The following is a 54430-nucleotide window of genomic DNA, read 5'->3' as shown; positions in this document are numbered from 1 at the left end:
ACGGAAAGGCCCCTCGTTTTCGCCGCTGCCAGCGCGCCCAGTGCCATGGTGTCGTTGGCCGCGAAAATGGCCGTGGTGTCGGGGTGGTGGTCCAGCAGCCAGCAGGCCGCCGCGTAGCCGTCCTCCTCAGACGTTCCACCGGATTCCCCGGCGATCCGAACCCCAAGGCCGGCAGCCACCATCTGGCTGCGGTAGCCCTCGCGCCGGTGCGCCGCCGCCCCGTCCGAGCCGGACAGGTGGCCGATCCGGGTATGGCCGAGCTCCAGCAGATGGCTCGCTGCCAGGCGGCCGCCGCCGTCGTCGTCGTTCGTGATGAGGTCGGCGCCGTCCGGGACGCCTTTCCGCCAGCCCGCGACCACCGTGGGAACCCAGGTGCCGGAGAGCATTGACTCGCTGGGTTCCGCGGCGATCACGAGGCCCGCAACGTGCAGGGCCAGCAGGCCGTCGGTCGCCTCCTTGATCCGGTTCTGCCCGGGCCGTGAGTCCGCCACCGTGACCTGGTAGCCGTGCACCGAGAGCGCGGATTCCATGCCGCGCAGCAGATCGACGAACCAGGGGTTCCGGAAGTCGTCGATCACCAGCCCGATGCTCTTTGTCTGGCTGCTCGCGAGGGCCGTGGCGGCGCGGCTGGGCCGGTACCCGAGCTGCGCAATCGCTGCCAGTACGGCCTCCCGGCGTTTGTCACTGACCCGTGAAGGATTCTGCAGGACCAGGGACACCAGCGACGGCGAGACGCCGGCGCTCTTGGCGACGTCGTAGATCGTGGGGCGGCGGGTCCGAGGGGTGTTCAGCGTCATGGCAGGGCCTTTCGTGTCTCGTTATCGAGGATAGCCGCACGAGCATTGACAGGACATATAGACAAAGCTACGCTTTTTCCAGCGGACATTTTTGTAGCGCTACAATTTTCCCGGACAGGCGATCCGCCTGGCCACATTTCAAAGGAGAAATCATGGCTGAAAGCCTCGGCGTAGCCGTCATCGGCGCAGGGATGGCCGGCAAGGCCCACGCTGCTGCCTACCGGACCGCATCCACGTTGTATAGCCCCGTCCTTCCCCAGGTCCGGCTCGTCTCGATCGGCGACGTCAACGCCGAATTCGGCTCGCTGGCCGCCCGCCGCTTTGGCTACGAGCGCAACGACACCTCATGGCAGGCCATCGCTGAAGCCGATGACATCGACGTCGTCAGCGTGGTAATCGCCAACTCCCTCCACCGCGAAGTGGTGGAAGGCCTGCTCGCCGCCGGAAAGCACGTACTGTGTGAAAAGCCGCTGAGCGACTCGCTGGAAGACGCACGCGCCATGGCCGATGCCGCCCGCAACGCGAGTTCGATTGCCCGCATTGGCTTCACTTTCCGCCGCACTCCCGGCATCGCCTACATCCGGGACCTCATCCGCACCGGCGTCCTGGGCAAGGTGTTGCACTTCAGCGGCCGCTACTGGACCGACTACGGCTTCAGCCCCTCGGCGCCGATGAGCTGGCGCTACAAGGGCGGCCCCGGCTCCGGTGCGCTGGCCGACGTCGGCAGCCACCTTGCGTACGTCTCGGAGTTCCTCTGCGGCGACATCAAGTCCATCAGCGGCGGCCGGCTCAGCACCGTGATCGACAAGCGTCCCCTGCCCCTGGCGGCCGTCATGGGGCATGACCACGTTGCAGTCAGCGATACCTTCGAAGCGGTGGAGAACGACGACTACGCCGCATTCTCCGCGGAGTTCGAAAACGGTGCAGGCAGCTTCGAGGTCTCCCGCGTGGCCGCCGGGCACGCCAACAGCCTCAACTTCGAAGTGTTCTGCGAGAACGGCGCTGCCAAGTTCGACCAGCGCCGGCCCGCCGAAATCCAGCTGTTCCTCAACGACGGATCGGGCAACGAGAACGGCTACCGCCAGGTGATCCTCGGCCCCGGCCACCCCTACATCGCAGGCGGCCTCGCCATGGACGCGCCCGAAGTCGGCTTCGGCCAGAACGACGCGTTCGGCTACCAGGCCCGCGCGTTCCTCGAAGAGGTGGCCGGCCTCAGTGAAGCCGAATCGCTGCCCCGCTGCGCCACTTTCGATGAGGGCGTCCGCAACATGGAACTGCTCGGCGCCGTCGCCGAATCCGCGCTTAACAACGGCAAGAAGGTCACGCTATGAAACTCGGCGTCTACAACGCAATCCTGCACGACCGCCCGCTTCCCGAGGCCCTGAAGGTCATCGCCGACCTCGGCCTGACCGGCATCGAGATCAACACGGGCGGATTCCTGCCGGCCGTCCACGTTCCCACCATGGACCAGATCCTGGAAAGCGACGCGGCCCGCGACGACTACCTGGCGATCTTCGAGGGGACCGGCGTCTCGATTGCCGGACTGAACTGCAACGGCAACCCGCTGCACCCCAAACGGGAAATCGGAGAGAAGCACGCCGAGGACATCCGCCGCTCCATCCAGCTGGCCCGCCGGCTGGGACAGGACCGCGTGGTGACCATGTCCGGCCTGCCCGGCGGCGAACCGGGAGCCACCACGGTCAACTGGGTGGTCAACGCCTGGAACTCGGCCGCCCTGGACGTCCTCGACTACCAGTGGGGCATCGCGGCCGACTTCTGGAAGGAAACCGACCGCCTCGCCGCCGACCACGGAGTGAAGGTGGCCCTTGAACTCCACCCGCAAAACATCGTGTTCAACACCGCCGACGTCCACAAGCTCATCGAACTCACCGGGGCCACCCACGTCGGCGTCGAACTGGACGCCTCGCACCTGTTCTGGCAGCAGATGGATCCGGTCGCCGTGGTCCGCGAACTTGGTCCGCTGGTCTTCCAGGCCGCGGCGAAGGACGTTCGCGTCAACACTGCAAACGCCGCGCTCTACGGCGTCCTGGACAACAGCTTCCGCCGGCTCTCGCCGGAGGAGAACCGCACCAACCTGGGCGGCGACGAGTGGGCCAACGAATGGCCCAAGAACTCCGCCTGGGACTTCGTGGCACTCGGCCGCGGGCACGACACCGCGTACTGGACCGAGTTCCTGCGCGCACTGTACGAGGTGGACCCCAACATGCTGGTCAACATCGAGCACGAGGACACCTCCCTGGGCCGGATCGAAGGCCTCCAGGTGGCAGCCAAGGTCCTGCGGGACGCCGACGCAGCTTTGACTGCGTCACAGGCAGAGGCGCTTCACCTCACCTCCCAGTAGCCCAGGGCTGATCTAAGCCGGCACTGCGCGTATGCCATCGCCCGGCGGCCGCCTGACTGACAGGCCGCCGCCGGGCGATGGCATACTTCTTGGTGACTGGAACCTGGGGGGACACGTGAAGATCGCGCTGTACATCATTTGGGCGCTGTTTGTTGCCGGCGTGATTTTTTCGATTGTCCGCGTTTTGCGGAAGACCAGACGCCGCGAACAACTCACGGCCGGCTGGCCGAGGGTCCAGGCCGTCGTCACCGGAAGCGTGGCCGGCTGGACCAACGGGGGAGGCGGCGGGAGCCGCAGCCGGCGCTACTACCCCACCTACCAGTTTGCGGATCCCCGCGGGACCCTGTTTGCCGGCGAATCCGAGGTCTCATACGCCAGCCAGCCGGATCCGGGCTCGTGGGTGGAAGTGATGTACAACCCCATCAACCCCAATCAGTCGTTCCAGGTGTCATCCCAGGACCGCACGGCGATGGGCTGCATGATCCCGTTCTTCGCCGCGATTGCCGCTGGAGCGTTCCTCTTCATCAGCGTCCTCCCGGTGGGCTGAGCATGAACTCCATAGTGGCGCTGTTCCTGGCGGTGCCCGCGCTGTTTCTGGTGGCGGGCCTGATAGTCATGGGGGTTTCCCTGGCCGGCTCATTCCGGCGGCGGTCTGCCCTTCGCGGCTGGGTGCCCGCGCAGGCCCTGGTGACCGGGAACCTGCGCGGCGTGGACGGCCCTGCGAGCAACGGCCGGAACCGCTTTGCCCCGTCCTACGAGTTCCAGGATTCCCATGGCCTGAGGTGGCTTGGCCAGTCAGACATCTACGGCCCGGACCAGGAAATCATCGGCACGCACATCCCGGTGCTCTACAACCCGGCGAACCCGGCTGAATCGACGCGGCCCGTCTTTGTCATCTCCCGGGGCAGCCTCTGGGTGGGCCTCATGCTCGCCATCTTCGGCGCCGGCGGAACGGCAATGTTCGCAGCCGTGCTTCTCTAGCCTTCGCCCGGGGCCGGATAATTTACACCGGCGCTTCACTTTCGTGATCTGTCGGAAATCTGAAAACTGTGTACTTATCGACAACTCGTGCTGTAAGAATGAAACAAACAGGCACAAGGAGTTCATGAAGTATTAATTTCGGACACTCAAACAAGGAGTGTCCCCTCAGTTTCCAGAGGAGTAAACGTGGTTGTCGCAGCTGTCGATCCCGGTTCCACAGACATCACCCCTTTGATCCACCACCCCGTCTTATGGGCGTCCGCGGTAGGCGTTTTCGCCGTCGTCATCCTCCAATCGGTGATCTACTTCAAGGCCATCCGGAAAGCGGCACCGGCCGCCGAGCTCACGCCGGGGCAGGTCAACAGCTCAGTCCGCTCCGGTGCCGTAGCGGCTATTGGCCCCTCACTTGCCGTTGCCCTCATCGCCATCTCCCTCCTCCCGCTGTTCGGAACCCCCGCGGTCCTGACACGCATCGGCCTCGTGGGCTCGGCTGCCTTCGACGTTGCAGCAGCCGGCATTTCGGCCGGCACCCAGGGCGCACAGCTGGGCGGACCCACGTACACGCAGAAGATCTTCGCCCTCGCCTTCGCAGCCATGACCATCGGCGGCCTCGCCTGGATGCTGACGGCGCTGATCCTGACGCCCATCCTCAGCAAAGGCGACGCCAAGCTCCGCAAGGTTAACCCCGCAGTGATGGCCATTGTCCCGACGGCGGCGCTGCTGGGCGCGTTTTTCACCCTCGCCTTCCAGGAGGTGCTCAAGTCTCCCGTCCACCTCGTCACCATGCTCGCCTCCGCGGCAGCAATGGGCGTGTGCCTCCTGCTTGCCCATAGGCTCCGGCTTCCGTGGCTTCGCGAATGGGGACTGGGAATGTCCATCATCGTGGCACTCACCGCCGCTTTCGTCATGACCGCAGCCGCCTGAAACCCCCGACAGGAGCCAATCTGATGTCCACCACGACTTCCCCTGAAACATCCGCACGGTTTTCGGCCTTCGACCGCACCACGTCAGTCTGGGGTCCCATCACCCTGGGGCTCGGGCTGCCGATTTCCCTGGCCGCGGCCCTGTACGCCGCCTTTGGCGCGGGCATGGGCGTGACACCCCTGGAACTGGTCACCGCCGTCGGGGCCGTCCTGGCCACGTTCGGCATCATCGCCGTGATCGAGCCGGTGTCCTATTTCCCCATCCTGGGGCGCTCAGCCATGTACCAGGCCTTCCTGATCGGCAATATTGCGAACAAACTGCTGCCGGCGGCCATCGTGGCTCAGGCCAACCTGGGGGAGAAGCCGGGCACCCGCCGGGCTGAACTCATCGCCGGCAGCGCCATCATCGGCGCGGTGCTGGTCCACATCACCACACTCATTTTCTTTGTGGGCGTGCTGGGCACCTGGCTCGTGGGAATGCTCCCCGCGCCCCTGATCGCTACGGCACGCAGCTACATCCTGCCCGCAATATTCGGCGCCGTGGTCCTGCAGAGCGTCATGGCAATGAAGAGCCGCCGCACCACGATTGTGGCCGTCATTGTGGCCGCCGCCATCGTGTTCGTGGTGGTGCCGCTGGCTCCGGGCCTGACGTACTTTGCCACCGCGCTGGCTGTCCTCATCACCATCGCAGCCTCCTGGTTTGCGCGCTCCAGAGCCCCGCAGGCTCCGATGGAACCGGCCGCCGGCGAAAACGTCCAGGCCACCCGCATTTCCGAACCCACCCACTGAAAGGGCAGCCAGCAATGAGCACCACCACCACAGGCGTACGCCTGACCCCCGCCGTCGAAGTTCCCGAGGACTTCGTGGAGCAATACGTCGGCGTCTACAAGCACCTGCATGCCCACCCGGAACTCTCGGCACAGGAATTCAAGACCGCGGAGTACATCGAACAGCACCTTGCCGGCCTGGGCATCGAATCCTTCCGCTGCGGCGGGACCGGCGTGGTTGGCATCCTGAAGAACGGCGACGGTCCGGTCATCGGCTTCCGCGCCGACACCGACGGCCTGCCCATCCCAGAACAGACGGGCCTTGACTATGCCAGCGAGGCCACCGGCACCCTGCCGGACGGGACCACCGCTCCGGTGATGCACGGCTGCGGCCACGACACGCACATTGCCGCCGCGCTGGCGCTGGCCTCGCTCCTCACGGACCGCAGCGAGCTGTGGGCCGGAACCCTGGTGCTCATTTTCCAGCCCGGCGAAGAGACGGCGTACGGTGCCAAGGCGATGATCGACGACGGCCTGTGGGACCGGGCCCCCAAACCAGACGTGGTGCTGGCCCAGCACGTCATGCCGGTCAGCCAGGGCAAACTCATGATCCGGGGCGGGCACATGGCCAGCCTGGCCGATTCGTGGAAGATCACCGTCCACGGCAAGCAGGCCCACGGCTCGCAGCCCGAAAAGTCGATCGACCCGATCGTGGCCGCCGCCGCCATGGTCCTTCGCCTGCAGACCATCGTCTCCCGCGAGCTGGCACCCTCGACGCCGGCGGTCGTCACCGTGGGAACTTTCCATGCGGGCCTGAAGGAGAACATCATTCCGGACTCCGCCGAGTTCTCGGTCAACGTCCGGACGCCCGACGAGGACACACGCGCCACCGTGCTTGCCGCCATCCGCCGGATCATCTCAGCCGAAGCCGAGGCCTCGGCGGCGCCGGAACCCACCATCGTGGAACTGAACAGCTTCCCCCGCTGCTACAACGATCCCGCCTCCGCCGACCGCGTGACTGCGGCGTTCACGGCTGACTTCGGCGCCGATGCGCTGATCGACGCACCGCTCGGCATGGGGTCGGAGGACGCCGGATGGCTCAGCGACGCCATCGGCGTGCCTGGCGTGTTCTGGGCCTTTGGCGCCTTCGATCCGGAGCTCTTCGAGGACGGCGCGGCACCCGCCGGGAACCACTCGCCGCAGTTCGCGCCGGACGCCCGTGCCGCCGTCGTCGGGGGAACAGGTGCAGCGCTCTCCGGAGTGCTAGCCTATCTGGGCCGGAACTGACATGAGCGGGGCGGCGGCGGGTCCGCCGCCCCGGTTCCGTTCCGCGGAAGCAGCCGTCCGGCGTCGTACTTTCCCAGCCGCAATGAGAGGAGCCGGGACGTGGAGCAGCTTGACGCCCTGGACCGGCAGATCGTGGCCGCGCTGGTTCGGAACGGGCGCGCTCCCTGGCGCCTGATCGCCGATGTCCTGGGGCAGCAGGAACGCACCGTGGCACGCCGCGGCAACAAGCTGCTCGAATCCGGTCTGGTGCGCACCAACTCCTTCATCAACCCGTCGTCGGTCAGTTCGCGGTCGGCCTTCCTGCTGCGCGTGACGGCGGCCCCACGCAACCTGCGCGGTGTCTGCACATGGCTTGCGGAGCAGGAAGAGTCATCCTGGGTCACCGCACTGTCCGGCACGAACGAGGCCGTGGCGGAGCTCTTTCTTTCCCCGGATGAACTGGGCGGGCTTCTCTACCGGCGCCTGTCCGGGGTGGACGGTGTGCAGTCCTTTGCCATGACACCCCTGCTGGAGTATTTCCGCACCCCCAGCGGCTGGACCCCGGAGGTACTGGACAAGAAACAGTACGCCGCGCTCCACCGCGACGAGGACGGCCGGCTGGCCGGAATCCGCACCGGCCAGCCCGGTGAGGCGCTTGATGAAACGAACAGGGCCCTGGCCGGGCTCCTCCAACGCAACGGGCGGGCCACCGTGGATGAGCTGGCCTCCGAATTGTCGGTCTCCAAAGCAACCGTCAGCCGCCGCCTTGAAGCCATGACCAACTCCGGTGCCCTGTTCATCAGGGCAGTGGTGGATCCGGCAATACTCGGATTCCCCGTGGAGTCCCTGATCACCCTGACCCGTTCCGGCAACGCGGCGGAGGCGCCGGCGAAATACCTGGCCGGCCTTCCGGTGACCCGCTGGGCCGCCGCCTCAGGTGAAGACGTGCTGGCCCAGGTGGCCCTGCCAAGCCTGGACGAACTGCGGCTGCTGCTCGACGATCTCCGGCAGCTGGAGACGGTGACGTCCGTCCGGTCCTCGGTCTATGCCGAGATCTTCAAACGCAGCACCGTGATGTACCGGGACGGGATTCCGGAGCGGCCGGCGCGGGAAGTGTGACCCGTGTGAAGTGACTCTGTTGCGTGCCGTCCCGGCGACGGAGTAAAGTGTGAGCCGTGTCACCGACAAGTGACACATGCTTTTGATCTGCGGCGGGAGAGTCCTGCCGGTACGTTCAGCAGGCGCCGTAGGAGCAAATCCTCCCCAGGAATCTCTCAGGCCCACGTACCGCCGCGGCGAGGCAACTCTGGAAAGTAGTCCGGTCTCCGGGCTCACCGACGGTGCAAGCGGCACGCTGTAACAGCAGGGTCCGCGGAAACTCTCAGGTCAGATACAGAGCGGGGAGGAACCCGAATCATCGTGGCACCCTGTGCCACCTGAATTATGGAGTTCCTCGTGCTGATACACCCGTCCCCATCCACGTTTCCAGGCCGCCGTGCTGGCGCGCGCCGCCGTGCTCCCCTTCCCCGCGTGAGCAACTAAGGAACCCCGGCCATGGCTGTTGGTGTGTTTGATCTTTTTTCCATCGGGATTGGGCCGTCGAGTTCGCATACGGTGGGTCCGATGCGTGCTGCGGCGGTGTTCGCCGAGGAGCTTCGGTCCTCCGGTGACCTGGCGAAGGTGGCGGGGTTGCGGGTGGATTTGTATGGCTCGCTCGCCGCGACCGGGCATGGTCATGGGACGATGACGGCGATCCTGCTGGGGTTGGAGGGTTTCCATCCGGAGAAGATCCTGCCGGCGGAGGTGGAGGAGCGGCTGGCGGCGATCGCGGAGTCCGGGAAGCTGCGGCTGGCCGGTGCTGTTGATGGTGCCGGGGTGGCCCTGGAGTACGGGGTGAAGGATATGGTGTTGCGGCCGTTGACGGTCCTGCCGCGGCATACGAACGGGATGACGTTTACGGTCACGGATGCTGCCGGTGAAGTGCTGCATGCGGCGACGTTCTTCTCGGTGGGCGGCGGGTTCATTGTCCGTGAGGGCGAGGAGGACGCGGCGCAGCAGGAGCTGGAGGAGTCGAAGAAGGAGCTGCCGTTGCCGTTCCGTACGGCGGCGGAGTTGCTGGGCCGGTGCCAGTCCAAGGGTTTGTCCATCGGGGAGATCATGTTCGTGAACGAGCGGGCGTCCCGGTCCGAGGAGGAGATCCGGGCGGGGCTGCTGCACATTTACTCCGTGATGGAGGAGTGCGTTGCGGTGTCCCTGAAGCGTGAAGGCCTGCTGCCCGGCGGGCTGAAGGTCCGGCGCCGGGCTCCGGACTGGCACGAACGCCTCCTGAAGGAGACCCGGGACCAGGATGCGGGCCGGCAGGATCCGGAGTACCGGGATCCGAAGTACTGGCAGGAATGGGTGAACCTGATCGCGCTGGCGGTCAATGAGGAGAACGCCTCGGGCGGGCGGGTGGTCACGGCCCCGACGAACGGGGCGGCCGGGATCATTCCGGGGGTGTTGTATTACGCGCTGCACTTCGCGCCGGGGATGGATCAGGCCACGCAGGCGGACCGGGATGATGTGGTGGTGAAGTTCCTGCTGGCCGCCGGTGCGGTCGGGGTGTTGTACAAGGAGCAGGCCTCGATTTCCGGGGCGGAGGTGGGCTGCCAGGGCGAGGTGGGTTCGGCGTCCTCGATGGCCGCTGCCGGTCTGGCGGAGGTCATGGGCGGCACACCCCAGCAGGTGGAGAACGCGGCGGAGATCGCGATGGAGCACAATCTGGGGCTGACGTGTGATCCGATCGGCGGTCTGGTGCAGATCCCGTGTATTGAGCGGAACGCGATCGCGGCCGCGAAGGCGATCAACGCCGCGAAGATGGCGCTCTGGGGTGACGGGACGCACCGGGTGTCCCTGGACGAGGTGATCGTGACCATGCGCGAGACCGGCAAGGACATGTCCTCCAAATACAAGGAAACCGCGATGGGCGGCCTCGCCGTCAACGTCGTCGAATGCTGACTCCGAATGCTGAAGGAAAGAGAATAATGACACTGGCACCAGAAGGCCGGAAGATGCTGCGTATTGAGCAGCGTAATGCGGCCACCCCGGTGGAGCGTAAGCCGGAGTGGATCAAGGCCAAGGTCCAGATGGGCCCGGAGTTCGTCCAGCTCAAGAACCTGGTGAAGAAGGAAGGCCTGCACACGGTGTGTGAGGAGGCCGGCTGCCCGAACATCTTCGAGTGCTGGGAAGACAAGGAAGCCACGTTCCTGATCGGCGGCTCCGAATGCACCCGGCGCTGTGATTTCTGCCAGATCGATACCGGCAAGCCCTCCCCGGTGGACATGTTCGAACCCACCAAGGTGGCCTGCTCGGTCCAGGCCATGCAGCTCCGGTACGCCACCGTGACCGGGGTGGCCCGCGACGACCTCGCCGACGAGGGCGTCTGGCTCTACGCTGAAACGGTCCGGAAGATCCACAAACTGAACCCGGGCACCGGCGTCGAACTTCTGATCCCGGACTTCTCGGGCAAACCCGAGCACATCGCGGCGATCTGCGACTCCAAGCCCGAGGTCTTCGCGCACAACGTCGAGACCGTGCCGCGGATCTTCAAGCGCATCCGCCCCGCGTTCCGCTACGACCGGTCCCTGGATGTCATCACCCAGGGCCGGAACCTGGGCATGGTCACCAAGTCCAACCTGATCCTGGGCATGGGCGAGACCCGCGAGGAAATCTCCGAGGCCCTGCGGGACCTGCACGAGGCCGGCTGCGACCTGATCACCATCACCCAGTACCTGCGCCCGTCCGAACGCCACCTGCCGGTGGACCGCTGGGTCAAGCCGCAGGAATTCGTGGACCTCGCCACGGAGGCCGAGGAGATCGGCTTCCTCGGCGTCATGTCCGGCCCGCTGGTCCGCTCCTCCTACCGTGCCGGCCGGCTCTGGGCCACCGCGATGCGCAAGAAGGGCTGGGACATCCCGGCCGAACTCGCGCACATCGAAAGCTCCGGCAGCACCCGCCAGGAAGCCAGCTCCCTCATCGCGGCACACCACTAGGACCACCGTGATATTCAGACGTGACATTGAGAGAGGACCGATGATGTTCCCCACCCGGATCGAGATCATCCCGTCAGAGGGAATCGCTGATCGGGTCAGCGCGCACGTGCCGTTGACCACAACGCTCACCGTGACGTGCCTGCCCCACCACGGGATCGAACGGACCATGCGCACCGCTGTGCAGCTGAGCCTGCTCGGCTACTCCGTGGTCCCGCATCTCGCGGCGCGGAGCCTGCATGACCGGTCCCAGCTCACCGGAATCCTCCGCGACTGCAACGTTGCCGGCATCAGCGAAGTGTTCGTGATCGGCGGCGACCGGAAGCAGCCGGCCGGCCCGTACGGTTCCGCGCTCCCGCTGCTCGAAGACATCGCGCAGTACACGGGCGGCATGATGCGGGCAGGAATCGCCGGCTACCCGGAGGGTCATCCCTCGGTTGGGCCGGTGGACCTGCTGGACGCCCTGCTGGCCAAGCAGCACGTGGCCTCGCACGTGGTGACGCAGATGTGCTTCTCCGCACCGAAAGTCCTTGACTACGTGGCGCTCCTGCGCCGCGAAGGAGTGCAGCTGCCCGTCTGGGCCGGCGTGGCCGGAAACGTTCCGCGGACCAAGCTGGTCTCCCTGGCGACGCAGATCGGCGTGGGAAGTTCCCTGAAGTTCCTGAGCCGAAAAGGCCCGCTGGCGCGCAAGCTCCTCAGCGGTGACCGCTACTCGCCGCAGAACCTCGTGGACGGGCTGGGAAGCCAGCCCGGGAAGATCGCCGGCATCCACCTCTACAGCTTCAACAACCTCGATGCGGTCCCCAACGAAGCGGGCCCCGCGTCTTCCCCAACGGCACTCCAGCCAGCATTGATTCGAGGAGCAGCACGTGACAACTAAGACCCTGACCTCCCACCAGGAACCGCATCTTGAAAGGCAGCTCAGCAACCGGCACATCCAGCTGATCGCCATTGGCGGAGCCATCGGCACCGGCCTCTTCATGGGGTCCGGCAAAACCATCTCGGCGGCCGGCCCGTCCGTCATCTTCGTCTACATGATCATCGGCTTCATGCTGTTCTTCGTCATGCGGGCCATGGGCGAACTGCTGCTGTCCAACCTGAACTACAAATCCTTCAGCGACTTCGCCGCTGACCTGCTGGGCCCCTGGGCCGGGTTCTTCACCGGCTGGACCTACTGGTTCTGCTGGGTGATCACCGGAATCGCGGACGTGATCGCCATTGCCGGCTACTCGAAGGAACTCTGGCCGGGGCTCCCCCTGTGGATCCAGGGCCTGGCCACTGTGGCCATCCTGCTGCTCCTGAACCTCACCACGGTGAAGGCCTTCGGCGAGACCGAGTTCTGGTTCGCGTTGATCAAGATCATCGCCATCGCGGCACTGATTATTGTGGGCCTGTTCATGATCTTCAGCGGATTCCAGTCCGACGCCGGCCCTGCCACCTTCACGAACCTGTGGAGCCACGGCGGTTTCTTCCCGAACGAGTTCATGGGTTTTGTGGCCGGCTTCCAGATCGCCGTCTTCGCCTTTGTGGGCATTGAACTGGTGGGCACCACGGCCGCGGAGGCCAAGGACCCGGAGAAGAACCTGCCCAAGGCCATCAACTCCATTCCCATCCGCGTGCTGCTCTTCTACGTTGGCGCTCTCATCATCCTGATGTCCGTCACCCCGTGGACCCAGTTCCAGGCCGGACACAGCCCGTTCATCGCCATGTTCTCCCTGGCCGGTCTTGGTGCCGCGGCCACCGTGGTGAACCTGGTGGTGCTCAGCTCGGCGATGTCTTCGGCCAACTCCGGCATATATTCCACCTCACGCATGGTTTACGGCCTGGCTCAGGAAGGTGACGCGCCGTCCGTGTTCGGCCGCCTGTCCCGCCGCAAGGTCCCGCAGAATGCGCTGTTCCTCTCCTGCGTCCTGCTGCTCTCCGGCGTCATCCTGATGTATGCCGGCTCGGACATCGGCAAGGCGTTCGACATGGTGACCACCGTGTCCGCCGTCTGCTTCGTTTTTGTCTGGTCCATCATCCTGGCCAGCTACCTGGCCTTCCGGCGGCGCCGCCCGCAGCTGCATGAGGCGTCCAAGTACCGGATGCCCGGCGGCATTCCCATGGTCTGGGTGGTCTTCGCTTTCTTCGCGTTCGTGCTGTGGGCACTGACCACCCAGCCGGACACGCTGCTGGCGCTCCTGGTGACGCCGGTGTGGTTCATCCTGCTCGGTGCCGCCTGGTTCGTGCTGCGCCGCCGGCCCGCGCACCTGGCCCGCTATGCGACGTTCCAGGCTGAACTCAGCCAGGACATGGAGCCCGACGCGGCCGTTGCGCGGGAACTCGGGGACGTCAGGAAATGAGCGAGCATGTACTGACTTTGGACTGTGCCGAGTCTCCGGGCATTGTCCATGCGATTTCGGGATTCCTGCTTGACCACGGCTGCGACATCATCGACAACAAGCAGTACGGGGACCGCGTCCAGGGGCACTTCTTCATGCGGGTGCACTTCGACTCGGGCCAGGATTCCACCAGCACCGAGGATCTCCGCCAGGACTTCGCATCCCTGGCGGAGAAGTGGCAGATGAACTGGCAACTGGAGCCGCACGGCCGCAAACGCCGCGTCCTGGTGATGGTGTCCAAAATGGGCCACTGCCTCAATGACCTGCTGTTCCGTGCCCGCACCGGCGACCTTCCCGTGGAGATCGTCGCGGTGGTCTCCAACCACCGCGAGCAGGAGGACCTGGTCCGGTGGCACGGCATCCCGTTCTTCCACCTGCCGGTCACGAAGGACACCAAACCGGAAGCAGAAGCCCGGCTTCTGGAACTGGTCGACGAGTTCGATGTGGAACTCGTGGTCCTGGCCCGCTACATGCAGGTCCTGAGCGACGAACTCTCGGCCAAGCTGGCCGGCCGGACCATCAATATCCACCACTCGTTCCTGCCCAGCTTCAAGGGTGCGAAGCCGTACCACCAGGCCTACGACCGCGGGGTCAAGACCGTGGGCGCCACAGCCCACTACGTCAACGCGGAACTCGACGAGGGACCGATCATTTCGCAGCAGGTCATCGACGTGGACCACACCTACACCGCCGACGACCTGGTGGCCGTTGGCCGGGACGCCGAATGCGCCGCGCTCCGCAATGCGGTGCGCTGGCACTGCGAGGGCAGAATAATGCTGCTGGGCAACCGCACCGTGATTCTGCGGTAGCGCCGTTTCCTGGGAAGCACGACGCCGGTGGTCACCTGACAAGGTGACCACCGGCGTCGAACTCTACAGATGGTGGCCTAACAACCTCCGGACGAGTTACCCCGCCCCTGTGACGGGGCAACCCATCATCCGGAAGGCGACGTCCGCCGATGGCACCCATGAACATCGGCAGGACCGCCTGCCACGGCCGCAGTCACTCCGCTGTGCCCGACCGGCCTGTGGCTGCAATCAACCTACCCGCAGGGCAGCAGGGCCCACGAGGGGCTTTAGGCCTATTCCGGGCGGAACTTCGGGCCGTGACATCGGACTCCTTGGCGGCGGCAGGGGAATAGCAGGGGCCCGGGGAGGCTTGTAATAACCGGGCGCCGACCACCGGTTGCCTCTTGAGAGGACCTCCTTGCCTACTACTTTCATCCCGTTTACTGTTCGCGCCACTGTCCGCGAGGACCACCAGCGTTCCTTCCGCACGGACATCGAGCGCCTCACGTCCAGCCACCGCGGCTGGGCGCCGCTGGACATGGTCAAGTCCACCAACACGCAGGCGCTTTTGCGCGGTGCAGTTCCCAACAGCGTCCACACCGCCACCGATGCGAGCCTGGCCCTCTACCTCCAGGACCGTCTCGCGGCGGCCAGCGACATCCACCTGGATCTCACCGTCTGCATCGAGCGGTAAGAGACACCGGCCTGTCAGGCGGCGCTGGTGGTGCCGGCGTCGGGAGCCGTCGGCGACATGAACGCCAGGTCACGTGCCACCGCCCGCAGGTACTGCAGGGCCGACTCCTCGGTGAGGCCGTACTCGCGGATCAAGGACTCCACAGCCAGTTCGGTCAGGGGTGAAGGCGGCGGCGAGACGGCGGTCCGTGCCTTCCGCGCCAGCTCCAACAGCAAATGGCACACCTTGGACATGCGCCGTGCGCATGCGACCGCCCGGATGACGTCGTCGCTGGTGAAGGCGTGCGGCGCGGGTGCGTATAGCGTCAGGGCGGCACTGGTCTCCCACTCATCGATCATCGGCACGGATAGCACGGATCCGAGGCCTTCACCGGCAATTGCTGCGCAGTATCCGGGCCAGCGGCGGTCTGCCGCGGCGTCGGGTATGTGGATGAATTCGCGGCTCACCACCGCGGCCCGGGCAGGACCGTCTGCGAACGAGCCTTGAAGTCCGTCGACCTGCCGCCCCTTGAGTGAGGCGGCCGTCCAATTCCGGACTCCGCCCGGGCCGACTCGGGTGATGGCCCAAAGGAAACCCCGTGCTGGGCCACCGACCTCCTCGATGAGGTCTTCGGCCGCATCGCTGAGGAACGCTTGTGCATCGGGAGTGTCCAGAACTGCGGACGGGAAGGCAGCCGGTGGTTCCGGTCCGCTGTTCGTAGCTTCGGCCATGGTGCACGCTCAAATTAAGACGTTGCGGCTTCCTGCAAAACCCTGTAGGAAAAGCATAGGACCGTACCGCGAAATCCGCCCCGCTTTGGTGACAATCCGGTTCACCGGAAGTGCCTGTAGCCGGGTGGACTGACGGAGACCGGGTGACTTAACGGGGAGATGGTGTAAGTTTCTTCCGGCCAGCAAATACACCTGAAATGAGAACCCCCAAGTGGCAACTGATTACGACGAAGTACGTTCCGACGTCAAGGAATCGCAGGACAGCTCCCTCGAGGCCCTGCAGTCGGCGAACGCACCCGATGCCCGCAGCGTTGTCCGCGACCTGGACGAAGCAGATGCACTGGACGATTCCATTGTTCCCGGTGGCGAATTTGTGGCCGAGGAGCTGGTGGTTCAGGTGGTACCGCAGGCGCGGGACGAGTTCACCTGCTATTCCTGCTTCCTGGTGCGGCACCGTTCACAGATCGCCCGCGAAAAGGACGGCCACGCGTACTGTATTGAGTGTGAAGGCTGACTCGATACGGGCGTACGGTGCTTGTCGAGGCATTGGCCTGCCCGGCTAGTCCATGCTTCGCCTGAAACGCCTTGCGGTCTTCTGCCTTTTCGCGATCTGCGTCATCACCGGACTCCTTTTCTGGGTGCTCCGCGGACCCGGCGCGGCAGGGTTCGGGGACCTGGCGGCTCCGCCTCAATCGGGCGCGAAGCTCGCGACCCTCTCCGGCGCCCGTGCGGTGGACATCACCGACAGCACGATGGATGCAAAGTGGCTTGACCGGACAGCGGCGCAGACCGGCATCCCTGCCCGGGCGCTTCAGGCCTACGCAGTGGCAGCCGAGCTGGCCAATGCCGCCGCACCGGCGTGCCGGATCGGGTGGAATACCGTAGCGGCCGTGGGCTTTGTTGAGTCGGCGCACGGCAGCCACGGCGGCGGAACTTTATCGAGCACCGGCCAGGTGAGCGGACCAATCATCGGGCCCAGCCTCGACGGCGGCAGCTTCGCCGCCATCCCGGACACGGACGACGGCGTCCTCGACGGCGACGCTCTTTGGGACCGCGCCGTCGGGCCCATGCAGTTTATCCCCTCCACGTGGGAGCTGGCGGGGCGGGACGGGAACGGCGACGGATACGCCGACCCGCTAAACATCGACGACGCCGCCCTCAGCGCCGCCTCGTACCTGTGCGGAGGCGGCCGCGACCTCACCACGGCGCGGGGATGGACCGACGCCGTGCTCTCCTACAACCAGTCCGATTCCTACGTGCTCCAGGTGCGCGAGCAGGCAAAGGCCTACGCGGTTGAGGCCAGGGCTGCCGGGTAGGACGGGAGGGACCATGCACGTCACGCGAGCTGCCGATGGGGATCAGGCACGTCGCAAGGCCGGCTCCGAGGCGACAGCCCTCACGGTGACCACAATGTCGCTCCTGGCCGCTTTTGCCGGGATGGAGCATGGCATCGGTGAGGTTCTGCAGGGGCCCATCGCTCCTCCCGCCCCGGTCTTCAGGTCCTGGGGTGACACTCCCGCGTTCAGCCCCCTCAACGGCGAGCCTGCACTGACCCTGATACCCAACTTGCTGGTCTCAGGGATCCTCGCCGTCACAGTTTCCCTCTGCCTGGCACTTTGGTCGGTGCTCTATGTCCACAGACCGCATGGAGCCCGCGGACTGGCCGTCCTGGCGGTGGTGTTGCTGCTCGTCGGCGGAGGTTTCGGACCGCCTGTGCTGGCAATTCTGGCAGCCCTGCTGGCAACCCGCATCGGTTTCCGGGCCCGAAGGAGGCCGAACCGCATGATGGCCGCCCTCGCTGCACTCTGGCCATGGCCGCTTGTGGTCCTCACAGCGTTCTTCCTGGCCCTGGTTCCCGGGACCGCCCTGCTTTATCTGGTCTGGCGGGTCGACAGCCTTGCGCTCGTTGCCGTGCTGATTGTCGGGGCTTTTTCCTCCGTCCCCCTTGCCTGGGCCAGCGCCCGCGGGCGCGACCTGCTCATGCGTTCCCCCGGAAGGGACGGCTTCATGGGATCGGCCGAACCCTTCGACGGCTAGGTCCGTTGGACCGCGCCGCCCCTCCGATTCCGGACGGGGACCGGCCCTGGGGCACAATACGTTCATGACCAATGACGATCTGCGGCCTGTCTACTTTCTTTCGGACAGCACCGGCATCACCGCGGAAACGCTCGGCAACACCTTGTTGACGCAGTTTCCCGCGAATCATTTCGACCGCATCACGGTCCCCTTCATCACCACCGTCGAACAGGCCAGGACCGTCGTCGGCACCATCGACAAACTGGCCGCCAGCGGTTTGCGGCCGATCGTCTTTTCCACGGCGGTCAGCAGCGACATCCGCCAGACCCTTGCCACGTGCAAGGGGATCATCGTGGACCTGATCGGGACGCATGTCGGTCAGCTGGAGCAGGCCCTCGGCTCGCCGGCCAGCGGCGAGCCCGGCAGGGCCCACGGCCTGGGCAATGCGGAGCGGTACCAATCCAGGATGGCCGCCGTTGAGTACGCCATGGAACACGACGACGGCCAAAGCCTGCGTGCGCTGGAAAAGGCACAGGTCATCCTGGTGGCGCCGTCCCGCTGCGGAAAAACTCCCACCACCATGTACCTGGCGCTGCAGCACGGAATCTTCGCCGCGAACTTCCCGCTGGTGGACGAGGATTTCGAACGCGAAGGGCTGCCCAAGCCGCTGCGGCCTTTCGTTGAGAAATGTTTCGGCCTCTCCTCCAACCCCCTGCGACTGAGCCAGATCCGCACCGAACGGCGCCGCGGTTCGCCCTACGCCTCGCTCCGCCAGTGCGGCTTCGAGCTGCGCAGCGCGGAGCAGCTGTACGTCTCCCACCGGATTCCGTACCTCAATTCAGCAACGGTGTCCGTGGAGGAAATGGCTGCGACCATACTGCAGCGCATGAACCTCAAGCATTAGGGAAAAATTTCACAATCAAAGTGTGGCGCACATCATGTGGAAAGAGCGCCCGAGACCTGTCACTGTGGACAAGATTCGCGCCCACCAAACGGCTATCGCCGCGAGCGGGGCGGCACATCTGCATGCCATCATCTGCAAAGGAGCAGCAACTATGACGACAGACATCCTGTGGTTCTCAGAACTCGGACTCAAGGACCTGGACCGGGTGGGCGGAAAGAACGCGTCCCTCGGTGAGATGGTGCAGAACCTGACCTCGGCCGGTGTCAAGGTCCCCGACGGTTTCGCCACGACAGCGGACGCGTACCGGACCTTCCTCGCAGATTCCGGCCTGGACCAGAAGATCGCCGACCGGCTCATCGGCCTGGACACCGACGATGTGACGGCCCTCGCCGCTGCCGGCCAGGAGATCCGCACCCTCATTCGTGAGACGCCGTTCCTGCCGGACTTCGAAGCCCAGATCCGGGACTCCTACCAGCAGTTGGTGGAAAAGCACGGCGGCTCCGAGGATCTCTCCTGGGCTGTCCGTTCCAGCGCAACGGCCGAAGACCTCCCGGACGCCTCCTTCGCCGGGCAGCAGGAAACCTTCCTGAACGTCCGCGGCATCGAGAACATCCTGCTCGCCATCAAGGACGTGTTCGCCTCCCTCTACAACGACCGCGCCATCGCCTACCGCGTGCACCACAAGTTCGAACACGCCGAGGTGGCGCTTTCGGCCGGTATCCAGCGCATGGTCCGCTCCGACGTCGGGGCCTCCGGCGTCATGTTCACCATGGACACCGAATCAGGATTCAACGACGCCGTGTTCGTCACGTCCTCCTACGGCCTCGGCGAGGCCGTGGTCCAGGGCGCCGTCAACCCGGACGAGTTCTACGTCTACAAGCCCGCCCTGCAGGCCGGCCGCCCGGCGATCCTCAAGCGCGGGCTGGGCGAGAAGGCACTCCAGATGACCTACACGAGCAACCGCGAAGTGGGCCACACCATCGATTTCGTTCCGGTTGAGGCTTCGCTGCGGAACCGCTTCAGCATCACGGACGACGACGTCGAGCAGCTCGCCCGGCACGCCGTCGCCATCGAGAACCACTACGGCCGCCCCATGGACATCGAATGGGGCAAGGACGGGATCGACGGCGGCCTGTACATCCTGCAGGCCCGCCCGGAGACCGTGCAGTCCCGCCGCGCCTCCGGCAGCCTGAGCCGCTTCCGCCTCAACGGGACCGGCCGGGTGCTGGTCGAAGGCCGCGCCATCGGCCAGCGCATCGGCGCCGGCACCGTCCGCATTCTCAGCTCAATCGACCAGATGGCCGCCTTCAAGACCGGCGATGTCCTCGTCGCCGACATGACCGACCCCGACTGGGAACCGATCATGAAGCGTGCCTCCGCCATCGTGACCAACCGCGGCGGACGCACCTGCCACGCGGCCATCATTGCCCGGGAACTGGGGATTCCCGCCGTCGTCGGTACCGGCGGCGCCACGGACGTCCTCTCCGACGGCCTCGAGGTGACCGTTTCCTGCGCCGACGGCGAGACCGGCGTGATCTACGAAGGGCTCCTGGACTTCAGCGTCGAGGAAACCGAGATCACCCAGCTGCCCGAGGCCCCGGTCAAGGTCATGATGAATGTCGGCACCCCGGAGCAGGCGTTCACCTTCGCGCAGCTCCCCAACCACGGCGTGGGTCTGGCCCGGCTCGAATTCATCATCAACCGCCAGATCGGCATCCACCCCAAGGCACTGCTGAACCTGGACAAGCAACCGGCGGATGTGGCCGCGGTCATCCGGGAGCGGATCGCCGCGTACGACAGCCCGCGCGAGTACTACATCAAGCGGCTGGCCGAGGGCGTGGCAACCATCGCGGCGGCCTTCGCGCCGGAACCGGTGATTGTGCGCATGTCCGACTTCAAGTCCAACGAGTACGCCAACCTCATCGGCGGACCGGCCTACGAGCCGCACGAAGAAAACCCGATGCTCGGCTTCCGCGGCGCCTCGCGGTACCTGGAGCCGTCCTTCCGGGACTGCTTCGACCTCGAGTGCGAGGCCCTGTCCTTCGTCCGCAACGAAATGGGCCTGACCAACGTCAAGCTCATGATCCCGTTCGTGCGGACCCTGGACGAGGCCCGCGGCGTCATCGAGCTGCTTGGCGAGAACGGCCTGGTGCGCGGCGAGAACGGCCTCGAAGTCATCATGATGTGCGAAATTCCGTCCAACGCGCTGCTGGCTGACGAATTCCTGGACCACTTCGACGGGTTCTCCATCGGCTCCAACGACATGACCCAGCTGTCCCTCGGCCTGGACCGGGATTCCGCGATCGTCTCGGGCGGCTTCGATGAACGCGATCCTGCCGTCAAGAAGCTCCTCAGCATGGCCATCAAGGCGTGCAAGGCGCGCGGCAAGTACGTCGGCATCTGCGGCCAGGGGCCCAGCGACCACGCGGACTTCGCCGAATGGCTGGTCGGGGAAGGCATCGATTCCGTCTCCCTGAACCCCGACACCGTGGTGGACACCTGGCTCCGGCTCGCCGGTGAGGCACGCGGCGAAGAAGCCGTCGCGGCAGTCGGCGCTGACGCGAACTGACTCTCCGTGTGAAACGAGTGCCCGCCCGGGAAACCCCGGGCGGGCACTCTCGTTAACGCGGCAGACGCCGGCTTCTGTAGCCACAATTTCCGGTCCGCACCCGGCACCAAGGCAGAATGGAAGGCATGACCCTTACGACGTTCGCCCTTGTCCGCCATGGCCAGACCGACTGGAATGCGCAGCGCCGGCTGCAGGGATCCACCGACATTCCGCTGAACGACGTCGGCCGCGGCCAGGCACGCGACGCCGTCGCCGTCCTGTCCGGCCAGGAATGGGACGCAATTGTGTCCTCGCCGCTCGGCCGTGCCGCGGAAACAGCGAACCTCATTGCCGACGGTCTGGGCCTCAGCGTGGCGCGGCACATTCCGGAGCTCACCGAGCGTAGCTTCGGGCCCGCGGAGGGCCTGCAGGCCGGTCCCGAGCTTGACGCCCTGCGCATTCCCGGTGGTTTCCGCGGCGCGGAAAGCGAGGACGAGGCAGCCTCCCGCGGGTTGGCCGCGCTGGAGACCCTGGCTGAGGAGTTCCGCGGCCGCCGCGTCCTGGTGGTCGCCCACGGCACCCTCATCCGCGTAAGCCTCAGCCGCGCCATCGGCCGCACCCTGGACAGCGTCGAGAACGCTGTGCTCAACCTCGCCCACCACCATGCCGTTGACGGCTGGCAGCTCGAATACTTCAACGGCGAACGCGTGGCGGCTTCCGTTTAGCGCGGAGCCGTCCCTACGGCTGGTAGTGCTCCTCCGCCGGTGCGAATCCGGCCCGGTCCACCTTCCGGTGGTAGTGGACTCCGGCCAGGCCGCCCAGGACGGCGCCCAGGAGCGCTAGCGCGGCGACTGCGATAGCTGCAACAACGCTGCTCGTACTGAGCAGGCCCTCATGGACGGGTACGCCCAGGAGATCCCTGACCACGGTCAGGGGATCAGATTGGCCGCCGCCGACGGCAACCAAGGCAAGTCCCGCGGCGGCAATGACGGCCCACAGCCACACCATGAGCCCCTGGCCGACGCCGTTGAAGCGGGCCATCCGTCCTGCGACGTAGCCGCCTGAAACAAAAGCGAGGAACGGGACGAGGAAGAGCAGGATCAGGCCGGCCATCCCGCTGAACGGAGAGGACGCCTTTGTTGAATCCGAGACCGGGTCCGTGCCGGGCAGAAGCCCCGCCCTACCCGCCGCCAAGGCCAAAGCGCCCAGCAGGATAATCATTGCGGCCGCAGTCAGGCAGCCGAAGAAGGCCGAACCGATTTTGATGCCGCCGAAGCGCTCCTCCTGCCGGGCAACCACCGTTTCCCTGATCCGGGCAACCGGGTCGGCCGGAACCACACGGTCGGCCGGGACCGCGCTCTCGGCCGGGACCACGACGTCGGGCTCTTCGTAGGAGCCGCCATCGGCGTTCCATGGGCTGCCCATCACGCGTCCCCGCTTTCACTGCTCAAAACGGTGGGTATGCCCTAAGTTAAACGCACCCCGGCGCAGTCCACGAGAGGCTTAGGACCTCAGGCGGCCTTGCGGGCCTTCCGCCCGTCGCTCGGCGCGGACCGCCGTGAAGCACTCACGGACGCCCTGGTCCGGGTCCCTACGCGGCTGCCCTGCGCGACCGTGCTGTCGCCATGCAGGCGCACTCCGTGGCCAATGACGGCGCCCGCTCCAATCCGGGAGTGGCTGCCAACACGGACCCGGTTGCCGATCACGGCGCCCGGCCCCACGTACACGGCGTCACCGATCACCACCCGCTGGCCGATCCGGGCCCGCCGGTCAATCCAGCTGCCGCCGCCAATCCGGCAGCCCTGTCCCACCTCGGCGCCGGCCTCCACGTAGGCCGTGGAACTGATGAAGGACGACTCGTCCACCTCGGCGCCGCGCCCGATCAGGCCGCCGCCGTTCGGGTGCCGGTGATAGCTGATGACCTTGCCGGCGTCGTCTTCGACTGTTTCGATTTTCCTGCTCATGACCTTCCTGTCAGTCCGGCGCAACCAATGGTGCCGGACACTCGTTATTAACGCCGGCAACCCGGTGTGCATTCCATTCACAAATGTGGCATTCCGGGCAGTTTCTGGAACATGTGGGGCGCTTCCATGGTTAATCACAGAAAGGGCGCAGGGCTTCCCACAAGGAGGTGCGTGGTGACCACGAATGACAAGGATCTGTCAGGACGCCGGCCTCACGGCGTTGTCATCGGCAGGGGGGATAAGGCTGCCGGCGTCAGCGAGCACCCGTGGCGCCGATACGTGGCGTTGGGGGATTCATTTACCGAAGGCGCGGGGGACCCGGACCCGCGGCGCCCCGGCGGAGTGCGGGGCTGGGCCGACCGTGTGGCCGAGGAACTGAGTAACGGCCACCCGGACTTTGCCTACGCGAACCTAGCCGTGCGGGGCCAGCTCTTGGACCAGATCCTGGCACGGCAGGCCGGGCCCGCGCTGGCGCTGCAACCGGACCTGATCACGCTTTCCGCCGGCGGCAACGACATGGTCTTCCACGGCAGCGATCCGGACAAGTTGGCGGAACGGCTCGACTCCGGCGTGGAGCTGCTCAGCACTTCCGGTGCCACACTGGTGGTGTTCACCGGCCCCGACTGGGGGTCCACCCCTGTGCTGGGCCGCAACCGGACAAAGGTTGCCGTCTTCAACGAAAACATCCGCGCGATCGCCGCAAAGCATGATGCCGTGGTCGCTGATCTGTGGGGCTTGCGCGAGCTCAGGAACCCGTTGATGTGGGACCGGGACAGGCTGCACCTGTCACCGCTGGGCCACCATGCCGTTGCGATGAGGGTGCTGGATGCGCTCGGTGTGCAGCACCTCCTGCAGCCGCTGGAATCCCGCGAACTGCCGCGCGGCAACTGGCGGCAGGCCCGCGTCGAAGACCTCCAATGGGCCCGCAGCTATCTGCTGCCCTGGGCGTGGCACCAGGTCCGCCGGCCGGCCAAGGTCACTGAGCCCATCGCAAAGCAGCCTGTTGCCGCCCCGGTAACCACTCCGGGCCGGCCCGCGGTTGCCGTCAGGAGCAACGCCTGAGAGGCGCAGCCCCGGGGCGCCATGGAGTGTCTGCCGCACACTGTCGGTGGCCTGCCATAAACTCAGCCAGTGGCAGATTCGAGCACCGATAGCAGTGCAAACCCGGTGGTGATCCCAGTGCTGGAGGGACAGACCTGCATTGCCGAGCTGCTCCCGGAGTTCAAGGACCTTGCCCGTCTTGCCCTGTCGGAGTGGGGGCCGCAGGACGCCGACGCATCAGCAGACGGCCAGCAGACGCTCTTCTGATCGCTGGCGCTCTCATCGCCAGGCCCTCGTCGCCGAACCGTGCCCCAATGACTTCCGTCGTGGCTGCCTTCCGTCCCGCAATGCCTTCCGCCGTGGCTGCAGCGGGTCATGGCTGCAGCGGCAGGAACAGGACGGTGTAGATTCCCAGCAGGGCGAGGACGACGACGCTCGCGGCAACCGCCGCCGTCGAACCTAAATCGGGTGGCATGGTTTCCCGGTTGATGCCCCGGACGGCACGGTGGAACCGGCGTTTTTGGGTGAGGTTGATGGCCAGCGCCGCGGCGATGGCGCCGCAGACGAGCGTTCCGACGAACCAGCCGTGGTGGGGCAGCCAGCGCAGGAAGAGCGCTGCGGCCACCACCATTGCCATGGTGGTTCGGCCCCACGCCAGATCCGTGCGTTCGGGCTGGAGGCCGGAATCGCCGTGCCGGGCCGGATCTCCCGGGTCGGGATCATTCGGGGCAGCCACGCTCAGGCCGGCCGGGCGATCACGAACACCACCATGATGGCAGCCACCAAGGCTCCGCCGATGGCCAGCACGGGAGCGATCAGGGGAAGCGGCAACGGCGAATTGGACCGCATGGCGCGTTCCACGTTCAGCCAGCGGAAGAACGAGCCGCCGCCGATGACCAATGCCAGCACCAGCAGCAGGACCGCGATGGTCTTGCGCAACTCGGGACCCAGGAGGCTGGCCATAAAGGCCTCGACGGCCACGCCGCCGGCGAGCAGCGCCAGGGACGTCCTGATCCACGCCAGGAAGGTGCGCTCGTTCGCCAGGGTAAACCGGGGATCGGGTTCGGTGCCGCCACCGAGGAGCCGCGATGCGAGCCGGCCCCTCGCATCCTTCGCTCCGGTATTCGAATCGTCTGGCACCGTCTCATCCCTCCGCGCATGGCAGGTCGCAGATGCTCCCTTCTCTTGCCTACCATGTTTCCGGCGGCGGTGTCCCGACGACGCCCGGGCGGTGCCGGACACGTGCCGGGCGGGGGTGCACCCGTTTTGGCGGACAGTTGGGTAGCGTTGTACGCCGTGAGCACCGAACAGAGGGTTGTGGGCATTGCGTCGCTGTGGTCCGCCGTCGTCCTCAGCATGGTGGCGTTGGCTGCACCGGTGGCAGCGGAGCCGTGCCCGGCAGGCCAGGTTCCGGTGACCCGCGGCGGCGTCTGCGTCCCGTTGAGCCCGTTGCTTCCCGGACCGGCAACGCCGACGACGGCGGCTCCAACGGCGCCTGCCCCCTCGCCCACGGTAACGTCGGACCCTCCGCCGGGCGGCGCCCTTCCAGGGCAGCCCGGCCCTAGCACCCAGGCGTCGGCAGCCCAGCTTCCTGCACCGGGAACCGAAGCGCCCGGAAACCTGGCGCCCGGAACCACCACCGACGACGCGGAAGCGGCGGTCGATGCGACCGTCACGCCGTCGTCGGAATCGTCCGGTGCGCCGGCCACTGCGGGTCCCGCACCATCGGCTCAGGCAACGTCCGCCGTTCCGGCGGGTGCACCTGCACGTCCGCAGACGCCGTCCCGGTCAACCCTGGCAACGGCCGGTTACCTGCTGACGATCGGCGGAATCCTGCTGCTGGCCTGGGCTGCAGCAGGAATCGCGCTGCACCGCCCCGCGCCCCGGGCGCGCCGGGCTTAGGCCGCCCCGGTCAGCTGCGGCGTGGCACGGCGAACCGCGGCGTGCTTGCGGAAGCCGTCAACCGGCACCCGCCGGGTGTCGCAGGCCGAAGCTGCGGGGACCGGCAGTGCGGCACCCTGCACCACGGCAGCCGGTGCCGGAACCGAGCTGGCGGACGGACAGAGGTCGCTGATCAGTCCCATTCCCGCGCACTCGCGGACCGTCTCGATGGCCGCGACAGCCGCGGCCTTGTCGGGGTAAACACCGGAAACCGCCAGTTCGGTTCCGTCCGGCGTTGTCAGCCGGAACCGGTACTGCGCCTGTGCATCAAGGAAAACTTCGAACTTGCCGGCCATAACTAATCCTTCCGGTCTGCGGAGCCCGTCCGCTGGCGGCTTCGCCGTGAAACGGGCCGAACGCATCTCTGCGAACATGTTCCGCTGGTCTGGTCGAACGATCAGAATTGATCGGTTCATCAAGTGCTTCAAGTCTGTCGCGGCTCCTTGTAGGCTCACAAGACCGATCAAGTTAAGCCCACGTAAAATGCATGCAACGGATTGCCCTCCCAGGGTCCTTCCACTGCCTCAGCGCACACCAAGGAGCTCGTTATGACCACATTGTCAGATCGACCCAACACCGCCTTGATGGTGATCGACGTCCAGAACAGCGTGGTGTCGGATGTGCACCAGCGCGACGAGGTGGTGGCCAACATCGGCACGCTCGTGGACAAGGCGCGCAGTGAAGGAGTGCCGATCGTCTGGGTCCAGCACTCGGACGAGCAGCTGGAAAAGGGCAGCGAAGCCTGGGAGTATGTCCCGGAACTGAAGCGCCAGGACCCTGAGGCGCTGGTGCACAAGTCGTTTGCGGACTCGTTCGAGGACACCAACTTGGAAGAGGTGCTGGCCGACGCCGGAGTGGGCCGACTCGTGGTGACCGGCGCGCAGACGGACGAATGCATCCGGTCCACCATCCACGGCGCCTTTGTCCGCGGCTACGACGTGACGCTCGTCGGCGATGCACACACCACGGAAGACCAGAGCGAATGGGGCGCGCCGCCGCCGGACAAGGTCATCGCGCACACCAACCTGTACTGGAAGTACCACACGGCGCCCGGCCGGACAGCTGCCGTGGAGGACACGAAGGATGTGACCTTCAAGGACTGAGCCGGTCCCTCTCGACCCCGCATGCGGGCCACCCGTCCAATTGGCAGAATAGGAACCGGTAACAGGCCTCACGAAGAGGCTGCGGGATTGAGTTGGGTGGAGCTGTGGTGGAAGTTGACGTCGTTGTAGTTGGCGGAGGGGCGATGGGATCCGCTGCCGCGTGGCAGCTGGCCCGCCGCGGGCACTCGGTCAGGCTCCTGGAACAGTTCGAGCAGGGGCACCACATCGGCGCCTCCCACGGCGCGACCCGGAATTTCAACACGGCCTACGCGGAGGCTGACTACCTGGACCTGGTCACCGAGGCCAAGGATCTGTGGGACGGGCTGGCCGCCGAAACGGGCAGGCAACTCCTGGACCTCGTGGGACTGGTGAACCACGGCAACGTCCGTCGGCTGCAGGAGGTCCGGTCCTCGCATGCCCGGCGGGGCATAGAAAGCCACTTCATCCCGGCGTCGGAAGCGGCGGACCGCTGGCGGGGCATGAACTTCCGGAGCGAGGTGCTGGTGGTTCCCGGCTCCGGCCGTATCCGCGCCGAGGCGGCGCTGCAGGCGCTGCGCCAGGCCGCGGAGGCGCACGGCGCCCGCTTTGAGTACTCGACGCCGGTCCGCACCATCCGCGTCGCCGGTGACGACCGCGCCGTCGTCGTTACTGACTCCGGCGAGATCACCGCGCGGCGCGTTGTGGTCACGGCCGGTGCGTGGACCACCAAGCTTGCGGGGAACCTGGTCCGGCTCCCGAGGCTCGTGGTCACGCAGGAGCAGCCGGCCCACTTCACGCCGCTGGATGACTCGCTGGCCTGGCCCAGTTTCAACCACAACCCCGACCCGGACGACCCCCGCGACGGGTACTGGTACAGCCCGGTCTACGGAATGCTGACGCCGGGTGAAGGCATCAAGGCAGGCTGGCACGGGGTGGGGCCGGTGACGGATCCGGACGCGCGGAGCTTCACCCCCGAGCCGGTACAGCTGGAGGCGCTGGTCAGGTACGTCCGGGACTGGCTGCCGGGCGTGGATCCGGAGTCGGCGGTTCCGATCAGCTGCACGTACACCACCACCGCGAACGAGGACTTTGTGCTGGACCGCTTCGGGCCGGTGGTGGTGGGGGCCGGGTTCTCCGGTCACGGTTTCAAGTTCACACCGGCCATCGGCCGGGTACTTGCAGACCTTGCCGACGGCGGCAGCGCCCCGGCGAGGTTCTCCGCCCGGCGCTAGGGAACGGCGCTAGGGAACGGTTGGCAGGCCGGATTCCGCCGGAGCGGGTAGCGTTGGCTGACATGCGCAACGGTCGACTGGTTCCATGCATCCTCGCGGTGCTGTCCGTCGTGGCTGCCTGCCTCCTGGCTTTCGCTGTGTCCGCAAGTGCTGCGCCTTGCTCGGACAAGAAGGGTCCTGCTGCCGACGCCGGCTCCTGCGTTTCCGGCGGGCCGCCGTCGCGGGCGCCCGCATCCCCGGCAACTTCCCCGGAGCCAGCCGCCCCCGGAACCATTCAGGACGGCACCGGCCCCGGTGAAGTGCAGCCCGTCGTCACAGGTTCCGGTGAGAAAGATATGCCGTTACAGGAAACTATCGCCGGCCAGGGACCGGAGGCGGCCAGCGCAGCGTCCGCGGGATCGCCGTCCCGCGCGGGCACGGCCACGCCGGCAGGATCTGAGCCACCGTTGCCGTCCCGCTCGGCCCGGACGTTGACGGCGGCACCGTCCGATTCCGGCGGGGTTGAGGCGGGGACCGTTCCTGTCGCGGGATACCTGATTGCCATCGGCGGCGGGCTGCTCCTGCTTTCTTCAGCCTTCGGTTTTCTCAGGTTCCGTCCCGGCGCCAGGGTCCAGCCATGATGTCGGCAAACGCTGTGGATGAGCTCACCGGGATAGCCGGCTTCGCCGCGCGCAGCATCGACTCGTTGGGGGAATGGGGCGTCGGGCTCTTCACCTTTGCCGAAACGGTCATCCCGCCCATTCCCAGCGAGGTCATCCTGCCGCTGGCTGGCTTCCTCACCAAGCAGGGGAGCATGGTCCTGGCGCTCGTCTTCATCACCAGCACGCTCGGCGCGTACGCCGGTGCCTTACTGCTGTACTGGCTGGGCGCCAAACTGGGCTTGGAACGGGCCATCACGGGCCTGTCCCGGCTTCCGCTGATGGACCGCGAAGACTTCGAAAAGGCCGCGGACTGGTTCCAGCGCCACGGCAAGTCGGCGGTGTTCTTCGGCCGGTTCCTGCCGGGGGTGCGCAGCCTGATTTCGTTGCCGGCCGGCGCCAAGAAAATGAACCTGGCCACTTTCAGCATCTTCACCATTGCCGGGAGCGGGCTCTGGAACGCGCTGCTGATCGGCCTGGGCGTGCTGCTCGGAGCCCAGTACCGGCTTATTGAGGACTACTCCAAATACCTCAATTACGCCGTGTACGCCGTGCTGGCTGCCACCATTGCATGGCTGTCCGTCCGGGCTTACCGGCGGCAACGCGAACGCTTGGATCAGAACGAACGTTAGGGGAGTGGCTGGAATGGGCACGGAAGCGCACGGCCGGATCGTCGTCGTCGGCTCCCTCAACGCCGACCTGACCATTTACTGCGAACGGCTCCCGCGGCCGGGCGAGACGGTCCACGGTACCGGGTTCGCCGTCAATCCCGGGGGCAAGAGCGCCAACCAGGCCGTGGCTGCCAGCCTCCTTGGCGGGGCGGTCAGCCTCATCGGGGCCGTGGGGGACGACTCCAACGGCGAAATGCTCCTGGCCTCCACCGCCGGCGCCGGTGTGGACATCTCGCACGTGCGCATTTCACCGTCCGCCGCCACGGGAGTCGCGGTCATCGCAGTGGACGCGCACGGTGAGAACAACATCATCATCTCCGCCGGGGCCAACGGGACCCTTGCGCCCGCCGACGTCGCAGCGGCCGCGGAGGCGTTCGACGGCGCCTCCGTGATCTGCCTCTGCCTTGAGATCGGCATGGATACGGTGGAAGCCGCGGCCCGGGCAGGGCGCGACGCCGGCGCAACAGTTCTGTTAAACCTGTCGCCCTACGGCGAGATCCCGCAGGGGTTGGCGGATTTGTGCGATGTGCTGTTGGTCAATGCGCACGAAGCGTCACTGTTTTTGGGGCCGGATGTTCCCGGGGCGGACGCGGACGACGCCGGCTGGGACCAGGTCCGGGAAAGGTTCGCCGGGCGCGGGCTGCACCGGGTGGTGGTCACCCTTGGCTCCAGGGGCTCGGTAGTTCTTGATTCGCTGGCCGCAGGAAGGGACCGCGTTACGAGGATCGCGCCGGTTGCGGTCCACGCCGTGGACACGACGGGAGCCGGCGACGCGTTTACGGGCGCCGTTGCTGCGCGGCTCGCCGCCGGCGAGCCGCTGGCCGACGCCGCGGCCTTCGCCTCAGCGGCGGCGGCGCTTGCCGCCACACGCAAGGGCACGCAGGCTGCATACGCCGACGTTGCCGACGTGGAGCGGCTGCGGCGGTCTGCACGAGGCTGACGGAAGCGGGCCGCCGGTCCGATTAGGTCCGGCGGCCCGCTGACTCCTATTGCCCGCTACTGCATGGTGTGCCGCATCTCGCCGACGCCGCGCACATAGGTGACCAGTTCGTCCCCCGGTTTGAGGAAGCGCTGCGGCACCCGGCCAACGCCCACCCCGGGAGGCGTGCCGGTAAAGATCACGTCACCGGGCAGCAGCGGAGTCACCTGGGAAAGCCGGGCGATGATCTCCGGCACCGGGAACACCATGTCAGCGGTGTTCCCCTTCTGGACTTCTTCGCCGTTGATCGAGCAGCCCAGTTCGATGCGGTCCGGGTCATCAAACTCATCAGGAGTCACCAGCAGCGGCCCGATGGGTCCAAACCCGGGAAACGACTTGGCCAGGCTGTACTGCGGCGCCGGCCCTGACTGCTGCAGCGTGCGCTCCGAGAGGTCCTGTCCCACGGACAGGCCCGCCACATGCTTCCACGCCTCCTCAACGGGGATGCGGGTCCCGCCGCGGCCGATGACGACGACGAGTTCGACCTCCCAGTCCACCGTGCCCTGCGGGAGGACGATAGTCCCGTGCGGACCAGTCAGGGACGTCACGAACTTCGTGAACACCGTGAGGTCATCGGGGACCTCCAGCGCGGCCTCGGCGGCGTGCGCCGCGTAGTTCAGCCCGATGGCAAACACCTGCCGGGGCTGCGGCGCGGGATTTCCAAAGGACGACGGCGGCACGTCGGCCAGCGGGGTTCCGCTCCATTGCTCCAACGTGAAGGCAACGCTGCGAAGCTCTGGCCAGCGCTCGTAGCAGTCCTGGATCCGCGGGCTGAAATGTCCGCCGGTTTCCATCGAAACATCGATGACGTGGTCATCGGGGGTGACGAGGTGGAGGCGTCCGGAAATGTTGGCCAGGCGCATGATCAGGCCGAAACGTCGAACTCGACCGTGCCCCAGCCCTCGAACGTTCCGGACCAGCGGCCGGCCTCGTTCATCGGTACGGCCTGGAGGCAGCTGCCGGGAAGGATGACCTGGCCCGCTTCAAACTCGACGTCGTAGTCGGCAAGGCGGTTGACCAGCCAGGCGACCGCGGCGAGGGGGTTTCCCAGGATGTTGCCGGTGGTCCCTGCGATGACTTCGCGGTGGTTGAAGGTCAGGACTCCGCGGGTGTCCCGCAGGTTCAGGTCGGTGACCTTGCGGGGTGTGCCGCCCAGGATGACGGCGCCGGTGGAGCCGTTGTCCGCCAGGGTGTCCGGCAGCCCGATGGCCCAGTCCTTCACGCGCGAGTCGATGATCTCGATGGCGGGCAGCGCGTAGTCGATGGCGTTGATGACGTCCGCGATTGTGGTGTTCCGGCCGCCCAGGCGTGAGCGGAGCACGAAGGCGGGTTCGAGTTCCACGTAGGGTGCGATGAAGTTGTCCCGCTGGAGGGTGGCGCCCTCGAATTCGAAGATGCCTGCCAGCAGGTGGCCGTAGTCCGGCTGGTCCAGGCCGAAGGCGTCCTGCATGACCTTGGCGATGTTGCCGAGCTTGTAGCCGACGAGCCGGTCCCCTCCGGCGACGGCGTGGTCAACGTTGATTTTCTGGACCTGGAATGCGCCGTCGGCGTCCAGCGCAGGCCAGGTTTCCGTGGGCGCAGCGACGGGCTGTCCCTGCAGCCGGGCGGTGCGGAGCGTGCCGGCGACGTCTTCAAGCGTGATGGTGGACATGGTTTCCTCAAATTTCGATGGTTGGGGATCCGGCCCCGGGCGACTCGTGCGAGAGAGGCATGCCCGGGGCCGGAAGTTGCGGGGTTTTGGCGCCGGGCCTAGTGCTGTTCCGGCTTGCCGTCGATGAGGCGGTTGACGTTCCACGGGTTGGCGTCCTGCAGCGGCGCGGGCCGCAGCTGCTCAGGGAACCCCTGATAGGCCACGGGGCGGAGGAACCGTTCAATGGCCAGGGTTCCCACCGACGTCGTTTTTGAATCGGAGGTGGCGGGGTACGGGCCGCCGTGGACCATGGCGTGGCCCACTTCGACGCCGGTGGGCCAGCCGTTGATGATGATGCGGCCCACCTTGCGTTCCAGTGCCGGGATGAGCGGTGCGGCCGCGGCGTAGTCTTCCTCGGTGACGTGCAGGGAGGCTGTCAGTTGGCCGTCGAGCTTGCCGGTTGCTTCAACCAGGTCATCGACGCCCTTGTAGCGGACCACCAGGCTGGCCGCGCCGAAGATTTCCTCGTGGAGCACCGGGTTGCCGGTGAAGACGTCCAGTTCGGAACTGAAGACCGCCGGTGCGGGTGCGTTCTCGCCGGGGCCCTGATGACCCCGGCCGAGGAGTTCGACGTCGGCAGCGGCCTCGAGTGCATCGTGGCCGTGGTGCCAGGCCGAGGCGATCCCGCCGCTGAGCATGGTCTGCCCGGACAACGGGGTGATTTCGCCGGCGACGGCCGCAGCGAACCGGTCGCCTGCCTCACCCGCGGGGACGAAGACCAGTCCCGGGGAGGTGCAGAGCTGCCCGGAACTGCCCGTCACCGAGGCGACATACTGCCTGGCCAGCGCCTCGACGTCCTTGGTGCCGGACAGGGCTCCGGGAAAGACGTAGACCGGGTTGATCGAGGACATTTCGGCGTAGACCGGGATGGGCTCGGGCCGGGCCGCGGCGGTGCGCATCAGTGCGGTGCCGCCGGCGCGGGATCCGGTGAACCCCACGGCTTTGATGTTCGGGTCTGCCACCAATGCCTGGCCGATGCTGGCACCGGAACCGTAGACCAGGGAAAACACGCCCGGATGCAGGCCCAAATCGCGGACGGCGTTGACGATGGCCTGGCCCACGAGTTCGGCAGTGCCGGGGTGGGCGTTGTGGGCCTTGACCACCACGGGGCAGCCTGCCGCAAACGCGGACGCGGTGTCGCCCCCGGCCACGGAGAAGGCCAGCGGGAAATTGCTGGCGCCGAAAACAGCCACCGGACCCAGGGGAATCTGGCGCTGCCGGATATCGGCCCGGGGGAGCGGTGCCCGGTCAGGCAAGGCGGGATCGATGCGGACGCCGCGGAAATCGCCCCCGCGCACCACCTCTGCGAACAGCCGCAGCTGGCCGGCAGTGCGGGCGCGTTCGCCGCGGAGGCGGTCCACGCCGAGGCCGGTTTCGGCGGATGCCCGCTCGATGAGCTCCTCGCCGATCGCTTCGATGTTTTCGGCAATGGCGTCCAGGAACCGGGCGTGCTGTCCGGGTTCGAGGGTGCTGAACGAGTCAAAGGCGTCCGCGGCGGCTTCGGTGGCCGTCCGCAGCTGGTCGTCGCTGATCAGGGTGTACGCCGGTTCCAGCTGCTCGCTGGTTGCCGGGTTGATTCCATGGGCGGTTCCGCTGGTTCCCGCGGTGGGGTGCCCTGCGATGAGGGAATGTCCGTTAAGTGTCATGATGGCGCCCTCCTGGGCGGTAAGAAGTTGGTGGGAGAGGTCCTGGTCAGGCGTTGCCGGGGCCCAGGTGCCAGATCCCGAGTGCGGAGAGGAGTTCGCGGGGGTCCCAGACCACCCATTCCTCGGCCAGCTTGTCGCCGTCGAAACGGAGGAAGGACGCGCCGGAGACGGTGATGGTGCGTCCGGTGGCGGGTACGTCCATGAACTCGCCTTGATGCGTTCCCTTGGTCTGCCAGTGAATTGCAGCGGTGGCACCGTCCTCGAGGATGTGCAGGATCTCCGTGGTGGTGTCGGGGAAGGCTGCGTGGGTGGCCTCAATGGTCTTCCGCAGGGTGGCGTAGTCTTCACTGCCGGACTTGGACCTGCGGACATAATCCGGTGCGAGCATCTGCTCGAAGGCGGTCAGGTCGCCGTCGCCCCATGCGCTGTTCCAAGCCTTGAGGATGGTCTGCTGACGGCTCATGATGCGCTCCTTGCCGGTACTGATGCGGGTACGGATGCCGGTGCTGCCTGTTCGGCGGGTGCGGGAATCTCGATGGGCAGGTACTGGCCGAACTTGCCGGCCCGGAAGAGCAGCGCATCGCCGTTCCCTTCCTCCATGCCAGTCACGGCGCCCACCACCATGTAGTGGTCTCCCACCACAACCTCGGCCGTCACCAGGCAGTCGATGTAGGCGGTGGCGCCGTCCAGGTGCGGGGTGCCGAGGGGGCCCGCGGTGCAGGGCAGGCCCTCGAACTTTTGCGGTCCCTTGCGGGACAGCGACCGGCAGATGTTGATCTGGTCATCGGACAGGATGTTGGCGGTGAACTTCTGCAGTTTGCGCAGCTTGGGCCAGCTGGAGGAGGACTTGTCCACGCAGAACATGACCAGCGGCGGATCCAGCGAGAGTGACTGGAAGGTGCCGACCACCAGGCCGAGCTTCTCGTCGTCGTCATTGATGCCGGTGATGGCAGTGACTCCCGTGGGGAGTTTGCCCAGGACCTGGCGGTAGTAGGCGGGTGTGATGTCTGCCAGGGTTGCAGTGCTGGCTGGGGTGATATCCATCTCAGGTTCCTTACATCAAGGCGTATCAGGCGGCTTCGCGGAAGCTGCCGAAGCGGCCGCCGTGGAAGATGAGCGGGGTGGAAGCCCGCTCAGCGGGAGTCATGTCCAGCACGCTGGCAATGACGACGACGTGGTCTCCGGCCGTGAACTGCTGTTCAACCCGGCAGTCGAACCAGGCCAGGGAGCCGTGCAGGTGCGGGGTGCCCCAGCCGGACTCGGACCAGCCAACGGAGCTGAGTTTGTCCTCGCCTTTGGCGGACAGTGCGCGGCACACCTGCTGCTGGTCCTCGGCGAGCAGGCTGATGCTGAAGGTTGCGGCTTCGGAGATCTTCGGCCAGCTGGTGGAGGTGTGCATGACGCTGAACGTCACCAGCGCCGGCTCCATGGACAGGGAGGCGAACGTGCCCACGATCATGCCGTTCTGGATGCCGGTCACCGGATCGGTGGAGCAGACGGCCGCCACGCCTGTTGGCAGGTGCCGCATGACGGCGCGGTAGCGGTCGGAGTCGATGGTCCTGGGGGCCATGGCGGTGGCGGTCATGACTGTCCTTCCGGTGCGGCGGCCTTCAGTTCTGCGTGGATGGTGCGGCCTGCCCGGAGGCCGCTTTCAATGGCGCCGTCGAAGAAGCCCGCCCAGAGGTTCGCGGTGTCGCTGCTGGCGAAGTGGAGGGCTCCTTCACTGGCCTGCTGCGCCTGGTGGTACTTGGTGAGCTGGCCGGGGCGCTGGATCTGCCAGGTTTCCTCCGCGTAGGGGTCTTCACCCCATTTGTGACCGGTGACCTCGAGGACTTCCAGGTCATCGCGCCAGACCCTGATGGCGTCCTGGATCTGCCGGGGATCGGTGACGTCGATGCGGTTTGCGTCGGCGCCGAAGCCCACCAGTACGGCGTCGTCCTCGCCGACGAACTCGGTGCGGATCACCGAGAGGGGCTTGTCCTGGGCGGAGTAGGCGAAGAACGGCTTGATGGGGCCCTTGACCCGGATCCAGGCCTTGACGCCCTGTGACGCGGTCTTTTCCCGGCTGGCAGCGAGCTTGCCGTCCGAGAGCGCAGGCTGGACGTCGAGCTTGTGCAGGATGTTCTGCGGAAGGGTGATGACCACCTTCCTGGCCCGGATTTCCTGGCCGTCGCCGTAGCTGACGGTGGCGCCGTCGGCGTGGTGGCGGACCGCGGTGACCGGGGTGTTGAGGCGGATGTCCGCGTTGGTGTCCTCGGCGATGGCGGTGACCAGGGTGTCGTTCCCGTTCGTCAGGCGGTAGATCGCGGAGGCTTCGTGCATCAGGTGCCAGTGCCCGGAGGACCCGGCGGTCCAACGCAGGGCGTTCACGTAGGCGCACTGGTCCAGGGGTGCGTTGAAGTGGCCCACCCAGGCGGCCTCGTTCGCATTCCGTTCGTCCTCGGAGAGGTCCAGCTTGTCCAGCATTTCCTGCAGGTTGTACTGGTCGGCCTCGGCCAGGTTCTCGACCGTCAGCGGTGCGTCAGGGCGCGGCAGCCACTTCATGGTGTCTTCCAGCAGCCGTGTCATGCCCGGATCGATCAGCTTCATGAAGTCGTCCAGGTTGCCGCGGCGCACTTCATTGCCGGCCAGCCAGTAGGTTTCTTCCGAGCGCGGACCGCGTGAGACTTCCAGCCCGTAGCGGGTGACCTCGGCCCAGACGTGCGGCTGGGTCCAGTGCAGCCAGTTTCCGCCGAGTTCCAGCTTCCGGCCCAGGCGGTTCTCTGTCCACAACCGGCCGCCCAGCCGCTCGCGGGCTTCCAGGACGACCACCTTGTGGCCGCGGTTCCCGAGTTCGCGGGCCGTGATGAGGCCGGCCAGCCCGGCACCGATGACGACGACGTCAGTTTGTTCAGTCATTGAAGGATCCTTTGGTGATAATTCCGTTGATGGCGGCCGCGTTTAGCGGGCAGCGTCGCTGAGGTGAGCGGCGCGCTGCGCCGTGGCCGGGTGGCCCGCCAGGGTGTATTTCTGGCCGAAGAGCTTTTCGCGCAGGGTGACGGGTTCCTGGTCTCCGCTGCGTTCCGGGGCGATGATCCCCTGGGCACGGAGTTCCGGGAGTGCCAGCTCGATGAAGTCTTCCCAGCTGCCCGGCTTGGTGGTGTAGCTGAGGTTGATGCCGTCGATGTCTGCCTCGTCGCGCCAGCGGCGCAGTTCGGCGGACACGGTTTCCGGGGAACCGATAATGGTGGATCCGGTGCCGCCGACGGCGAGGAACTCCGCGATCTGGCGCGGCGTCCAGTCCCGGTCCGGGTCAGCTTTGGAGAACATGTCCACCATGGACTGCCCTGCCTTGGTGCCTACGGACCGCAGGGGAGTGTCCAGTTCGTATTCGGACATGTCGATGCCGGTCCAGCCGCTGAAGCGGGCCAGGATGCCTTCGACCGGGGCGGTTTCAACGGCGCTGCGGTACTTGGCCTGGGCTTCCTCGTCGGTGGGCGCGACGACGACGGTGAGCAGGACGACGATCTTGACGTCCCGGGGATCACGGCCGGCGTCCGCCACGGCCTGGCGGAGCTTGTCGACTGACCGCCTGGTGCCTTCCACCGACGTGCCCTGGAGGAAGACCACTTCGGCGTGCTTGCCGCCGAACTCCATGCCCCTTGAGGAAGCGCCGGCCTGGAACAGGACCGGGGTGCGCTGCGGGGAAGGCTCGCAGAGGTGGAAACCGGGCACCGTGAAGTGCTGGCCGGAGTGGTTGATCGGGTGCACCTTCGCGGGGTCGACATAGGTGGCGGATTCGGCGTCGCGGACCACGGCGTCCTCCTCGAAGGAGCCCTCCCAGAGCTTGTAGACGACGTCCATGTACTCGTCGGCCAGGTCGTAACGTTCGGCCGGGGTGAGCTGTTGCTGCTTGCCGAGGTTGCGGGCAGCGGCCTCCGAGTAGGACGTCACGATGTTCCAGCCCACGCGGCCTGCTGTGAGGTGGTCCAGTGAGCTGAACTTACGGGCCAGCAGGTAGGGCGGCTCATACGTTGCCGACACCGTCACCCCGAAGGTCAGGTGCCTGGTGACGGCGGCCATGCCGCTGATCAGTACGGTCGGGTCGTTGATCGGGAACTGCGCGGCATCGCGAAGGGCGGCATCGCCGTTTCCGCGGTAGACGTCGTGGTAGCCCACGTTGTCGGCGAAGAAGATCCCGTCGAACCCGGCCTTTTCCAGCATCTGTGCGATGCCGGTCCAGTACTGCAGGTCGGTGTAGCGGTAGCCCTGGTCCCCGTCGTTCCGCCAGGACCCGGAGGTCAGGTGTGAGGGGGCGAAGACGTCAAAGGCGAAAAGGCTGAGAGGTTCGTTTTTCATGGCAGCGGTACTTCCTTGGACTCGTGCCGAACACGGCGACAAATTTCAGTTTGACGTTCATTAGATGAACACTGCGTTCAATTTAGAATGTAAGCCAGCTCACTGTCAAGGGTTCGTTTTTCGTTCTTCACGTTGCGGATCGCCTATTGACATGGAATGTGGCGCATGCCATATTTTTGACCATGGCGTTCGAAAAGTGAACGAACCAGGACTTGGCTCCCAACGCCCTCCACACCGCCGTGCTGATATCGCCGGCGCTCTTATCCGTTCGAATTGGCACGATCTACAAGGAAGTCCATCGTGAATACACCTGTTACACCTGCCGCGAGGCCGCTCGTGCAGTCATCGGCTCCCCAGGATCCGCAAAAGAAGAAGTTCCTCATGAAGCTCAGCGGCGTGATCGCCGGCGGCATGTTCATCGACGGCTTCATCCTGGGCGGCATCGGACTGGTCATGCCGGCGCTCACGGCAGACCTGGGCCTCTCCGCCACCTGGCAGGGCCTGATTGGCGCCTCGGCACTCATCGGCATCTTCTTCGGCGGCCCGATCGGCGGCTACCTGGCGGACAAGATCGGCCGCAAGCCGATGTTCATCGTGGACCTCGCCATCTTCCTTCTTGGCTCGGCCGCACAGTTCTTCGTGGCGGACGCGTGGCAGCTGTTCATCATCCGTTTGGTCATGGGCATGGCGATTGGTGCCGACTACGCCATCGGCTGGCCGTTGCTGGTGGAGTTCTCACCCGCCAGGCTGCGGGGCAAGCTGATGGCCTTCCAGGAGGTCGCCTGGTACGTCGGCTACCTGCTGTCCTACGCCGTCGGTTACTACATGTCCACCTCGATCGACGCGGACTGGCGGATCATCCTGGGCATGAGCACCGTTCCGTCGCTGATCGTGTTCCTGCTCCGGCTGGGGTCGCCCGAATCGCCGCGCTGGCTCATCAGTAAGGGACGGCGTGAGGAGGCATTCGCCATCGCCCACCAGTGCATGGAGGACGCCGACATCAAGGACCTGGAGCACGAGAAGTCTGAGAAGCCCAACTTCGCCAAGCTGTTCTCCCCGCAGTACCGCAATTCCACGATCTTTGTCTGCATGTACTGGGTCTGCAACGTCACCCCGTACTTCGCCATCGCCACCTTCGCGCCCATCGTCCTGGAAAGCCTTGGCGTCGAGGACGGCCTGGCCGGAGCACTGTTGCTCAACGGCGTGGTGGTCGCAGGCTCACTGGCGTCCATGTACCTGATCGAACGTGTGGGCCGACGCAAGCTGTCCATCCCGCCCATGTGGATCGCCGCCGTCGCGCTTGTGGTCATCGGTCTGTTCTCGCACCTGTCTCCGATGGTCATCCTGATCAGCTTCATGGTGTTCTCCTTCTTCAATGCCGTCTCCACCGCCCTGACCGGCGTCTATCCCGGCGAGGTGTTCCCCACCGAAATCCGCGGCGCCGGAGTCGGCTTCGCCACCGCGTTCTCGCGGATTGGTGCGGCTGCGGGAACCTTCATCCTGCCCATGTCTGTGAACGGCCTCGGAGTCGGGGCCACCATGCTGATCGCCGCCGGCATCTGTGTGCTCGGTGCCGTGATCTCCCAGTACCTGGCACCTGAGACCAAGGGCCTGAGCCTGAGCGACACGTCCGCGCCGCTGGGCAAAGCAGTGCTCCAGCGATAATTCCACTTTCATACGGCGGGACGCCTGGCCGGGCTGACTCCGGCCAGGCGTCCCTTTGTAACGCCAAGAATCATCAACACGCCTCCGGAAAGAACATCATGAAGATCCACGGTGAAAGCGCCCACTCCACCGGGCTCCCCACGCCCCGCCTGGTCATTGACGACGGCGGCATCCACCCGGGTGCGTGGGTGAGCTTCCGGGATCCGGCAGTGGTGGACACCCTGGCGGCCGAAGGATTCGACTGGATCTGCATCGACGGCCAGCACGGCGCACCCGAAGTGTCCGAGGTGCAGCCCCTGATCGAAGCCGCCCACCTGTTCGGTGTCCCGTCGATCGTCCGCGTTCCCGGACACGACGCGGGCACCCTCGGCAGGGTGCTGGACGCGGGGGCGGGCGGGATCATCTTTCCCACCGTGGAGGATGCTGCGACTGCAGCCACCCTGGTTGCGGCCACCCGCTTTGCTCCCCGCGGCAGGCGCAGCTACGGGCCAACCCGCCGCAGCCCCCGGTACCCCAAGCCGGTCCCCGGGAGCCTGCAGGACGACGCCCTGTGCATCCTTATGATCGAAACGGCCGCAGGCCTGGCCAGCCTTGACGCCATCCTGGCCACCGGTCCGGACGCCATTTTCGTGGGCCCCTACGACCTCTCCCTCAGCCTGGGGGTGACGCTGGAGGAACTCACCGGCGAAGGCCCGGACGGGATCCTCGCGGACATCGCGCGCCGCTGCACCGTTGCCGGTGTGGTGCCCGGCATCTACACCGGAGAACCTGGCTTGTCCGAAAAGATGGTCGCGCTGGGCTTCCGCTTTATGCCCGTGGCTTCGGACACCGGCCTGTTGGCCGTCGCGGCACGGGACGCAGTGGAGGCATCCGCGCGCCTGGCCGCTTACGCGGCCATGAACTAACCCCGCGCTTCAAGGAGCCAATTCAATGCCCTATGCCATGCACATTCCGAGGGCGGGCGGCCCGGACGTCTTCGAGCGGGTCACCGTCACCAGGCCCGAGCCCGGGCCGGGCCAGCTGCTCATGCGCGTCGCCGCCGTCGGGGTGAACTTCATCGAGACCTACCAGCGCGCGGGCATCTACGCCGTCGACTATCCCTTTGTTCCCGGCGTCGAGGCCGCCGGAATCATCGAGGAAATCGGCGACGGCGTCACGGACTTTGTGGCGGGCGGTCGTATCACCACCACGGAGGGCACCGGCAGCTACGCCGAGTACATGCTGGTTGACGCCGACAAGGCGCTGCCGGTGCCGGACGGGATTTCGGATGAAGTCGCCGCGGCGCTGCCCGCCCAGGGAATCACTGCACATTACCTGGTCAATTCCAGCTACAACGTCCAGCCCGGCGACACCGTCCTGACCTACGCCGGAGCCGGGGGAGTCGGGCTGCTGCTGACCCAAATGCTCAAGCACCGCGGCGCCACCGTCATTACCACCACCTCAACGTCCGAAAAAGCGGAACTGGCCCGGAAAGCCGGAGCCGACCACGTCCTCACGTACCCGGAGGTTCCCGAGCGGGTGCGCGAACTGACTGGCGGAAGGGGCGTTGACGTCGTCTATGACGGCGTAGGCAAGGACACCTTTGACGGATCCCTGGCCTCCCTGCGCATCCGCGGCACGCTGGTGCTCTTCGGCGGGGCGTCCGGCCAGGTGCCGCCGCTCGACCTGCAGCGGCTCAATGCCCACGGATCCCTGACGGTCACCCGGCCCAAGATCGACGACTTCCTGCTCGATGCCGAGGAGCGCTGCTGGCGCGCCCGGGAGTTGTTTGACCTGGTGGTCCGGGGCAGCGTCAAGGTCGACATTGGTGCGCGTTTCCAGCTGGAGCAGGCAGGAGAGGCCCACGCTGCCCTGGAGTCGCGGGCAACGACGGGCAAAGTCATCCTGGTGCCGTAGCAGGCGGGAGGGAGCGCTGCGACGTTGAACCACTCTTGAACGCCCCGTTCGCTCCTTGGCGAGGCATAGGATGGGAAGACATCCAATCGGGGCACCGTGCCCCGGGCAGACGTGAATGGAACCGGGGTTTGATGTGGCAGCGGAAACAGGCGTGGACGTAGAGGCGGCAACAGACGGCGAGGACACAGCGCCGGCCGAGGCTGTAGACCTCACCAACAAATCGGTCATCAAGGCCACGGTCCTGCTCAGTGAGCTGGGCCGGCACAGGGGCGGCATCACTGTCACCGAGCTGGCCCAGGCTGTCGGCATGACGCGTCCGACGGCCTTCCGCCTGCTGTTGAGCCTGGAACAAACGGGATTCGTGGACCGGGTGGACAACCGGTACACACTGGGCTGGGAAATGGCCCGGCTGGGCCGGCTTGCTGACCCGTACACCGGTGCGGTGGCCAGGGTCCAGCCCATCCTGGAGGAATACGCTGCCAGGCTCAACGAGACCGTGAGCCTGGCCATGGTGCGGGACGCCGTGAACTACGACGTGATCGCGGAAGCTTCGGGTTCCAGGTACCTGAATGTCACGATGTACGTTGGCGAAACCTATCCCGTGCACGCCAGCGCCACCGGAAAGCTCATGCTTGCGGAAATGAGCGACGACGATGTGGCTCAGGCCTTGCCAAAAAAGCTGGAAAGGTTCACGCCGGCCACCATCACCAAGCGCGAGGCGCTCATCCAGGAACTGCACAAGATCCGGGACCAGGGCTATTCGGTGATGGACAACGAACTCGAAGAAGGCCTCTTTGTAGTGGCACTTCCGGTCCGGGATGTGGCAGGTGCGCTGGTAGGCATCGTCTCCGTCAACGGGCCCGAGCAGCGGCTGAAATCGGAAGGCCTGCCGGACACCATCGACCAGCTGCGCGCGGCCAGCAGGGACATCGCGAAGGCGCTCCTCGGGATTGAACCCGTTTAGGCTTCAGCCATCGCGAGGAGATGCTCCACGGAGGGATATTTCCAGCGCACGTACTGAACGGGCACTCCCACGCGTTCGGCCACCAGGGTGTGTGTTAATTCCTGCGGCACCCCGCTGCTGCTCAACTCCCTGACGCACTGCGTGAGTGCAGCGGTCCTGCGCGCATCGCGGGCCTTGAGCAGCTCGGCGGGTTCCCTGCGGCGCTTCTGCTTCTGCTTGTGGTTCCAGTGAGGCATGGTCATCCTGCAAAATCCGGGAAGAGCGCCTGCTCGTAGTGCGGCGGCAGGACGTAAAGTGCAAGCGGCCGGGCGGTCGCTGGCACGCCCGGCAGGGGCGGCAGGTGTCGGAGGCGTGTGTTGGCGGGCTTCTCACGTCTTTTCATGGCCATCATCTCCATTGATGGAGGTCCGAGTACGGACTCACCGGCTAATAGTTTGAACGTCATATTTTTACGACACATTTTGAACGCGGCGTTCACTGGGTGAACACTTTCAATTGTGGCCCTCCTCACGTTCTTTGGCAAGGAGGTGCCGCAATTCATTTGCCACCCGAGCCGAACGGACTACGAAGATGTACGCCAACCCCAGAATTTCCACGCGCCGCACGCGCTCCCCGCAGCCTGCGGCCGCCGCCCCGGACTGGTCAAAGTTGTCCCGCGGGGACACGGTGCGGGTCTTCCGCAGGGACGGCAGCACTGCGGCCGGCCTCATTGACATGCTTGCGCTGGATCGCACCGTCCTGTGGGTCATCCAGGATGGAGGGCGGGGCCGGGTCATGATCTGCAGGGCCGACCGGCCCCGGGTGGTTGTGGTGACGCCGGCCGAAAAGTCCCGCTAGGGAAACCCATTGCGCCCCCCCGGTGAGGTGTGCCACACTATTTTTACGTTCATTAATCGAACGTAGCGTTCAATTTTAGCCACCAAATATGATCTGGCTCCGGGACACCGTGGTTCCGGGCCCCCAGCAGGAAGGAAAGCGATCATGTCCATCTCAATCGGCCACCGCGCCATTTTCACCGCTTTCGGCCACAGCAGCTCCGCGCTGCGCGCCCATGCACCGTCCAAGCAGGCGCCGTCGCCGGCCCCGACCGCCGAAGCTCCTGTCCCTTTTGAGGGCGGAGAGCTGAAGTGCTCGCCGTGGGAGGGCCTGTACCTTGAGCAGGCACAGCCGCCGGCGGCGACGGGGAACGAATCAGCCATGGGCCGCCAGCTGGACGCATTCCTCGCCAGCCTGATGTACGGCGAGTAAGCCATGTCCGGAACGATTTACGCGCAGGCGGCGGGTGACGCCCCTGCAGCATTGGCCGTGGCTTCTGCGGCGGGCGAGGAATGCGACACGAACAGCTGTTTCTTCTGCACCGGGCCGGAAACGGACTGATTCGACTAGTCAGTGGCCGGCGTCGTAGCGGCCGGCGTCAGGCAGGGTCTGGCGGTCGCGCCGGCGGGCAGCAACGGCACCGACGCCCTGCCCCGCCAGGGCGACGGCCAGAGCCAGCAGCACCGTTGGAAGTGCTCCGCCGTCCGGTCCCAGGGTCGCCGCCAGGATCTGCCGGCTCATCAACAGCATCTCCGCCAGGTCGCCGGCCAGCACGCGAGTCCCCAGCACGTAATTAACCGAGATGAACACGGCGGGAACCAGCCATAGCAGGGCAAGGTTCACGAGCCACACCACCGCCCGGCCCGCGGAACGGAGGCCGCACCACGCCAGGGCGCAGCCGACCACGATGGCGGGAATCCAGCGAGCCGCTGACGGCACCGCAACCGGCACGCCGGTATGCCCCATGAAACCGACCATCCACTCCACCGCCCACGAAGCGAACGGCGCCGCCACAAGCCCCACCCCCAACGCGGCCAGCGCCCGCGACCTGGAGAATAACAAGAAAAGCGCGACGGCGGCCGCGGCGAGGGAGGCGATCGCACCTGCCAGCAACCCGGCGAAGTAGAGGCCGGCCATGGTCCCGCCCGCCAAGCCGCCGTCGAGCACCGTGAACGACTGAACGGTCGCCGTGAACTGGACTGCCAGCAGTCCTGCCGCGGCGCACCACGCCGCCAGCCGCCGTCGGGCGGGGGACCAGAGGCGCAGCGCGAGTCCTGCCGCGGCGCCGCCCACGGTGAGGAGGGAAACGATGGTGGTGAGTTCGTACTGACTTAACGGCAGCAACGAGACCGGCATCTGGTCCGGGGGCACCTCTGAGCCCCAGAGGTTCTGCAACGGCAGCCTCGCGCCGCTTACGAGCCACGGGCCAAGGCCGAGCAATCCTGCCAGGATTCCGATCAGCAACCCCCGGGCCGCATCCCTTCCGGGGCTCCGGCTCGGCTGGTCAGGGACTACCTGGTAGGTTGCCTGATCCGGAAGGCTCACGAGGACTCCTGTCGTTGAGCGGTCGGGGGGCATAAAGTGCCCGGCATCAGCCGGGTTGGCGCCTCTCCAATGTGGTCCGGCGGTACCAGTCGCTGGCCAGCTTCGTGTGTTTGCTGCTGTTGGGGCAATTCCGGTTGCTGCAGTGCGAAGGGGTTTCGTCCTGTGAGGCCCGTGGGCCCTGCTGAGGGTGCCGGACCAACACCACGGCTGATCCGCAGGCGGCGCATACGAGGAAAGATCGCATGCTAGGCGCCGAATCCTGGCCGGGCCGGCGCTCCGTTTCGGCTGAAGATGATCCTGCCGCGAACTTCGAGCGTGCCTTGATGGCCTGTGACTTTCATTCATCCCCCTGAACTAGTCTGCGATTCAGGGTACCGCGCCTGAGCCTGGTTGGGCTGCTCCCGCCCGGGTTGGGCTGCCCCCGTCCTACTCCCCGTGGACTTCGGCCTGCTTCTCTTCGGAGCGGTCCAGGTAGGCCAGCAGCAGTTCGGCTGCCTTCTCGAGCTCGCCGGCCTCCAAGGCCTCGCAGATTTCCTCGTTGTCCTTGAGGTAGCCGCTGTAGAAGTTCGCGTCCATGGTGGCCTTGTGGAAGAACAGCCGCATTTCCGCCAGGACCTGGGACATGATCGTGTTCAGCCTGCGGCTTCCGGCCAGGGCGACGATAGCTCCGTGAAAGTGCTGGTTTGCGGTCCCCAGCCCTTCGTCGTCGTTCGCGGCTGCCGCGACCTTGCCTTCCTCGACCGCAGCCCGGACCGCTGCAACGGCGCCGGGGCTGCCTCCGCCGCGGATCGCGCTCACTTCGATGACCCGGCGGACTGTGTAGACGTCGTGGATATCGCCCGGCTCCAGGCTGGCCACAAAAACGCCCCGGTTGGGGTGCCGGACCACCAGCCGTTCGCTTGCGAGTTCGGCAAAGGCCTCGCGCACGGTGTTGCGGGAGACGCCAAGGTCCTCGGCGATCGTGGACTCGGTGAGCCGCGCCCCCGGCAGCAGGACGCCTTCCGCCAACTGCAGGCGCAGTTCATCCGCCACCCGGTCGGCCACCGAGGGCACAGCGACACGCAGCCGGGCCGCGGCAGTTGACGTTGCTGCAGAGGTTGCGACTGTGCCGGATGCGCTCCGGGTTGCTGCTGCTGAAGTGGCCATACTCCAGAATTTACACGATCGTCACATCGTTGAATCGAAGGATTGTTGAACAATCGCTAAATTTGGTGCATCCTAGTAAGAGCAAACCAATGAGACGAGGATCACAATGGTGTATATGGATCTAAACAGCGACGTCGGCGAGTCCTTCGGCCGCTGGACGCTGGGCGACGACACGGCGATGTTCCAGTCCGTGTCCAGCGCCAACGTGGCCTGCGGTTTCCACGCCGGCGATCCCACGGTCATCCGCCGCACCTGCCGCGAGGCCGTGCAGGCCGGCGTCATGATCGGCGCCCATGTGGGCTACCGTGACCTCTCCGGTTTCGGCCGCCGCTTCGTGGACATCGATCCCCACGAACTGGCTGACGACATCGTCTACCAGATCGGCGCACTCCAGGCGCTGGCCGCCACTGAAGGCGGACGCGTCCGCTACGTTAAGCCGCACGGCGGCCTATACAACGCGATCGTCTCCCACACAGCGCAGGCACGCGCCGTCGTCGACGCCGTCCGATCCATCGATCCCGGACTGCCCATCCTCGGCCTTCCCGGCTCGGAGGTGCTGCGGCTTGCAGAGGCCGCCGGACTCCGCGCTGTTTCCGAAGCCTTTGCCGACCGTGCCTACAATCCCGACGGCACGCTCGTCTCCCGCTCGCTCCCCGGAGCCGTCCTGCATGACCCGGCCCAGGTGGCCGAACACGTCCTGCGCATGGCCGCCGACTCCGCCATCCGCACCGTGGACGGCTCCATCCTGAAAATCAATGCAGACAGCATCTGCGTCCATGGCGATTCCCCCGGGGCAGTGGCCATGGCTATTGCCGTGAAAGCTGCGCTTACTGACGCCGGCATCACTATCAAAGCTTTCGCCTAGAACCGCTTCCAGGCAGCACCCACCGCACACCTGAAGGAAAAATCATGACCACACACCACACGGCCGCCCGCACCGGCCGAAAGATCCCGCCCGGCGCGCTGAAGGCCTACGTCGCCAGCCTCACCGGCACCTCGCTGGAGTACTACGACTTCGCCATCTACTCTGTGGCTTCCGCCCTGGTCTTCCCCAAGATCTTCTTCCCGGGCAATGACGAGTTCGTGGGCCTCCTGCTCTCCTTCTCCGCCTTCGCGGTGGGCTACCTGGCACGGCCCATCGGCGGCGTGATCTTCGGCCGCCTGGGCGACAAGATCGGCCGCAAGCACGTCCTGGTGGTCACGCTCATGCTCATCGGCGTTGCCACCGTGCTTATCGGCCTGCTCCCCGATTACTCCGTGATCGGCGTGGCAGCCCCCACCATCCTGGTGCTCCTGCGCCTGGCCCAGGGCATCGGCGTCGGTGGCGAATGGGGCGGTGCCGTCCTGCTCTCCAGCGAATTCGGTGACGCCAACAAGCGCGGCTTCTGGTCCTCCGCAGCCCAGATCGGCCCGCCCGCCGGCAACCTGATGGCCAACGGCGTCCTGGCGCTCCTCGCCGCAACGCTCAGCACCGAAGCATTCCTCTCCTGGGGCTGGCGCGTGGCCTTCCTCGCCTCCGCGCTGCTGGTAGTCTTCGGCCTGCTCATCCGCCTCAAGCTTGAAGAAACCCCCGTGTTCAAGGCCATCGCAGCCCACGGTGAACAGCCCAAGGCCCCCATCACCGAGGTGTTCCGCAAGGAACCCCGTGCCCTCGTGGCCGCTGCCCTCTCCCGTGTCTGCCCCGACGTCCTCTACGCGCTCTTCACGGTTTTCGTGGCCGTCTACGCCACCAAGGAACTGGGCATGACCACGGGCAATGTCCTCACGGCCATCCTGATCGGCTCGGCCTTCCAGCTGTTCCTCATCCCGCTGGCCGGCGCCCTCACGGACCGGTTCAACCGCCGGATGGTCTACGGTATCGCCGCCGTGGGAACGGCACTGTACATTCCGCTCTTCTTCCTCCTGATCGAGGGCAGGTCCGTGCTGCTGCTGACCGTCGGTGTGGTGATCGGACTGGCGTTCCACGCCTTCATGTACGGCCCCCAGGCCGCGTACATCACCGAGCAGTTCCCGGCCCGCCTGCGCTACGCCGGCAGCTCGCTCGCCTACACCCTGGCCGGCGTCATCGGCGGCGCCGTGGCACCGCTGATCTTTACCGCCCTCTACGCGGCGTCCGGTGACTGGTACCTGATCGCGGCCTACCTGCTGGTGGCCTCCGCAGTCACGGTTGTGGGCCTGGCCCTCGGCCGGAACCCCCAGACCGCCGAAGAAGAGCGCCTCCTGGCGGACGCCGCTGCCCTCGGCTAGGCGGCACGGCAACCTGTACGGCACGGAATCTCTAAGGCATTGGCAACGATGGAAGCGGTAGCAATGGAAACCCTGAGCATGCACAAGGTCCTCTCGGTGCGGCCGGTGGGAACGCGGGCGGTGCTCGCGGAACTCGCCGGAACGCAGGACGTCCTCGCCCTGCAGACCCTGCTCCTGGAATCCCCGCTGCCGGGCCAGGTGGACGTGCTGGCAGCCGCGCAGACCGTGATGGTCCGCGCGGATTCGCCGGCGGCCGCCCGCCGCATGGGCTCGTTCCTGCTGGAACTGGACCTCACGGCTCCGGTCAAACAGGCCGGCGGCCTGGTGTACATCGATACCGTGTACGACGGCGAGGATCTCGCCGAAGTGGGGCGGCTCACCGGCCTCGGAACGGACGGCGTCATCGAAGCCCATTCCGGCCAGGTGTGGACGGTGGCTTTCGCCGGCTTCGCGCCGGGGTTCGGCTACATGGTGGGGGAGAACCAGGTGCTGGAAGTGCCCCGCCGAAGCTCACCGCGCACGGCCGTGCCCGCCGGATCAGTGGCGCTTGCGGGCAACTATTCGGCCGTCTACCCACGCAGGTCCCCGGGCGGCTGGCAGCTGATCGGCCGCACCGGGGCCCGCATGTGGGACCTCAGCCGCTCCGAGCCGGCACTGGCCAGCCCGGGACACCGCGTCCAGTTCCGCGCCGTCCGCGATGTGGTGACCATGGCACCCGAGCCCCTCGCCTCCGCTACAGTCTCCGAGGCGGCAACCGCTGCTGAGGCAGCTTCCGGGCTGCGGATCGTGTCGCCCGGGCTGCAAAGCCTCATCCAGGACCTCGGCCGGCACGGCCACTCCGCGCTGGGAGTCTCCGCCGCCGGAGCCCTGGACCGGGCCTCGCTGCGCCGGGCCAACAGGCTGGTGGGCAACAGCCCCGCGGCCGCAGCCATCGAGAGCGTAGCCGGCGGGCTCAAGGTCCAGGCCGTCGGCGACCAGGTCCTGGCCGTCGCCGGGGCGCCGTCGGCACTGACTATCACGTCGCCGTCGGACGCTGAGTCCGACTCCGAACCCGACCTGCCTGCGCGCCAGCGTTCGGTTCCCATGGCCACACCCTTTGCCCTGCTTGACGGCGAAATCCTGACCCTCGGTGCGCCGGAGGCCGGTTTCCGCAGCTACCTGGCCGTCCGCGGCGGAGTGGCCGCCTCGCCGGTGCTGGGCAGCCGTTCCACAGACACCATGTCCGGCATCGGACCGGCCCCGCTGGCCGCGGGCCAGCTGCTGGCATCCGGCGACGTCACAGACTCCGGCGTCGTGGGCAGTCCCGAACTCCAGCCGGACTTCCCCGGCGAAGGCGTCACGGTGCTGGACATTGTCCTGGGCCCGCGGGCCGACTGGTTCGACGAGGCCGCCCTGGACTCCCTCTGCGGGCAGGATTGGGTGGTGAAGCCGCAGTCCAACCGGGTTGGCATGCGGCTGGACGGAACACCGCTGGAACGCAGCCGGCCGGGTGAACTGCCCAGCGAAGGCACTGTGGCGGGCGCCATCCAGGTGCCGCCCGAAGGCCTCCCCGTGCTGTTCCTGGCCGACCATCCCATCACGGGCGGCTACCCCGTGATCGGCGTGGTGGTTGACCACCAGCTGGACCTGGCCGCCCAGGTGCCGATCGGCGGCAGCATCCGCTTCCGCAGTGTTCCCGAACGGACACCTTCGGCCGAACAAGAATCGCCGGAACAAAAATCGCCGGAACAGAAATCTCCTGAACAGACTGCCCCCGAACAGACGTCCCAAGAAAAAGTGAGTAACTGATGCGCAAGGTCCTGATCGCCAACCGTGGTGAAATCGCCGTCCGGATTGCCCGTGCCTGCGACGACGCCCAGCTGGAATCCGTCGCCGTCTACGCGGACATCGACGCCGATGCCATGCACGTCGGCGCCGCAAGCGAAGCGTTCAGCCTGGACGGCAACTCCCCGGCGGACACGTACCTGAACATCCCCAAGCTGCTCGAGGTGGCTGCCCGGTCGGGAGCTGACGCCGTCCACCCCGGCTACGGCTTCCTGTCCGAGAACGCCGAATTCGCCCAGGCCGTCCTGGATGCCGGACTGGCATGGATCGGCCCCACGCCCGAGGCCATCCGGCAGCTCGGCAACAAGATCACAGCCCGCGAGATCGCCGTCCGCGCCGGGGCGCCGCTGGTGGCCGGCAGCGACGGTCCCGTGGACTCCGCGGCGGAGGCCCGGGCCTTCGCCGAAGAGCACGGCCTGCCCATCGCCATCAAGGCGGCCTTCGGCGGCGGGGGCCGCGGGCTGAAGGTGGTCCGGAACATGGACGAGATCGAGGAATCCTTCGACTCCGCCGTCCGCGAAGCCGTGGCAGCCTTCGGCCGTGGCGAATGCTTCGTGGAACGCTACCTGGACCGCCCGCGCCACGTCGAAGCGCAGGTCCTGGCTGACACGCACGGCAACGTGGTGGTGGTCGGAACCCGCGACTGCTCCCTCCAGCGCCGTCACCAGAAGCTGGTGGAGGAAGCACCCGCACCGTTCCTCAGCGAGGGCCAGCGTCAGCAGATTTACGATGCCGCCAAGGCAGTCTGCCGGGAAGCCGGCTACTCCGGCGCCGGCACGGTGGAATTCCTCGTGGCCGCGGACGGCACCGTCGCGTTCCTCGAGGTGAACACCCGGCTGCAGGTGGAGCACCCCATCACCGAGGAAACCACCGGGATCGATCTCGTCCAGGAACAGTTCCGGATTGCCGCCGGCGAACCCCTGCGCATCACTGCGGACCCTGAGCCCCGCGGCCACTCGTTCGAGTTCCGGCTCAACGCGGAGGACGTGGGGCGCGGCTTCCTGCCCTCACCCGGCACCATCGCGGAATTCCACGGCCCCACCGGCCCCGGCATCCGGCTGGACACCGGCGTCCGCTCCGGGTCCTTCGTGGCGCCGCAGTTCGACTCCCTCCTGGCCAAGCTGATCGTCACCGGCGCGGACCGCCAGCAGGCGCTGCGGCGTGCACGCCGCGCACTCGCCGAGATTGAAATCACCGGCGTGGCCACCGTGCTGCCGTTCCACCGCGCCGTGCTGGAATCGCCGGACTTCACCTCCGAGGACGGGCTGGGCATCCACACCCGCTGGATCGAAACCGACTTCGCGGACCGGATCCCTGCGGATCCCGGCTACAGCACCACCGCGCCCGATGGCGCACGCCGCACCGTCACCGTCGAGGTGGACGGCCGCCGGCTTGCGGTCGGACTGCCGGCTGACCTGCTGGACGGCTGGGCACGCTCAGGCAGCGCCCTCCCCGCCGGAGTCTCCCTGGATTCCGACGGCGGTGCTGCTGACTCCGGTTCGGACGCCGGCACTGATCCCGGTGAGCTGCGCGCAGACATGGCCGGAACCGTAGTCAAGTGGCTCGTGGAGCCGGGCGCCGAAGTGTCGGCGGGGGACGCCGTCGTCGTTCTTGAAGCGATGAAGATGGAAACCCAGGTGACGGCGCACCGCGACGGAACGGTGACGGGCATCCGCGCCGAAGCCGGCGGTGTGGTGACTGCCGGGGCTGTGCTGGCACTGATCGGCTAGGCCCGTCTGGGAGGACCCAAAACGGTGGTGCAGCCGGGGTTTCGGGAGGACAATGCAAGGCATTAGCTAGCCTTAGGACCCGCCAGGAATCGGAGCAACGCTGTGGATGAAACCGGCACCAACGAGAAAGTAGTCAACCGGCTGATCGAATGCATCAACGACCGCCGGATCGAGGTCATGGACGAGCTGTTCCACGACGATGCGGTGATGCACTGGCCGCAATCCGGGGAGATTGTGCGCGGCGCAGAGAACCGCCGGGGAATCTACAACGCCTTCCCGCAGCTGCCCACCATCACGCTGCGCCGGCTGCTCAGCGGCGGGAACCTCGTTACTGCCGAAGCGCTGCTGGATTACGATGGACCGCAGTACGAGACAGTGTTCATCTTCGAATTCCGTGACGGTCGCATTGCCAGGGAAACCGCCTACTGGAGCGAGGCCTTCGAAGCGCCGGAATGGCGTGCCCGGTGGGTGGAGAAGGCCTAGCCCCGCGCCGGTCTTGGCGCCTGCTGCTAGTAGCGCTGGACGTGGATGCCCGCCGCCGCCAGGGCTGCAAGGAACCGTTCCTGGCGGTCTGCTGACCCAAGGCTCAGCAGATATCCCCGCCCTGTGTCGAGCTGGACTGCCGGCCCCGTGTCCTGGATGATTCCCAGCCCGAAGGCTCCGAAGCGCAGCCCGAATCCGTAGCGCAGGCCGTGGATTACTGCCGGAGTTGCCCGTTGGATCGCCGCCACGGGAATCCTGCGGCGGTAGAACGGAAACCACTGCAGTCGCACTTCATTTTCGAGGACTTGGATCCTGGAGAACCCGAATGCCAAGGAGGTGATGAAAACCAGTGCGACTGCAATGGAGGTCGCGCCCAAGGGCTCCGCCTCCAGCGCACCGGTGCTGGAGACCGCCACCAGGATTCCTCCCAGCAGCACCACGGCACCGCCGATGATCGCCCGGGGCAGGCGCCCATAGAACATCCGGCCGGAATCAAAGAGGACGGCGGCGTCCTGAAACATGACATAAGCCTATCCGGGCAGGCGCCCAGGTGCCGTCGGGGGAACGGGCCGACAGAGTCGCTAGCGGACCGCGGATTCCTTTGCAGGCTCATCCAGCGTCATCAGCGTCAGGCGTTGTGACTGCAGGGCCGTGACAAGCAGCGACCGTGCCGAGAGGAGGAGGCCGCTCACCTCGGGGCAGGAGAGTTCGTAGAACAGCCGGCCTTCCTGGCGCGAGGGGACGATCAGGCGCTGGCGGCGCAGCACGCCGAGGTGCTGCGAGAGGTTCGAGGGTTCAAGGCCTGTGTCGTCGCGCAGCCGGCTGACGGCAACAGGGCCGTCGGCAAGCAACTCCAGGACCCGGATCCGCGAAGGGTGGCCCAGAGATTTGAAGAGTTCGGCCTTAACCTCACTCAGGACCACGCCTGCAGGCAATTCGTCCTTCATCGGGCCTCCCTTCCTAACGTCTGCATTGCGGCGGTAACCATAACGCCTGTTCAACGAATACAGCCTACGGCAGACAGAAAGGTCTGTCTGCCGACGGCGCGAATCGGCCCCCGTCGCAGCTATATCGTAGCCCCGGCCGCAAAGGGATGATCGTTGGATTTAGTCCGCGGACAGCCCTTGCGCGGACGGCTTGAGTAGTTCAGACTTTCATGAATTCATCAATTCCCCCGACCGCTACATCGGCCGGTTACACATGGATGGATTCAGGCTGCTTCCGCTGACAACGGCGTCATCGGGAGTGGCATGATCCCGAGTTTCCTGGAGGGCTCAATGGCAGGCATGTTTGAACTTTTCTCCGATGCGGATGCTTCCTTTAGATTTCGGCTGACAGCTCCTGACGGAACAGTTATGGCGCTCTCGAAGCCCTTCCCGGACAAACGGGCCGCCGTGGCCGGGATCGCAGCGGTGCGCGAGTACGCAGGAACGGGCTTCGTCACCGAAGTCCCGGCCCCGAAGCCCCAACCTTCCCGCGGACCGTCCGTAGCTCTTGCCTTTAGGAGCCGGGCAGCCAGCCGCAGGCAGCAGATTCTGGCCCGGTGGCAGCAACCCCTCAAGCCGGGGTCCGTCGCAGATTTTCCTGCGTGGTAAGTTCCATGGCCGCACGGAAAACCCCGCAGGCGCACTCCGGCGCCTTGGCGGCGGGGGATTGCATCGCCGGGACGTTCCGGTTTGACGCGGCAACCGGCAGGCTCGACTGGTCCGAGGAGCTATACCTCATCC

General features: G+C 66.3%; 62 protein-coding genes and 1 riboswitch (2 of these 63 only partly in view). Of the genes, 41 read left to right on the top strand and 21 right to left on the bottom strand.

Translation table 11 applies throughout. From position 1 onward, the window contains the following. Window positions 1–797 carry the 5' portion of a LacI family DNA-binding transcriptional regulator gene (locus tag AC6JAC_RS21985; protein ID WP_028272284.1) on the bottom strand. It extends 217 nt beyond the left edge of the window, so the window shows 797 of its 1014 coding nt (coding positions 1–797); the start codon lies at window positions 795–797; the stop codon falls past the left edge of the window. A 152-nt stretch (window positions 798–949) separates the two neighbouring features. On the opposite strand from AC6JAC_RS21985, the gene AC6JAC_RS21980 reads away from it, so the two are divergent. From AC6JAC_RS21980 to AC6JAC_RS21915, 14 genes are all read left to right on the top strand, one after another. Next, the gene (locus tag AC6JAC_RS21980; RefSeq protein ID WP_028272283.1) at window positions 950–2128 is read left to right on the top strand and encodes a Gfo/Idh/MocA family protein; all 1179 of its coding nucleotides are present in this window, start codon (window positions 950–952) and stop codon (window positions 2126–2128) included. After that, window positions 2125–3159: a sugar phosphate isomerase/epimerase family protein gene (locus AC6JAC_RS21975; protein ID WP_028272282.1), complete on the top strand. Its 1035-nt coding sequence runs from the start codon at window positions 2125–2127 to the stop codon at window positions 3157–3159. Before AC6JAC_RS21980 ends, AC6JAC_RS21975 begins: the two co-directional genes overlap by 4 nt. 115 nt (window positions 3160–3274) lie before the next feature. After that, window positions 3275–3706, top strand: coding sequence for a DUF3592 domain-containing protein (locus tag AC6JAC_RS21970; protein ID WP_028272281.1), 432 nt, complete (start codon window positions 3275–3277; stop codon window positions 3704–3706). A 2-nt stretch (window positions 3707–3708) separates the two neighbouring features. Then, window positions 3709–4140, top strand: a complete 432-nt coding sequence (locus tag AC6JAC_RS21965; RefSeq protein WP_081818978.1) for a DUF3592 domain-containing protein — start codon at window positions 3709–3711, stop codon at window positions 4138–4140. Window positions 4141–4326: 186 nt separating this feature from the next. Further along, entirely contained in the window at window positions 4327–5064 is a 738-nt protein-coding gene (locus tag AC6JAC_RS21960) for a DUF5058 family protein (RefSeq protein ID WP_028272279.1), read from the top strand. Between the two features lie 23 nt (window positions 5065–5087). Beyond that, window positions 5088–5852 (top strand): hypothetical protein, encoded by a 765-nt coding sequence (locus AC6JAC_RS21955; RefSeq protein WP_051629030.1) that lies wholly within the window; start codon window positions 5088–5090, stop codon window positions 5850–5852. 14 nt (window positions 5853–5866) lie between these two features. Continuing rightward, window positions 5867–7117 carry an amidohydrolase gene (locus AC6JAC_RS21950; RefSeq protein WP_454697238.1) on the top strand — a complete coding sequence of 417 codons (1251 nt, stop codon included), beginning with the start codon at window positions 5867–5869 and terminating at the stop codon, window positions 7115–7117. 99 nt (window positions 7118–7216) lie between these two features. Further along, on the top strand, window positions 7217–8215 hold the full coding sequence (locus AC6JAC_RS21945; protein WP_028272277.1) for an Lrp/AsnC family transcriptional regulator: 999 nt from the start codon (window positions 7217–7219) through the stop codon (window positions 8213–8215). 83 nt (window positions 8216–8298) lie between these two features. Continuing rightward, window positions 8299–8396, top strand: a riboswitch (glycine riboswitch). Window positions 8397–8650: 254 nt separating this feature from the next. Beyond that, window positions 8651–10093, top strand: a complete 1443-nt coding sequence (locus tag AC6JAC_RS21940; RefSeq protein ID WP_497966648.1) for an L-serine ammonia-lyase — start codon at window positions 8651–8653, stop codon at window positions 10091–10093. A gap of 26 nt (window positions 10094–10119) precedes the next feature. After that, window positions 10120–11127 carry a lipoyl synthase gene (lipA, locus tag AC6JAC_RS21935; RefSeq protein ID WP_497966646.1) on the top strand — a complete coding sequence of 336 codons (1008 nt, stop codon included), beginning with the start codon at window positions 10120–10122 and terminating at the stop codon, window positions 11125–11127. A 40-nt stretch (window positions 11128–11167) separates the two neighbouring features. Then, window positions 11168–12004, top strand: a complete 837-nt coding sequence (locus AC6JAC_RS21930) for a methylenetetrahydrofolate reductase (protein ID WP_497966644.1) — start codon at window positions 11168–11170, stop codon at window positions 12002–12004. After that, window positions 11994–13466, top strand: coding sequence for a D-serine/D-alanine/glycine transporter (gene cycA, locus AC6JAC_RS21925; protein ID WP_497966642.1), 1473 nt, complete (start codon window positions 11994–11996; stop codon window positions 13464–13466). Before AC6JAC_RS21930 ends, cycA begins: the two co-directional genes overlap by 11 nt. Next, window positions 13463–14314 carry a formyltetrahydrofolate deformylase gene (gene purU / locus AC6JAC_RS21920; RefSeq protein WP_497966640.1) on the top strand — a complete coding sequence of 284 codons (852 nt, stop codon included), beginning with the start codon at window positions 13463–13465 and terminating at the stop codon, window positions 14312–14314. Before cycA ends, purU begins: the two co-directional genes overlap by 4 nt. A gap of 397 nt (window positions 14315–14711) precedes the next feature. Then, the gene (locus AC6JAC_RS21915) at window positions 14712–14987 is read left to right on the top strand and encodes a hypothetical protein (protein WP_347893887.1); all 276 of its coding nucleotides are present in this window, start codon (window positions 14712–14714) and stop codon (window positions 14985–14987) included. Between the two features lie 14 nt (window positions 14988–15001). Here the strand turns inward: AC6JAC_RS21915 and AC6JAC_RS21910 are convergent, their stop codons facing one another. Next, window positions 15002–15697, bottom strand: a complete 696-nt coding sequence (locus tag AC6JAC_RS21910) for a GAF domain-containing protein (RefSeq protein ID WP_051628782.1) — start codon at window positions 15695–15697, stop codon at window positions 15002–15004. A 211-nt stretch (window positions 15698–15908) separates the two neighbouring features. Between AC6JAC_RS21910 and AC6JAC_RS21905 the strand changes: the two genes are divergently transcribed. The 6 genes from AC6JAC_RS21905 to AC6JAC_RS21880 all read left to right on the top strand — a co-directional run bounded on the left by AC6JAC_RS21905 (window position 15909) and on the right by AC6JAC_RS21880 (window position 21890). Continuing rightward, on the top strand, window positions 15909–16211 hold the full coding sequence (locus AC6JAC_RS21905; RefSeq protein WP_028270230.1) for a DUF4193 domain-containing protein: 303 nt from the start codon (window positions 15909–15911) through the stop codon (window positions 16209–16211). Between the two features lie 52 nt (window positions 16212–16263). After that, window positions 16264–17013, top strand: a complete 750-nt coding sequence (locus tag AC6JAC_RS21900) for a lytic transglycosylase domain-containing protein (protein WP_454697244.1) — start codon at window positions 16264–16266, stop codon at window positions 17011–17013. Window positions 17014–17026: 13 nt separating this feature from the next. Further along, a complete protein-coding gene (locus AC6JAC_RS21895) occupies window positions 17027–17734 on the top strand; it encodes a hypothetical protein (protein WP_497966637.1) in 708 nt (235 codons plus the stop codon). A gap of 64 nt (window positions 17735–17798) precedes the next feature. Further along, window positions 17799–18617 (top strand): pyruvate, water dikinase regulatory protein, encoded by an 819-nt coding sequence (locus AC6JAC_RS21890; RefSeq protein WP_028270233.1) that lies wholly within the window; start codon window positions 17799–17801, stop codon window positions 18615–18617. Between the two features lie 151 nt (window positions 18618–18768). Further along, window positions 18769–21186, top strand: a complete 2418-nt coding sequence (gene ppsA / locus AC6JAC_RS21885; RefSeq protein WP_028270234.1) for a phosphoenolpyruvate synthase — start codon at window positions 18769–18771, stop codon at window positions 21184–21186. Window positions 21187–21302: 116 nt separating this feature from the next. Further along, window positions 21303–21890: a histidine phosphatase family protein gene (locus AC6JAC_RS21880; protein WP_028270235.1), complete on the top strand. Its 588-nt coding sequence runs from the start codon at window positions 21303–21305 to the stop codon at window positions 21888–21890. A 13-nt stretch (window positions 21891–21903) separates the two neighbouring features. Here the strand turns inward: AC6JAC_RS21880 and AC6JAC_RS21875 are convergent, their stop codons facing one another. Next, entirely contained in the window at window positions 21904–22590 is a 687-nt protein-coding gene (locus AC6JAC_RS21875; protein ID WP_028270236.1) for a hypothetical protein, read from the bottom strand. 86 nt (window positions 22591–22676) lie between these two features. After that, the gene (locus tag AC6JAC_RS21870; protein ID WP_028270237.1) at window positions 22677–23129 is read right to left on the bottom strand and encodes a DapH/DapD/GlmU-related protein; all 453 of its coding nucleotides are present in this window, start codon (window positions 23127–23129) and stop codon (window positions 22677–22679) included. A gap of 225 nt (window positions 23130–23354) precedes the next feature. Here AC6JAC_RS21870 and AC6JAC_RS21865 point away from each other — a divergent pair, with 225 nt between their 5' ends. Together AC6JAC_RS21865 and AC6JAC_RS21860 are read left to right on the top strand one after the other, a co-directional pair. Next, entirely contained in the window at window positions 23355–24191 is an 837-nt protein-coding gene (locus tag AC6JAC_RS21865; protein ID WP_051628791.1) for an SGNH/GDSL hydrolase family protein, read from the top strand. A gap of 69 nt (window positions 24192–24260) precedes the next feature. Continuing rightward, a complete protein-coding gene (locus AC6JAC_RS21860; RefSeq protein WP_156037081.1) occupies window positions 24261–24437 on the top strand; it encodes a hypothetical protein in 177 nt (58 codons plus the stop codon). Between the two features lie 106 nt (window positions 24438–24543). Here AC6JAC_RS21860 and AC6JAC_RS21855 read toward each other — a convergent pair whose 3' ends face one another. Together AC6JAC_RS21855 and AC6JAC_RS21850 are read right to left on the bottom strand one after the other, a co-directional pair. Continuing rightward, complete coding sequence (locus AC6JAC_RS21855; protein WP_043438015.1) at window positions 24544–24906, bottom strand: DUF202 domain-containing protein; 363 nt, start codon at window positions 24904–24906, stop codon at window positions 24544–24546. A gap of 2 nt (window positions 24907–24908) precedes the next feature. Then, entirely contained in the window at window positions 24909–25310 is a 402-nt protein-coding gene (locus AC6JAC_RS21850) for a YidH family protein (RefSeq protein WP_028270239.1), read from the bottom strand. Between the two features lie 156 nt (window positions 25311–25466). On the opposite strand from AC6JAC_RS21850, the gene AC6JAC_RS21845 reads away from it, so the two are divergent. After that, on the top strand, window positions 25467–26072 hold the full coding sequence (locus tag AC6JAC_RS21845; protein ID WP_497966633.1) for a hypothetical protein: 606 nt from the start codon (window positions 25467–25469) through the stop codon (window positions 26070–26072). On the opposite strand, the gene AC6JAC_RS21840 is transcribed toward AC6JAC_RS21845, so the two are convergent. Beyond that, the gene (locus tag AC6JAC_RS21840) at window positions 26069–26407 is read right to left on the bottom strand and encodes a YegP family protein (protein WP_497966631.1); all 339 of its coding nucleotides are present in this window, start codon (window positions 26405–26407) and stop codon (window positions 26069–26071) included. The two genes, AC6JAC_RS21845 and AC6JAC_RS21840, sit on opposite strands and share 4 nt — an antisense overlap. A gap of 252 nt (window positions 26408–26659) precedes the next feature. On the opposite strand from AC6JAC_RS21840, the gene AC6JAC_RS21835 reads away from it, so the two are divergent. The 5 genes from AC6JAC_RS21835 to AC6JAC_RS21815 all read left to right on the top strand — a co-directional run bounded on the left by AC6JAC_RS21835 (window position 26660) and on the right by AC6JAC_RS21815 (window position 30674). Next, entirely contained in the window at window positions 26660–27214 is a 555-nt protein-coding gene (locus AC6JAC_RS21835) for a cysteine hydrolase family protein (RefSeq protein ID WP_028270242.1), read from the top strand. A 107-nt stretch (window positions 27215–27321) separates the two neighbouring features. After that, window positions 27322–28425 (top strand): FAD-dependent oxidoreductase, encoded by a 1104-nt coding sequence (locus AC6JAC_RS21830; protein WP_497966629.1) that lies wholly within the window; start codon window positions 27322–27324, stop codon window positions 28423–28425. A gap of 62 nt (window positions 28426–28487) precedes the next feature. Then, entirely contained in the window at window positions 28488–29045 is a 558-nt protein-coding gene (locus AC6JAC_RS21825; RefSeq protein WP_043438025.1) for a hypothetical protein, read from the top strand. Continuing rightward, on the top strand, window positions 29042–29695 hold the full coding sequence (locus AC6JAC_RS21820) for a DedA family protein (protein ID WP_497966626.1): 654 nt from the start codon (window positions 29042–29044) through the stop codon (window positions 29693–29695). The genes AC6JAC_RS21825 and AC6JAC_RS21820 overlap by 4 nt, the downstream gene beginning before the upstream one ends. Before the next feature lie 13 nt (window positions 29696–29708). Beyond that, a complete protein-coding gene (locus AC6JAC_RS21815) occupies window positions 29709–30674 on the top strand; it encodes a ribokinase (protein WP_028270245.1) in 966 nt (321 codons plus the stop codon). Window positions 30675–30730: 56 nt separating this feature from the next. Here the strand turns inward: AC6JAC_RS21815 and AC6JAC_RS21810 are convergent, their stop codons facing one another. The 8 genes from AC6JAC_RS21810 to AC6JAC_RS21775 form a co-directional block, all read right to left on the bottom strand. Next, window positions 30731–31576 (bottom strand): fumarylacetoacetate hydrolase family protein, encoded by an 846-nt coding sequence (locus tag AC6JAC_RS21810; protein ID WP_028270246.1) that lies wholly within the window; start codon window positions 31574–31576, stop codon window positions 30731–30733. Window positions 31577–31578: 2 nt separating this feature from the next. After that, on the bottom strand, window positions 31579–32364 hold the full coding sequence (locus AC6JAC_RS21805; RefSeq protein ID WP_028270247.1) for a 2-keto-4-pentenoate hydratase: 786 nt from the start codon (window positions 32362–32364) through the stop codon (window positions 31579–31581). A gap of 98 nt (window positions 32365–32462) precedes the next feature. Then, window positions 32463–34049, bottom strand: coding sequence for an aldehyde dehydrogenase (NADP(+)) (locus AC6JAC_RS21800; RefSeq protein WP_028270248.1), 1587 nt, complete (start codon window positions 34047–34049; stop codon window positions 32463–32465). A gap of 46 nt (window positions 34050–34095) precedes the next feature. After that, entirely contained in the window at window positions 34096–34512 is a 417-nt protein-coding gene (locus tag AC6JAC_RS21795; protein WP_028270249.1) for an ester cyclase, read from the bottom strand. Next, on the bottom strand, window positions 34509–35093 hold the full coding sequence (locus AC6JAC_RS21790; RefSeq protein ID WP_051628783.1) for a flavin reductase family protein: 585 nt from the start codon (window positions 35091–35093) through the stop codon (window positions 34509–34511). The genes AC6JAC_RS21795 and AC6JAC_RS21790 overlap by 4 nt, the downstream gene beginning before the upstream one ends. A 25-nt stretch (window positions 35094–35118) precedes the next feature. After that, window positions 35119–35634, bottom strand: coding sequence for a flavin reductase family protein (locus AC6JAC_RS21785; protein ID WP_051628784.1), 516 nt, complete (start codon window positions 35632–35634; stop codon window positions 35119–35121). Continuing rightward, window positions 35631–36947, bottom strand: coding sequence for a flavin monoamine oxidase family protein (locus tag AC6JAC_RS21780; protein ID WP_028270251.1), 1317 nt, complete (start codon window positions 36945–36947; stop codon window positions 35631–35633). The genes AC6JAC_RS21785 and AC6JAC_RS21780 overlap by 4 nt, the downstream gene beginning before the upstream one ends. 42 nt (window positions 36948–36989) lie before the next feature. Then, complete coding sequence (locus AC6JAC_RS21775) at window positions 36990–38387, bottom strand: LLM class flavin-dependent oxidoreductase (protein ID WP_028270252.1); 1398 nt, start codon at window positions 38385–38387, stop codon at window positions 36990–36992. Window positions 38388–38687: 300 nt separating this feature from the next. Between AC6JAC_RS21775 and AC6JAC_RS21770 the strand changes: the two genes are divergently transcribed. From AC6JAC_RS21770 to AC6JAC_RS21755, 4 genes are all read left to right on the top strand, one after another. Then, window positions 38688–40052, top strand: coding sequence for an MFS transporter (locus AC6JAC_RS21770; RefSeq protein WP_231511121.1), 1365 nt, complete (start codon window positions 38688–38690; stop codon window positions 40050–40052). Between the two features lie 98 nt (window positions 40053–40150). Further along, window positions 40151–40957, top strand: a complete 807-nt coding sequence (locus AC6JAC_RS21765) for an HpcH/HpaI aldolase family protein (RefSeq protein ID WP_051628786.1) — start codon at window positions 40151–40153, stop codon at window positions 40955–40957. A 25-nt stretch (window positions 40958–40982) separates the two neighbouring features. Further along, window positions 40983–41948 (top strand): quinone oxidoreductase family protein, encoded by a 966-nt coding sequence (locus tag AC6JAC_RS21760; RefSeq protein ID WP_497966621.1) that lies wholly within the window; start codon window positions 40983–40985, stop codon window positions 41946–41948. A 133-nt stretch (window positions 41949–42081) separates the two neighbouring features. Beyond that, window positions 42082–42912: an IclR family transcriptional regulator gene (locus AC6JAC_RS21755; RefSeq protein ID WP_231511123.1), complete on the top strand. Its 831-nt coding sequence runs from the start codon at window positions 42082–42084 to the stop codon at window positions 42910–42912. Here AC6JAC_RS21755 and AC6JAC_RS21750 read toward each other — a convergent pair. Both AC6JAC_RS21750 and AC6JAC_RS21745 read right to left on the bottom strand, forming a co-directional pair. Beyond that, window positions 42909–43148 carry a hypothetical protein gene (locus AC6JAC_RS21750; RefSeq protein WP_043438027.1) on the bottom strand — a complete coding sequence of 80 codons (240 nt, stop codon included), beginning with the start codon at window positions 43146–43148 and terminating at the stop codon, window positions 42909–42911. The two genes, AC6JAC_RS21755 and AC6JAC_RS21750, sit on opposite strands and share 4 nt — an antisense overlap. A 2-nt stretch (window positions 43149–43150) precedes the next feature. Further along, a complete protein-coding gene (locus AC6JAC_RS21745) occupies window positions 43151–43390 on the bottom strand; it encodes a hypothetical protein (protein WP_156037083.1) in 240 nt (79 codons plus the stop codon). Window positions 43391–43482: 92 nt separating this feature from the next. On the opposite strand from AC6JAC_RS21745, the gene AC6JAC_RS21740 reads away from it, so the two are divergent. Further along, on the top strand, window positions 43483–43749 hold the full coding sequence (locus tag AC6JAC_RS21740) for a hypothetical protein (RefSeq protein ID WP_156037084.1): 267 nt from the start codon (window positions 43483–43485) through the stop codon (window positions 43747–43749). A gap of 144 nt (window positions 43750–43893) precedes the next feature. Continuing rightward, the gene (locus AC6JAC_RS21735; RefSeq protein WP_028270257.1) at window positions 43894–44160 is read left to right on the top strand and encodes a hypothetical protein; all 267 of its coding nucleotides are present in this window, start codon (window positions 43894–43896) and stop codon (window positions 44158–44160) included. Between the two features lie 138 nt (window positions 44161–44298). On the opposite strand, the gene AC6JAC_RS21730 is transcribed toward AC6JAC_RS21735, so the two are convergent. Together AC6JAC_RS21730 and AC6JAC_RS21725 are read right to left on the bottom strand one after the other, a co-directional pair. Next, the gene (locus tag AC6JAC_RS21730) at window positions 44299–45273 is read right to left on the bottom strand and encodes a hypothetical protein (RefSeq protein ID WP_347893938.1); all 975 of its coding nucleotides are present in this window, start codon (window positions 45271–45273) and stop codon (window positions 44299–44301) included. A gap of 426 nt (window positions 45274–45699) precedes the next feature. Further along, window positions 45700–46419: a GntR family transcriptional regulator gene (locus tag AC6JAC_RS21725; protein ID WP_028270258.1), complete on the bottom strand. Its 720-nt coding sequence runs from the start codon at window positions 46417–46419 to the stop codon at window positions 45700–45702. A 106-nt stretch (window positions 46420–46525) separates the two neighbouring features. Here AC6JAC_RS21725 and AC6JAC_RS21720 point away from each other — a divergent pair, with 106 nt between their 5' ends. From AC6JAC_RS21720 to AC6JAC_RS21700, 5 genes are all read left to right on the top strand, one after another. Continuing rightward, window positions 46526–47284 carry a LamB/YcsF family protein gene (locus AC6JAC_RS21720; protein WP_028270259.1) on the top strand — a complete coding sequence of 253 codons (759 nt, stop codon included), beginning with the start codon at window positions 46526–46528 and terminating at the stop codon, window positions 47282–47284. 44 nt (window positions 47285–47328) lie between these two features. Then, a complete protein-coding gene (locus AC6JAC_RS21715; protein WP_347893940.1) occupies window positions 47329–48666 on the top strand; it encodes an MFS transporter in 1338 nt (445 codons plus the stop codon). A gap of 48 nt (window positions 48667–48714) precedes the next feature. Next, window positions 48715–50454: a 5-oxoprolinase subunit B/C family protein gene (locus AC6JAC_RS21710; RefSeq protein ID WP_497966616.1), complete on the top strand. Its 1740-nt coding sequence runs from the start codon at window positions 48715–48717 to the stop codon at window positions 50452–50454. Next, complete coding sequence (locus AC6JAC_RS21705; protein ID WP_497966614.1) at window positions 50454–52220, top strand: acetyl/propionyl/methylcrotonyl-CoA carboxylase subunit alpha; 1767 nt, start codon at window positions 50454–50456, stop codon at window positions 52218–52220. The genes AC6JAC_RS21710 and AC6JAC_RS21705 overlap by 1 nt, the downstream gene beginning before the upstream one ends. Window positions 52221–52322: 102 nt before the next feature. Continuing rightward, window positions 52323–52703: a nuclear transport factor 2 family protein gene (locus AC6JAC_RS21700; protein ID WP_028270262.1), complete on the top strand. Its 381-nt coding sequence runs from the start codon at window positions 52323–52325 to the stop codon at window positions 52701–52703. A gap of 26 nt (window positions 52704–52729) precedes the next feature. Here the strand turns inward: AC6JAC_RS21700 and AC6JAC_RS21695 are convergent, their stop codons facing one another. After that, a complete protein-coding gene (locus AC6JAC_RS21695; RefSeq protein WP_454697274.1) occupies window positions 52730–53224 on the bottom strand; it encodes a hypothetical protein in 495 nt (164 codons plus the stop codon). 60 nt (window positions 53225–53284) lie between these two features. After that, window positions 53285–53650 (bottom strand): ArsR/SmtB family transcription factor, encoded by a 366-nt coding sequence (locus AC6JAC_RS21690; protein ID WP_347893949.1) that lies wholly within the window; start codon window positions 53648–53650, stop codon window positions 53285–53287. A gap of 303 nt (window positions 53651–53953) precedes the next feature. Here AC6JAC_RS21690 and AC6JAC_RS21685 point away from each other — a divergent pair, with 303 nt between their 5' ends. Together AC6JAC_RS21685 and AC6JAC_RS21680 are read left to right on the top strand one after the other, a co-directional pair. After that, window positions 53954–54298, top strand: coding sequence for a YegP family protein (locus AC6JAC_RS21685; RefSeq protein ID WP_497966611.1), 345 nt, complete (start codon window positions 53954–53956; stop codon window positions 54296–54298). A gap of 5 nt (window positions 54299–54303) precedes the next feature. Beyond that, a protein-coding gene (locus tag AC6JAC_RS21680) for a PAS and ANTAR domain-containing protein (RefSeq protein ID WP_028270265.1) crosses the window boundary here: on the top strand, window positions 54304–54430 show its start. 581 nt of this gene lie beyond the right edge of the window; only the first 127 of its 708 coding nucleotides appear in the window; its start codon is at window positions 54304–54306; its stop codon lies beyond the right edge, outside the window.

It is taken from the genome of Arthrobacter sp. KUASC02, assembly GCF_059739395.1.
Note: the sequence above shows the minus strand (reverse complement) of the source record. Positions and strands in the feature narration are given on the sequence as shown.

Bases quoted from the DNA above. Each gene is read 5' to 3' on its own strand.
- AC6JAC_RS21980 (WP_028272283.1), top strand. From the start codon at position 950: ATGGCTGAAAGCCTCGGCGTAGCCGTCATCGGCGCAGGGATGGCCGGC.
- AC6JAC_RS21975 (WP_028272282.1), top strand. From the start codon at position 2,125: ATGAAACTCGGCGTCTACAACGCAATCCTGCACGACCGCCCGCTTCCC.
- AC6JAC_RS21965 (WP_081818978.1), top strand. From the start codon at position 3,709: ATGAACTCCATAGTGGCGCTGTTCCTGGCGGTGCCCGCGCTGTTTCTG.
- AC6JAC_RS21955 (WP_051629030.1), top strand. From the start codon at position 5,088: ATGTCCACCACGACTTCCCCTGAAACATCCGCACGGTTTTCGGCCTTC.
- AC6JAC_RS21950 (WP_454697238.1), top strand. From the start codon at position 5,867: ATGAGCACCACCACCACAGGCGTACGCCTGACCCCCGCCGTCGAAGTT.
- AC6JAC_RS21940 (WP_497966648.1), top strand. From the start codon at position 8,651: ATGGCTGTTGGTGTGTTTGATCTTTTTTCCATCGGGATTGGGCCGTCG.
- lipA (WP_497966646.1), top strand. From the start codon at position 10,120: ATGACACTGGCACCAGAAGGCCGGAAGATGCTGCGTATTGAGCAGCGT.
- AC6JAC_RS21930 (WP_497966644.1), top strand. From the start codon at position 11,168: ATGATGTTCCCCACCCGGATCGAGATCATCCCGTCAGAGGGAATCGCT.
- purU (WP_497966640.1), top strand. From the start codon at position 13,463: ATGAGCGAGCATGTACTGACTTTGGACTGTGCCGAGTCTCCGGGCATT.
- AC6JAC_RS21910 (WP_051628782.1), bottom strand. From the start codon at position 15,697: ATGGCCGAAGCTACGAACAGCGGACCGGAACCACCGGCTGCCTTCCCG.
- AC6JAC_RS21900 (WP_454697244.1), top strand. From the start codon at position 16,264: ATGCTTCGCCTGAAACGCCTTGCGGTCTTCTGCCTTTTCGCGATCTGC.
- AC6JAC_RS21895 (WP_497966637.1), top strand. From the start codon at position 17,027: ATGCACGTCACGCGAGCTGCCGATGGGGATCAGGCACGTCGCAAGGCC.
- AC6JAC_RS21890 (WP_028270233.1), top strand. From the start codon at position 17,799: ATGACCAATGACGATCTGCGGCCTGTCTACTTTCTTTCGGACAGCACC.
- ppsA (WP_028270234.1), top strand. From the start codon at position 18,769: ATGACGACAGACATCCTGTGGTTCTCAGAACTCGGACTCAAGGACCTG.
- AC6JAC_RS21880 (WP_028270235.1), top strand. From the start codon at position 21,303: ATGGAAGGCATGACCCTTACGACGTTCGCCCTTGTCCGCCATGGCCAG.
- AC6JAC_RS21875 (WP_028270236.1), bottom strand. From the start codon at position 22,590: ATGGGCAGCCCATGGAACGCCGATGGCGGCTCCTACGAAGAGCCCGAC.
- AC6JAC_RS21870 (WP_028270237.1), bottom strand. From the start codon at position 23,129: ATGAGCAGGAAAATCGAAACAGTCGAAGACGACGCCGGCAAGGTCATC.
- AC6JAC_RS21840 (WP_497966631.1), bottom strand. From the start codon at position 26,407: ATGGCCGGCAAGTTCGAAGTTTTCCTTGATGCACAGGCGCAGTACCGG.
- AC6JAC_RS21835 (WP_028270242.1), top strand. From the start codon at position 26,660: ATGACCACATTGTCAGATCGACCCAACACCGCCTTGATGGTGATCGAC.
- AC6JAC_RS21825 (WP_043438025.1), top strand. From the start codon at position 28,488: ATGCGCAACGGTCGACTGGTTCCATGCATCCTCGCGGTGCTGTCCGTC.
- AC6JAC_RS21820 (WP_497966626.1), top strand. From the start codon at position 29,042: ATGATGTCGGCAAACGCTGTGGATGAGCTCACCGGGATAGCCGGCTTC.
- AC6JAC_RS21815 (WP_028270245.1), top strand. From the start codon at position 29,709: ATGGGCACGGAAGCGCACGGCCGGATCGTCGTCGTCGGCTCCCTCAAC.
- AC6JAC_RS21810 (WP_028270246.1), bottom strand. From the start codon at position 31,576: ATGCGCCTGGCCAACATTTCCGGACGCCTCCACCTCGTCACCCCCGAT.
- AC6JAC_RS21805 (WP_028270247.1), bottom strand. From the start codon at position 32,364: ATGTCCACCATCACGCTTGAAGACGTCGCCGGCACGCTCCGCACCGCC.
- AC6JAC_RS21800 (WP_028270248.1), bottom strand. From the start codon at position 34,049: ATGACACTTAACGGACATTCCCTCATCGCAGGGCACCCCACCGCGGGA.
- AC6JAC_RS21795 (WP_028270249.1), bottom strand. From the start codon at position 34,512: ATGAGCCGTCAGCAGACCATCCTCAAGGCTTGGAACAGCGCATGGGGC.
- AC6JAC_RS21790 (WP_051628783.1), bottom strand. From the start codon at position 35,093: ATGGATATCACCCCAGCCAGCACTGCAACCCTGGCAGACATCACACCC.
- AC6JAC_RS21785 (WP_051628784.1), bottom strand. From the start codon at position 35,634: ATGACCGCCACCGCCATGGCCCCCAGGACCATCGACTCCGACCGCTAC.
- AC6JAC_RS21780 (WP_028270251.1), bottom strand. From the start codon at position 36,947: ATGACTGAACAAACTGACGTCGTCGTCATCGGTGCCGGGCTGGCCGGC.
- AC6JAC_RS21775 (WP_028270252.1), bottom strand. From the start codon at position 38,387: ATGAAAAACGAACCTCTCAGCCTTTTCGCCTTTGACGTCTTCGCCCCC.
- AC6JAC_RS21765 (WP_051628786.1), top strand. From the start codon at position 40,151: ATGAAGATCCACGGTGAAAGCGCCCACTCCACCGGGCTCCCCACGCCC.
- AC6JAC_RS21760 (WP_497966621.1), top strand. From the start codon at position 40,983: ATGCCCTATGCCATGCACATTCCGAGGGCGGGCGGCCCGGACGTCTTC.
- AC6JAC_RS21750 (WP_043438027.1), bottom strand. From the start codon at position 43,148: ATGCCTCACTGGAACCACAAGCAGAAGCAGAAGCGCCGCAGGGAACCC.
- AC6JAC_RS21740 (WP_156037084.1), top strand. From the start codon at position 43,483: ATGTACGCCAACCCCAGAATTTCCACGCGCCGCACGCGCTCCCCGCAG.
- AC6JAC_RS21735 (WP_028270257.1), top strand. From the start codon at position 43,894: ATGTCCATCTCAATCGGCCACCGCGCCATTTTCACCGCTTTCGGCCAC.
- AC6JAC_RS21725 (WP_028270258.1), bottom strand. From the start codon at position 46,419: ATGGCCACTTCAGCAGCAGCAACCCGGAGCGCATCCGGCACAGTCGCA.
- AC6JAC_RS21720 (WP_028270259.1), top strand. From the start codon at position 46,526: ATGGTGTATATGGATCTAAACAGCGACGTCGGCGAGTCCTTCGGCCGC.
- AC6JAC_RS21715 (WP_347893940.1), top strand. From the start codon at position 47,329: ATGACCACACACCACACGGCCGCCCGCACCGGCCGAAAGATCCCGCCC.
- AC6JAC_RS21710 (WP_497966616.1), top strand. From the start codon at position 48,715: ATGGAAGCGGTAGCAATGGAAACCCTGAGCATGCACAAGGTCCTCTCG.
- AC6JAC_RS21705 (WP_497966614.1), top strand. From the start codon at position 50,454: ATGCGCAAGGTCCTGATCGCCAACCGTGGTGAAATCGCCGTCCGGATT.
- AC6JAC_RS21695 (WP_454697274.1), bottom strand. From the start codon at position 53,224: ATGTTTCAGGACGCCGCCGTCCTCTTTGATTCCGGCCGGATGTTCTAT.
- AC6JAC_RS21690 (WP_347893949.1), bottom strand. From the start codon at position 53,650: ATGAAGGACGAATTGCCTGCAGGCGTGGTCCTGAGTGAGGTTAAGGCC.
- AC6JAC_RS21685 (WP_497966611.1), top strand. From the start codon at position 53,954: ATGATCCCGAGTTTCCTGGAGGGCTCAATGGCAGGCATGTTTGAACTT.